This is a genomic window from Oribacterium sinus, from assembly GCF_963553175.1.
Taxonomy (GTDB): Bacteria; Bacillota; Clostridia; order Lachnospirales; family Lachnospiraceae; genus Oribacterium; species Oribacterium sinus_B.
Genome location: NZ_CAUVME010000012.1, coordinates 1 through 55,800, shown reverse-complemented (window position 1 = coordinate 55,800; position 55,800 = coordinate 1). Strand labels below are relative to the sequence as shown.

Annotated in this window: 63 protein-coding genes, 2 tRNA genes and 1 other RNA gene; 54 read left to right on the top strand and 12 right to left on the bottom strand. The window is 43.9% G+C overall.

Translation table 11 applies throughout. The annotated features are described in order from the left end of the window. The first annotated feature begins 49 nt into the window (after positions 1-49). Positions 50-907, top strand: coding sequence for a TatD family hydrolase (locus tag RYO92_RS05010; RefSeq protein WP_315369673.1), 858 nt, complete (start codon positions 50-52; stop codon positions 905-907). A gap of 15 nt (positions 908-922) precedes the next feature. On the opposite strand, the gene ffs is transcribed toward RYO92_RS05010, so the two are convergent. After that, positions 923-1,022, bottom strand: an RNA gene (gene ffs, locus RYO92_RS05005) — signal recognition particle sRNA small type. Positions 1,023-1,090: 68 nt separating this feature from the next. Here ffs and RYO92_RS05000 point away from each other — a divergent pair. The 10 genes from RYO92_RS05000 to RYO92_RS04955 all read left to right on the top strand — a co-directional run bounded on the left by RYO92_RS05000 (position 1,091) and on the right by RYO92_RS04955 (position 16,474). Next, the gene (locus RYO92_RS05000) at positions 1,091-3,106 is read left to right on the top strand and encodes an MBOAT family O-acyltransferase (RefSeq protein ID WP_315369672.1); all 2,016 of its coding nucleotides are present in this window, start codon (positions 1,091-1,093) and stop codon (positions 3,104-3,106) included. Positions 3,107-3,186: 80 nt separating this feature from the next. Further along, complete coding sequence (locus RYO92_RS04995; RefSeq protein ID WP_315369670.1) at positions 3,187-4,956, top strand: DHHW family protein; 1,770 nt, start codon at positions 3,187-3,189, stop codon at positions 4,954-4,956. Between the two features lie 252 nt (positions 4,957-5,208). Beyond that, positions 5,209-6,759: a ribonuclease Y gene (rny, locus tag RYO92_RS04990; protein WP_304069283.1), complete on the top strand. Its 1,551-nt coding sequence runs from the start codon at positions 5,209-5,211 to the stop codon at positions 6,757-6,759. Positions 6,760-7,056: 297 nt separating this feature from the next. Then, the gene (locus tag RYO92_RS04985) at positions 7,057-9,789 is read left to right on the top strand and encodes a transglycosylase domain-containing protein (RefSeq protein WP_315369669.1); all 2,733 of its coding nucleotides are present in this window, start codon (positions 7,057-7,059) and stop codon (positions 9,787-9,789) included. 134 nt (positions 9,790-9,923) lie between these two features. Further along, positions 9,924-11,135 (top strand): type I phosphomannose isomerase catalytic subunit, encoded by a 1,212-nt coding sequence (locus RYO92_RS04980; RefSeq protein WP_315369668.1) that lies wholly within the window; start codon positions 9,924-9,926, stop codon positions 11,133-11,135. Between the two features lie 143 nt (positions 11,136-11,278). Then, positions 11,279-11,818: a biotin transporter BioY gene (locus RYO92_RS04975; protein ID WP_315369667.1), complete on the top strand. Its 540-nt coding sequence runs from the start codon at positions 11,279-11,281 to the stop codon at positions 11,816-11,818. Positions 11,819-11,840: 22 nt separating this feature from the next. After that, positions 11,841-12,656 (top strand): tRNA threonylcarbamoyladenosine dehydratase, encoded by an 816-nt coding sequence (locus RYO92_RS04970; RefSeq protein WP_315369665.1) that lies wholly within the window; start codon positions 11,841-11,843, stop codon positions 12,654-12,656. Positions 12,657-12,783: 127 nt separating this feature from the next. After that, the gene (locus RYO92_RS04965) at positions 12,784-14,442 is read left to right on the top strand and encodes an EAL domain-containing protein (RefSeq protein WP_315369664.1); all 1,659 of its coding nucleotides are present in this window, start codon (positions 12,784-12,786) and stop codon (positions 14,440-14,442) included. 211 nt (positions 14,443-14,653) lie between these two features. Further along, positions 14,654-15,532, top strand: a complete 879-nt coding sequence (locus tag RYO92_RS04960; RefSeq protein WP_315369663.1) for a GGDEF domain-containing protein — start codon at positions 14,654-14,656, stop codon at positions 15,530-15,532. A gap of 78 nt (positions 15,533-15,610) precedes the next feature. After that, positions 15,611-16,474 (top strand): CPBP family intramembrane glutamic endopeptidase, encoded by an 864-nt coding sequence (locus RYO92_RS04955; protein ID WP_315369662.1) that lies wholly within the window; start codon positions 15,611-15,613, stop codon positions 16,472-16,474. On the opposite strand, the gene RYO92_RS04950 is transcribed toward RYO92_RS04955, so the two are convergent. The 11 genes from RYO92_RS04950 to RYO92_RS11165 all read right to left on the bottom strand — a co-directional run bounded on the left by RYO92_RS04950 (position 16,365) and on the right by RYO92_RS11165 (position 27,073). Beyond that, positions 16,365-17,633, bottom strand: coding sequence for a DUF6382 domain-containing protein (locus tag RYO92_RS04950; protein ID WP_315369661.1), 1,269 nt, complete (start codon positions 17,631-17,633; stop codon positions 16,365-16,367). The genes RYO92_RS04955 and RYO92_RS04950 overlap by 110 nt on opposite strands. A gap of 53 nt (positions 17,634-17,686) precedes the next feature. Further along, positions 17,687-17,998, bottom strand: coding sequence for a hypothetical protein (locus RYO92_RS04945; protein ID WP_315369660.1), 312 nt, complete (start codon positions 17,996-17,998; stop codon positions 17,687-17,689). Positions 17,999-18,065: 67 nt separating this feature from the next. Continuing rightward, the gene (locus RYO92_RS04940) at positions 18,066-18,560 is read right to left on the bottom strand and encodes a hypothetical protein (protein WP_315369659.1); all 495 of its coding nucleotides are present in this window, start codon (positions 18,558-18,560) and stop codon (positions 18,066-18,068) included. 46 nt (positions 18,561-18,606) lie between these two features. Beyond that, the gene (locus tag RYO92_RS04935) at positions 18,607-19,500 is read right to left on the bottom strand and encodes a hypothetical protein (protein WP_315369658.1); all 894 of its coding nucleotides are present in this window, start codon (positions 19,498-19,500) and stop codon (positions 18,607-18,609) included. Positions 19,501-19,623: 123 nt separating this feature from the next. Then, on the bottom strand, positions 19,624-21,654 hold the full coding sequence (locus tag RYO92_RS04930; protein WP_315369657.1) for a DUF5702 domain-containing protein: 2,031 nt from the start codon (positions 21,652-21,654) through the stop codon (positions 19,624-19,626). A gap of 42 nt (positions 21,655-21,696) precedes the next feature. Continuing rightward, positions 21,697-21,936, bottom strand: a complete 240-nt coding sequence (locus RYO92_RS04925) for a Flp1 family type IVb pilin (RefSeq protein ID WP_314343986.1) — start codon at positions 21,934-21,936, stop codon at positions 21,697-21,699. Between the two features lie 90 nt (positions 21,937-22,026). Next, positions 22,027-23,448 carry a hypothetical protein gene (locus tag RYO92_RS04920; RefSeq protein WP_315369656.1) on the bottom strand — a complete coding sequence of 474 codons (1,422 nt, stop codon included), beginning with the start codon at positions 23,446-23,448 and terminating at the stop codon, positions 22,027-22,029. 131 nt (positions 23,449-23,579) lie between these two features. Further along, positions 23,580-24,128, bottom strand: coding sequence for a type II secretion system F family protein (locus RYO92_RS04915; RefSeq protein WP_315369655.1), 549 nt, complete (start codon positions 24,126-24,128; stop codon positions 23,580-23,582). A 178-nt stretch (positions 24,129-24,306) separates the two neighbouring features. Beyond that, complete coding sequence (locus tag RYO92_RS04910; RefSeq protein ID WP_183683857.1) at positions 24,307-25,476, bottom strand: CpaF family protein; 1,170 nt, start codon at positions 25,474-25,476, stop codon at positions 24,307-24,309. A 135-nt stretch (positions 25,477-25,611) separates the two neighbouring features. Then, on the bottom strand, positions 25,612-26,625 hold the full coding sequence (locus RYO92_RS04905) for an AAA family ATPase (protein WP_315369654.1): 1,014 nt from the start codon (positions 26,623-26,625) through the stop codon (positions 25,612-25,614). A gap of 31 nt (positions 26,626-26,656) precedes the next feature. Then, entirely contained in the window at positions 26,657-27,073 is a 417-nt protein-coding gene (locus RYO92_RS11165; RefSeq protein ID WP_314999815.1) for a prepilin peptidase, read from the bottom strand. A 361-nt stretch (positions 27,074-27,434) separates the two neighbouring features. On the opposite strand from RYO92_RS11165, the gene RYO92_RS04895 reads away from it, so the two are divergent. The 43 genes from RYO92_RS04895 to RYO92_RS04685 all read left to right on the top strand — a co-directional run bounded on the left by RYO92_RS04895 (position 27,435) and on the right by RYO92_RS04685 (position 55,312). Then, on the top strand, positions 27,435-27,929 hold the full coding sequence (locus tag RYO92_RS04895; RefSeq protein ID WP_314999816.1) for an N-acetyltransferase: 495 nt from the start codon (positions 27,435-27,437) through the stop codon (positions 27,927-27,929). A 178-nt stretch (positions 27,930-28,107) separates the two neighbouring features. Further along, positions 28,108-28,193: transfer RNA gene (locus RYO92_RS04890), tRNA-Leu, on the top strand. A gap of 49 nt (positions 28,194-28,242) precedes the next feature. Next, positions 28,243-28,330: transfer RNA gene (locus RYO92_RS04885), tRNA-Ser, on the top strand. Positions 28,331-28,406: 76 nt separating this feature from the next. Continuing rightward, positions 28,407-29,042 (top strand): DUF421 domain-containing protein, encoded by a 636-nt coding sequence (locus tag RYO92_RS04880; RefSeq protein WP_315369653.1) that lies wholly within the window; start codon positions 28,407-28,409, stop codon positions 29,040-29,042. A 214-nt stretch (positions 29,043-29,256) separates the two neighbouring features. Further along, entirely contained in the window at positions 29,257-29,565 is a 309-nt protein-coding gene (locus tag RYO92_RS04875; protein ID WP_315369652.1) for a GNAT family N-acetyltransferase, read from the top strand. Then, positions 29,555-30,679 carry an FAD:protein FMN transferase gene (locus RYO92_RS04870; RefSeq protein WP_315369651.1) on the top strand — a complete coding sequence of 375 codons (1,125 nt, stop codon included), beginning with the start codon at positions 29,555-29,557 and terminating at the stop codon, positions 30,677-30,679. The genes RYO92_RS04875 and RYO92_RS04870 overlap by 11 nt, the downstream gene beginning before the upstream one ends. Before the next feature lie 566 nt (positions 30,680-31,245). Beyond that, positions 31,246-31,563 carry a 30S ribosomal protein S10 gene (gene rpsJ / locus RYO92_RS04865; protein WP_007157682.1) on the top strand — a complete coding sequence of 106 codons (318 nt, stop codon included), beginning with the start codon at positions 31,246-31,248 and terminating at the stop codon, positions 31,561-31,563. A 45-nt stretch (positions 31,564-31,608) separates the two neighbouring features. Then, positions 31,609-32,238 (top strand): 50S ribosomal protein L3, encoded by a 630-nt coding sequence (rplC, locus tag RYO92_RS04860; RefSeq protein ID WP_183683845.1) that lies wholly within the window; start codon positions 31,609-31,611, stop codon positions 32,236-32,238. A gap of 26 nt (positions 32,239-32,264) precedes the next feature. Next, the gene (gene rplD, locus RYO92_RS04855) at positions 32,265-32,885 is read left to right on the top strand and encodes a 50S ribosomal protein L4 (protein ID WP_007157679.1); all 621 of its coding nucleotides are present in this window, start codon (positions 32,265-32,267) and stop codon (positions 32,883-32,885) included. Further along, a complete protein-coding gene (rplW, locus tag RYO92_RS04850; protein WP_007157678.1) occupies positions 32,885-33,184 on the top strand; it encodes a 50S ribosomal protein L23 in 300 nt (99 codons plus the stop codon). Before rplD ends, rplW begins: the two co-directional genes overlap by 1 nt. 62 nt (positions 33,185-33,246) lie before the next feature. Continuing rightward, complete coding sequence (gene rplB, locus RYO92_RS04845; RefSeq protein WP_007157677.1) at positions 33,247-34,092, top strand: 50S ribosomal protein L2; 846 nt, start codon at positions 33,247-33,249, stop codon at positions 34,090-34,092. A gap of 19 nt (positions 34,093-34,111) precedes the next feature. After that, complete coding sequence (gene rpsS, locus RYO92_RS04840) at positions 34,112-34,390, top strand: 30S ribosomal protein S19 (protein WP_007157676.1); 279 nt, start codon at positions 34,112-34,114, stop codon at positions 34,388-34,390. A 28-nt stretch (positions 34,391-34,418) separates the two neighbouring features. Next, positions 34,419-34,808, top strand: coding sequence for a 50S ribosomal protein L22 (gene rplV / locus RYO92_RS04835; RefSeq protein WP_007157675.1), 390 nt, complete (start codon positions 34,419-34,421; stop codon positions 34,806-34,808). 11 nt (positions 34,809-34,819) lie between these two features. Then, the gene (rpsC, locus tag RYO92_RS04830; RefSeq protein WP_007157674.1) at positions 34,820-35,482 is read left to right on the top strand and encodes a 30S ribosomal protein S3; all 663 of its coding nucleotides are present in this window, start codon (positions 34,820-34,822) and stop codon (positions 35,480-35,482) included. Between the two features lie 2 nt (positions 35,483-35,484). After that, entirely contained in the window at positions 35,485-35,913 is a 429-nt protein-coding gene (gene rplP / locus RYO92_RS04825; RefSeq protein WP_007157673.1) for a 50S ribosomal protein L16, read from the top strand. Further along, positions 35,913-36,116 carry a 50S ribosomal protein L29 gene (gene rpmC / locus RYO92_RS04820; RefSeq protein ID WP_007157672.1) on the top strand — a complete coding sequence of 68 codons (204 nt, stop codon included), beginning with the start codon at positions 35,913-35,915 and terminating at the stop codon, positions 36,114-36,116. The genes rplP and rpmC overlap by 1 nt, the downstream gene beginning before the upstream one ends. A 17-nt stretch (positions 36,117-36,133) precedes the next feature. After that, on the top strand, positions 36,134-36,388 hold the full coding sequence (rpsQ, locus tag RYO92_RS04815) for a 30S ribosomal protein S17 (protein WP_007157671.1): 255 nt from the start codon (positions 36,134-36,136) through the stop codon (positions 36,386-36,388). 24 nt (positions 36,389-36,412) lie between these two features. After that, a complete protein-coding gene (gene rplN / locus RYO92_RS04810; protein WP_007157670.1) occupies positions 36,413-36,781 on the top strand; it encodes a 50S ribosomal protein L14 in 369 nt (122 codons plus the stop codon). A 13-nt stretch (positions 36,782-36,794) separates the two neighbouring features. Next, positions 36,795-37,100 (top strand): 50S ribosomal protein L24, encoded by a 306-nt coding sequence (rplX, locus tag RYO92_RS04805; protein WP_183683843.1) that lies wholly within the window; start codon positions 36,795-36,797, stop codon positions 37,098-37,100. Positions 37,101-37,119: 19 nt separating this feature from the next. Further along, positions 37,120-37,659, top strand: coding sequence for a 50S ribosomal protein L5 (rplE, locus tag RYO92_RS04800; RefSeq protein WP_007157668.1), 540 nt, complete (start codon positions 37,120-37,122; stop codon positions 37,657-37,659). A gap of 12 nt (positions 37,660-37,671) precedes the next feature. Beyond that, positions 37,672-37,857, top strand: a complete 186-nt coding sequence (locus RYO92_RS04795; RefSeq protein ID WP_007157667.1) for a type Z 30S ribosomal protein S14 — start codon at positions 37,672-37,674, stop codon at positions 37,855-37,857. A gap of 109 nt (positions 37,858-37,966) precedes the next feature. Continuing rightward, entirely contained in the window at positions 37,967-38,368 is a 402-nt protein-coding gene (gene rpsH, locus RYO92_RS04790) for a 30S ribosomal protein S8 (RefSeq protein ID WP_183683842.1), read from the top strand. 61 nt (positions 38,369-38,429) lie between these two features. Next, positions 38,430-38,969, top strand: a complete 540-nt coding sequence (gene rplF, locus RYO92_RS04785; protein ID WP_007157665.1) for a 50S ribosomal protein L6 — start codon at positions 38,430-38,432, stop codon at positions 38,967-38,969. Positions 38,970-38,984: 15 nt separating this feature from the next. After that, a complete protein-coding gene (gene rplR / locus RYO92_RS04780; RefSeq protein WP_007157664.1) occupies positions 38,985-39,347 on the top strand; it encodes a 50S ribosomal protein L18 in 363 nt (120 codons plus the stop codon). A gap of 21 nt (positions 39,348-39,368) precedes the next feature. Further along, on the top strand, positions 39,369-39,878 hold the full coding sequence (rpsE, locus tag RYO92_RS04775) for a 30S ribosomal protein S5 (protein WP_007157663.1): 510 nt from the start codon (positions 39,369-39,371) through the stop codon (positions 39,876-39,878). 14 nt (positions 39,879-39,892) lie between these two features. Then, complete coding sequence (gene rpmD / locus RYO92_RS04770; RefSeq protein WP_007157662.1) at positions 39,893-40,075, top strand: 50S ribosomal protein L30; 183 nt, start codon at positions 39,893-39,895, stop codon at positions 40,073-40,075. Positions 40,076-40,085: 10 nt separating this feature from the next. Then, entirely contained in the window at positions 40,086-40,529 is a 444-nt protein-coding gene (rplO, locus tag RYO92_RS04765) for a 50S ribosomal protein L15 (protein WP_007157661.1), read from the top strand. Continuing rightward, entirely contained in the window at positions 40,530-41,870 is a 1,341-nt protein-coding gene (gene secY / locus RYO92_RS04760; protein ID WP_007157660.1) for a preprotein translocase subunit SecY, read from the top strand. Between the two features lie 66 nt (positions 41,871-41,936). After that, on the top strand, positions 41,937-42,602 hold the full coding sequence (locus RYO92_RS04755; RefSeq protein ID WP_007157659.1) for an adenylate kinase: 666 nt from the start codon (positions 41,937-41,939) through the stop codon (positions 42,600-42,602). Further along, the gene (gene map / locus RYO92_RS04750; RefSeq protein ID WP_308579222.1) at positions 42,595-43,350 is read left to right on the top strand and encodes a type I methionyl aminopeptidase; all 756 of its coding nucleotides are present in this window, start codon (positions 42,595-42,597) and stop codon (positions 43,348-43,350) included. Before RYO92_RS04755 ends, map begins: the two co-directional genes overlap by 8 nt. A 7-nt stretch (positions 43,351-43,357) precedes the next feature. Further along, on the top strand, positions 43,358-43,576 hold the full coding sequence (infA, locus tag RYO92_RS04745; RefSeq protein ID WP_007157657.1) for a translation initiation factor IF-1: 219 nt from the start codon (positions 43,358-43,360) through the stop codon (positions 43,574-43,576). Positions 43,577-43,661: 85 nt separating this feature from the next. Then, positions 43,662-43,775 carry a 50S ribosomal protein L36 gene (gene rpmJ / locus RYO92_RS04740; protein ID WP_003022746.1) on the top strand — a complete coding sequence of 38 codons (114 nt, stop codon included), beginning with the start codon at positions 43,662-43,664 and terminating at the stop codon, positions 43,773-43,775. Positions 43,776-43,795: 20 nt separating this feature from the next. Beyond that, the gene (rpsM, locus tag RYO92_RS04735) at positions 43,796-44,164 is read left to right on the top strand and encodes a 30S ribosomal protein S13 (RefSeq protein WP_007157656.1); all 369 of its coding nucleotides are present in this window, start codon (positions 43,796-43,798) and stop codon (positions 44,162-44,164) included. A 77-nt stretch (positions 44,165-44,241) separates the two neighbouring features. Then, a complete protein-coding gene (gene rpsK / locus RYO92_RS04730; protein WP_007157655.1) occupies positions 44,242-44,637 on the top strand; it encodes a 30S ribosomal protein S11 in 396 nt (131 codons plus the stop codon). 168 nt (positions 44,638-44,805) lie between these two features. Then, positions 44,806-45,399, top strand: coding sequence for a 30S ribosomal protein S4 (gene rpsD / locus RYO92_RS04725; RefSeq protein WP_183683838.1), 594 nt, complete (start codon positions 44,806-44,808; stop codon positions 45,397-45,399). A 24-nt stretch (positions 45,400-45,423) separates the two neighbouring features. Beyond that, positions 45,424-46,368, top strand: coding sequence for a DNA-directed RNA polymerase subunit alpha (locus RYO92_RS04720; RefSeq protein WP_315369650.1), 945 nt, complete (start codon positions 45,424-45,426; stop codon positions 46,366-46,368). A gap of 51 nt (positions 46,369-46,419) precedes the next feature. Continuing rightward, entirely contained in the window at positions 46,420-46,956 is a 537-nt protein-coding gene (locus RYO92_RS04715) for a bL17 family ribosomal protein (protein WP_007157652.1), read from the top strand. A gap of 486 nt (positions 46,957-47,442) precedes the next feature. Beyond that, positions 47,443-47,991 (top strand): hypothetical protein, encoded by a 549-nt coding sequence (locus RYO92_RS04710; RefSeq protein WP_183683836.1) that lies wholly within the window; start codon positions 47,443-47,445, stop codon positions 47,989-47,991. A 49-nt stretch (positions 47,992-48,040) separates the two neighbouring features. Next, on the top strand, positions 48,041-50,350 hold the full coding sequence (locus RYO92_RS04705) for an ABC transporter substrate-binding protein (RefSeq protein WP_315369649.1): 2,310 nt from the start codon (positions 48,041-48,043) through the stop codon (positions 50,348-50,350). A 100-nt stretch (positions 50,351-50,450) separates the two neighbouring features. Beyond that, positions 50,451-51,437 carry an ABC transporter permease gene (locus RYO92_RS04700; RefSeq protein WP_314346619.1) on the top strand — a complete coding sequence of 329 codons (987 nt, stop codon included), beginning with the start codon at positions 50,451-50,453 and terminating at the stop codon, positions 51,435-51,437. Positions 51,438-51,453: 16 nt separating this feature from the next. Beyond that, positions 51,454-53,055, top strand: a complete 1,602-nt coding sequence (locus RYO92_RS04695) for an ABC transporter permease (protein WP_315369648.1) — start codon at positions 51,454-51,456, stop codon at positions 53,053-53,055. A 74-nt stretch (positions 53,056-53,129) separates the two neighbouring features. Continuing rightward, positions 53,130-54,269, top strand: a complete 1,140-nt coding sequence (locus RYO92_RS04690; RefSeq protein WP_314344925.1) for an ABC transporter ATP-binding protein — start codon at positions 53,130-53,132, stop codon at positions 54,267-54,269. Next, positions 54,269-55,312 carry an ABC transporter ATP-binding protein gene (locus RYO92_RS04685; RefSeq protein ID WP_314635312.1) on the top strand — a complete coding sequence of 348 codons (1,044 nt, stop codon included), beginning with the start codon at positions 54,269-54,271 and terminating at the stop codon, positions 55,310-55,312. The genes RYO92_RS04690 and RYO92_RS04685 overlap by 1 nt, the downstream gene beginning before the upstream one ends. Positions 55,313-55,800 lie beyond the last annotated feature (488 nt).

The window sequence follows — 55,800 nt, the reverse complement described above, 5'->3', positions numbered from 1 at the left end:
AAAGATTATAGAGTATGTAAGGAAAACAGAAATCAAAAAGGAGAAGAAGATGATTTTTGATACCCATTGCCACTACAATGATGAATCCTATGGGTCTGATAGAGAGGAATTGCTCCGCTCCCTTCCGGAACAGGGCGTAGACCGGATTTGCGAAATCGGTTATAACCTGGAAAGCTCCAAGGCGGCTATTCGTTTAGCGAGAGAGCCTTTTATTCCGGGACTTCAAAAATATGCAGTAGTGGGCTTTCATCCGGAAAATGCGGATGAGCTTACGGAAGAATCGCTGCTTGAGATTTATACCCTGAGCCAGGAAAAGGAAGTGGTGGCCATGGGAGAGATAGGACTGGATTATTTTCGGATAGATAAGCGCTCCAGGGTGGAAAAAGAGCAGGAGGCGGAGGCCTTTGCCAAAGGGGAAATCACGGAGATGCAAGCGTTCAATCCGGACCCGGAGGTGCAGAAGGACTGCTTTATCGCCATGCTGGAGCTGGCCAGGAAAAGAAATCTTCCGGTAGTGCTCCATTCTCGAGATGCAGCTATGGACACCTACCATTTGCTTAGAGACCATAAGGGATATGTCAATGGGGGAATTGTGCATTGCTTTTCCTATCCCTTGGAAGTAGCCAAGCAATTTATTGATTTGGGTATGATGGTGGGAATCGGCGGTGTACTGACTTTTTCCAATGCCAAGAAGTTAAAGCAGGTGGCTACGGAGATTCCTCTAAACCACATTGTTTTGGAAACGGATTGCCCTTACATGAGTCCGGTTCCTCTTCGGGGAAGCAGAAACCATTCCGGAAACCTTCGTTATGTGGTTTCCTGCCTGGCGGAATTAAAGGGCGTTTCGGAGGAAGAAGTTATCCGGAAAACCACGGAAAATGCCTTACAGGTGTATCGCATTAAATAAAAAAACTTCGGGAACTCCACCCAGGATAACCCACGGCACATGAAAGGTTTACCTTAGTGCTGCTATGTTCCCATCCTGACACGGTTCGGTATCTCCCATTGCGTGGGGCCCAAGCTTCATTGCCCCCGAAGCTCATTGAGTATAACGGATTTTTAGAAAATTGACAAGGGAAAGGTTTGCAATATGCAGTTTTCGCAAATGATCTTTGTGGCGGGATTTCTCCCCCTGTTTTTGCTTTTGTATTTCGGGAAGAAGGAACTTGCTTGGAAAAATGCGGTGTTTTTCCTGGCATCTTGCTTCTTCTTGCTTTTTCAGGGACTCTTGGCAGTAGCCTTTCTTTGCGTCTTTAGCCTTTTTGCTTTTTTTATGGGAAAAGCTTTGGGAAAGGCTGGAGAGGAAAAAAAGAAAAAAATATTTTTCCTATCCTTAGCGGGCATTATCCTGCCGCTGGCTTTTTTTAAGTATAGTGCAGCTCTGCCCTTCCTACCGAAAATGGTAAAGGGCTGGATGCCCTTTGGCATCTCCTTTTACAGCTTCCGCTTTATTGCCTACCTTTACGATTGCTATCAGGGAAAGGAGGCGGAGCAGGACATTTTTTCCTTTTCTCTTTTTGCCTTTGCCTTCCCGGTGCTTTCTCAGGGGCCGATTCTTCGTTATTCGGAAATGCGGGAAGAAATCAAAAATCGTGCATTTTCCTATGAAGCCTTTTCCCATGGCCTGTTCCGTTTTACCTTCGGCCTTTGGAAAAAGCTGGCTTTGGCGGATGCGCTGGGCTCCCTTTCTGTAGAAGTTCTTAGCCTGGACAGTCTGAAAAATGTTTCTATGCTACAGTCTTCTTCTCCATCCTTTTCCTTTCTGGCAGTATTCCTTTCCGGTCTTTCCTATATGCTGCAGATTTTTTTGGATTTTTCCGCCTATACGGATATGGCTATAGGAATCGGGGAAATCTGCGGCTTTACCCTTCCGGAAAACTTTCAGGCCCCCTATAGCGCCCGTTCCATTCGAGACTTCTGGAGACGCTGGCATATTTCACTATCCATGTTTTTCCGGGACTATGTTTATATTCCCCTGGGAGGAAATCGCGTTCCCTTCTCTTTGCAAGTGAGAAATCTGCTCTTGATTTGGGTATTAACCGGAATCTGGCACGGCTCCACGGCAAATTTCATTCTTTGGGGACTGTATTTCTTTGTTTTTATCCTGCTGGAGCTTTGCTGTAAGAAGCTGTGGAAAAGAATTCACAAATCCGAAGGAGGGGCTTTCTCCATTGTTCTGAGATGCTTACAGCACGTCTATACCCTGGCGGTTTTGTATTTTTCCTGGATTCTTTTCCGCTTTTCTGATTTCCAAAGCCTGAAAAATATCCTTTGGCTTCATACTTTGCCGAAGAGCCTGGCTTTAGTGGACGGAAAAACCCTGCTGATTGTAAAAAGCAACATTTTTCTGCTGCTTGTAGCCATTCTCTTTTCCGGTAATCTTTTGAGCAGCTTAGAGGAAGAATGGCAAAAGCTCCTGTTCCGGGGTAAATCCCGTTTGGCAAGGAAGAAAAGAGCAAGTCTGGGATTTTACGGCATGGAGGATGCGGAGGAAGATTCTCCGGAAGCAGGGACGGATTCTCCGGAAGCAAGGATGGATTCTACGAAAACCTTAGTAAATACTCCGGAAGTAACGGCGATAGATGCCGGAGAAGCTGCTTTGAAAGGAGTTCCGGAAGCTACGATAGATGAGTCGATTTTTGCTGCTTCTTCCGATAGGAAGGATTTATTTCCTGAAGAAAAATATCCTATGCTAAAGCTTAGCTTGGACGGGGAAGGTGCTCCTCGCCCTGGGGAAACATCCGGGGAAACGGAAGTACAAAAGGAAGAAGCTATTTCACTTGCAGAAGAGGTAGAAGCAGAGGCTAAAGCGGAAGAGGGGGTAGAATCAGAAGTAAAGGCAGAAGCAAAAATAGAATCAGAAGAACTCTTGAGGGAAGAAAAGATGGAAGCAGAGCTCAGTCAGGAAAATCAGGAGGACTTGCTTCGCCATGAGAAAATTCTTCGAAGAATCCAAAGAAGAACAAAACTTAACATTTTCTTCTTAGACCATGCGGAGCAGTTGTATTTCTGGGGAAAGCTTTTGGCGGCGATTGCCTTTTTGCTCTTGTCCTTCGCCCTTATGGCAGGGCAGAGCTATATGCCGTTTTTGTATAATCAATTTTAAAAGAGTGCTGTTCCTTTCTTACGAGAAGGAAAGGATGGCAAATGCATAGAAGGCAGGGATTGCACAGGGAGTAGATGGGAATGGACGATCAGGGAAGAGAAGAACAAATTACAGAAGAACAAATTACAGAAGAAAAGATTATGGAAGAAAAATTAACGGAAGAGAACATCGTAGAAGAAAAAACTAAAGAAGAGTGCTCCTCAGAACAGCGCTCTACAGAAGAGGAATCCGTAGAAGAGGGAAGCATTGAAGAGGTTTCTATAGAAGTGGAAACGCCCAAAGCGACGAGTCCGGAAGAGACGAGTCCGGAAAAGCCCAAGAAGGATTTTCCTTATGCCAAGATATTTTCACTGGCCATGATGGGGCTCTTGTGCTGTCTTTTTGTGCTGGGGGTGTTTCTCCCCTTAAGACCGAGATATTCCGATGCGGAAAAAAGAGAACTGAAGCAGTTTCCTGCATTTTCCTTGCAGGGACTTTTTGCGGGAAGCTATTTCCGGGATATCACATCCTGGTATCAGGACAGCTATCCGGGAAAAGAGGAGTGGATGCTTTTGGCTTCGAAAACCAAGGCTTTCTATGGCTTGCAGGGAGAGCAGATTTACGGAGCCGCCGAGCAGGTCAAAGAAGAAATTCCCACAGGGGAAGGCGCTTTGGCGGAGACCTTCGCTTTAAAGAAGGATGCGGAAGACGGACAGAACGGGGCAGCAGAGGAAAAGGAATCCGATGGGGAAGACCGGGGAAAGGCGGAAGCCTGGGATAAAAAAGAAGGGAAAAAGCAGCCGGAAGAAGGAAAAGGAATAGAGGGAAAGCAGGAAGAGGCAGAAGCAAAGCAGAATGCGGAAGCAAAGCAAGGCTCCGATGCAAAGCAAGATACAACGAAAGGAAAAGAAGAAAACAGCAATTTTGAAACGGATGCGGAGGGAAATCTGCAGATTAAAAAGGCGGATAAGGCGGAAAATGTAGCAGGCGAACAGATTGGAAGTCTCTATCTGAACGGAGATTCCGCCTATGAGCTGTTTTATTTCAGCGAAAAGGCGGTTCGTGCCCACGCTTCTTTATTAAATACGGTGCAGGCCATGTTTCCCAAGGTGAAGCTTAGCGCCATGATTGTGCCCAATTCCTTTGGCGTGATCTTGGATCCGAAAGTGCAGGAAAAGCTGGCCTCCTCCGGCATGGATCAGGCCATTGCCTACAGCTATAGCCTGATGGATAAAAGAGTCAATACGGTAAATGTTTTTGACGCCCTTTCCGCACACAAAAAGGAATACATCTATTTCCGGACGGATCATCACTGGACTCAGCTTGGAGCTTATTATGCCTATCAGGAATATTGCAAAAGTATGGGCTACAGCACCAAGCCTTTGTCTGACTATCAAAAGCTGGATTTTCCGGAATTTTACGGAACCTTTTACTTCTTTATGAATCGTCCGGAAAGTTTGAAGGGGCATCCCGACCAGGTAACGGCTTATCAGGGAAGCATGAATACCATGAAATATACCGACAGCAAGGGGAATCTTCAGGAAGGAAAGCTGATAAATGATGCCAGCCAAATGCTTCCCGGCAATAAATATAACTGCTTTATGCTGGGAGATCATGGCTATGTGGAAATCCATAATGAAGGGGCTCCCCGGAAGAAGAGCATTTTGGTCTTAAAGGATTCCTACGGAAATGCCTTTGTGCCCCTTTTGGCACAGGATTATCGGGATGTTTATGTGGTGGACTACCGGCATTATCAGGGAAATGCTTCTTCCCTGATTCGGGAAAAAGGCATTGAGGAGATTTTATTCCTGAATAACATTATGGGAATCGGAGAAAGTCTCTCTCAGAAAATGTTGGCGGTATTTCAGTAGGTATCCAGTTTGCCCGGAGATGGTTTTGAAGCCGGCACCGGAGATATTTTGAAGCCGGTGCTGGAGATGTTTTGAAGCCGGTCCGGGAAATAGTTCTCATTGACACAAGTATTTATATCCCTTAAAATAAGCTTGTTAAAAGGTTGAATATGGTAACAGAGAGATTTTTGCAAGGGATTTTTGGCGTGGCCAACCCTGCTTTGCTTCACATATTTGTACATTAACAAAAGAATAGTGAAGGAGGTACAGACATTGAACCCATTGGGAATCGCCATCATTGTAATTGTGGCGGCAGTGGTGGGGGCAATCATGTTCATCCTTGGACAGAATAAAGAAAGAACCAATTATGCTCGGAAGGTAGGAACAGCTGAGGAGAAGTCCAGGGAGATTATTGATGATGCCATTCGCACTGCGGAGAACAAGAAGAGAGAAGCATTATTAGAAGCAAAAGAAGAAGCACTGAAGGCTAAGAATGAGCTGGATAAGGAGATTAAGGATCGTAGAAGAGAAATTTCCGACCTTGAGAAGAGAATTTTGAAAAGGGAAGAAAGCTCCGAGAAGAAAGCGGCAAGCTTAGAGAAGAAGGAATCGGATCTCCAGAGAAAAGAGGAAGGATTACAGACCAGGGAAGGGGAAATTGAACAGCTTCATAGTCAGAAGCTGATTGAGCTGGAAAGAGTTTCCGGCTTAACAAAGGATCAGGCCAGACAGGAATTACTGCATTCCGTAGAGGAAAGCATTAAGCACGATACCGCTTTATATATTCGGGAATATGAGGCCAGAGCCAAGGAAGAGGCGGAAAAAACCGCCAGAGAATACATCGTAGAGGCTATTCAGCGTTGCGCGGCAGACCAGGTAACAGAGTCTACCGTTTCCGTTGTACAGCTTCCCAACGATGAGATGAAGGGAAGAATTATCGGACGTGAGGGTAGAAATATCCGCACTTTAGAGCAGCTGACCGGAGTAGAGTTGATTATCGACGATACACCGGAGGCGGTGGTGCTGTCCGGCTTCGATCCTATTCGTAGAGAAGTAGCCAGAATTGCACTGGAAAAGCTTATTGTAGACGGCAGAATTCACCCTGCCCGCATTGAAGAGGTGGTGGAGAAGAGTCGTAAGGAAGTGCACGACAGCATTAAGGAAGAGGGAGAGTCTACTCTCCTGGAGCTGGGCGTTCACGGTGTGCATCCGGAGCTGGTTTTCCTTTTGGGAAGAATGAAGTTCCGTACATCCTTTGGACAGAACGCTTTACAGCATTCTATAGAGGTTGCGCAGATTTCCGGCCTTTTGGCACAGGAGCTGGGCTTGGATGTTCGTATGGCTAAGCGTGCAGGTCTTCTCCATGATATCGGAAAGGCTATTGACCATGAAGTAGAAGGAACCCATGTGGATCTTGGTATTGAGCTTTGTCAGAAATACCATGAGCCTGAACCCGTTATCAATGCTGTGGCATCTCACCACGGCGGAACGGAGCCCACATCCTTGACTTCCTTCATCGTGGCCGCAGCGGATGCCATTTCCGCAGCAAGACCGGGAGCCAGAAGAAAGGCTTTGGAGACCTATACCAACCGTTTGAAGGAATTGGAAGAGATTGCCAACTCCTATCACGGCGTAGAGAAATCCTTTGCGGTACAGGCCGGACGCGAGGTTCGCATTATGGTAGTTCCGGAAGAAGTGAGTGATGACGATATGACCATTATGGCCAGAAACATTTCTCAGCAGATTCAGGAGCAGATGCAGTATCCCGGCGTGATTAAGGTAAACATTATCAGAGAGTCAAGAGCAGTAGATTATGCGAAATAAGGCTTCGGCACAGGGTTCAAAAGAGCTTTGTGCCGTTTCTTTGATTTTCCGAAAGTGAAGCAATCCGCTATTTTCCTTAGGCGGATTTGGATAGAGAAGTAACGAGTTTAGGAGAAATTTGTCTTATTCTAAGAAGTAAGGATTTTAAGAGAAATTTGTCTTATCCTAAGAAGTTCTTTCAATATTTTTTCTGATTCTCCACAGAATTTTTGTTAAAATTTCGGAGAGAAATAGAAGGGATAAGAAATACATTTTTGCTAAGTTAACGGACATATTGTTGGAATATGAGGTTCAAGAATGGGAAGAGAGATAAGAGAAGGAGAAAGAGGACATAAGAGAGGAAAGAAGAAATCCTCTGCCTTTCGCTTTATCCGGAGGCTGTTTCTGGGCAGTGTTTTGTTTCTGTTTGTGCTTTCTGTATTGGGCTATGTGATTTTTATCCGTCCGGAGGTGAATCGTCTTCGGGGGATTGCCTATGACAAGCTGGCAGGCAGCAATTTAAAGGATTTAACCAAGAGAGCGGATACGGTGATGTTTGATACTGACGGACAACAGCTTGGTACCATCAATGCCGGGCATTTTGTGTACGATAAAATCGAAGACATTTCCCCGAATCTGCAAAATGCCTACATCGCCCAGGAGGATAGAAATTTTAAAACCCACCATGGAGTGGATTATAAGGCCACACTTCGTGCGGTTTTTCAGCTGGTCAAAAATCGGGGAAGAATCACTCAGGGCGGTTCTACCATTACCCAACAGGTGGTGAAGAATACCTATCTAAGCCAGGAGAAAACCTTTACCAGAAAGATTGTAGAAATCATGTTGGCGCAAGAGCTGGAGAAGATGTACAGCAAGGCCGACATTATGGAGATTTACTGTAATACCAACTTTTACGGAAATAACTGCTACGGTGTGGAAGCGGCCAGCCAGTATTACTTCGAAAAGCCTGCAAAGGACTTAACGGTGGAAGAAGCGGCTATGTTGGCGGGGATTTCCAACGCTCCTTCCCGATATGAACCGGTGCGCCACCCTGATTTGGCTTTAAAGAAGCGAAATCAGGTATTAAAGTCTATGGAGACAGTGGGGTATATTACAGAGGCGGAATATGAGGAGGCCATCGGAAAGCCTTTACAGATTTCCCAAAATGTGCAGAAGGGTACGGATGAGGATTATATGAACTCCTATGCCCTCTATGCGGCTACCATCCGTATGATGGAGGTTAATAAATTCCCCTTTACCTATCATTTTGAAACCCAGGCAGATAAGGAAGCTTATCAGGATCAGTACGAGGAACAATACAATTTTTACAATCGGGAGCTTCGGGCGGGAGGATACAAAATCTATACCTCTCTGGATCCCAAGATCCAAAACATTTTACAGGAAACGCTGGACAAGGGACTGTCCAAGTTCCAGGAGGTGCAGGAAAACGGAAAGCTTTCCATGCAGGGTGCCGGCGTAATCATTGACAATAAAACAGGCTATGTGGTGGCTACCGTTGGAGGAAGAGGCACCGAGGACAAATATAACCGTGCTTACTTAAGCTATCGTCAGCCCGGTTCCGCCATTAAGCCTTTGCTGGATTATGCACCGGCTTTGGATCTGGGTGAGTACAATGCGGCTTCCGTTATTGACGACCATAAATTTGAAGACGGACCTTCTAATTCCGGTGACCACTACTATGGGGCGGTGACCATGAGAGAGGCTGCCAACCGTTCCTTAAATACGGTAGCATGGCAGATTTTAGACGGTATCGGTATTCAGAACGGTTTGGATTATTTGGAGAAAATGCATTTTTCCGGAATCAGTGTGAAGGATAACGATGCCTTGGCAGTTTCCATCGGAGGTTTCACCAACGGTCTTCGTGTGGTGGATATGGCAAAGGGCTATTCCACCCTGGCCAATGGAGGCGTATACAGTAATAAAACCTGCATTATCAAGATTGAATCCGATAAGGACGGCGTAGTTGCAGACGAGAAGACCATCCAGAATACTCAGGTTTTCCGCGAAGATACCGCCTTTATTATGACGGACATTTTGAAGGGAACCATGAATACGGAGTATGGTACCGGTCGCGGTTTACAGCTGAAAAACAAGATGCCGGCTGCAGGAAAAACCGGAACCAGTAACGGTTCCAAGGATACCTGGTTTTGCGGCTATACCAAATATTACAGTGCGGCAATCTGGGTAGGTCATGATATGCCGGTGGAAATGCCGGGAATTTACGGCGCCACCTATGCCGGAAAAATCTGGAAAAATACCATGGATATTCTTCATGAGGATCTGGAGCCGGAGGATTGGGAAGTGCCGGATACTGTAGTCAAAGAGGCGGATGAAAAGTCCGGTATTACAGACTACGTTTCCAAGACCGCAAAGCAAAGAGGCGAAGAGAATCGGAAGAAGAAGGCGGAAAAGGAAACCAAGGCACAGATAGAGAAGGACATCAAGACCTATGAGGCCATGAAGATTCAGAAGCTGGAAGATGTCTTTACCGCCAGAACTCTTTTCGGAAAAATCCGGGATTCCTTAAATGATGTTACGGATGAAAAATTTAAAAAGGAATATCAGGAGCGACTCTTTACAAAGCAAAAAGAATTCCTGGTGATTGAGGATAAGTGGAAAGACGAGATTGATGCCTACATTGCCAAGAAGGAAGAAGAATCCAGAGTACAGGAATCTATAGCGGAAAGTAAGGCAAAGGAAGCGGAGGAAAAGGCGCAAAAGAATGCCAAGCGGGAGTCCTTCTTATCCGCCTTGACCGGCTTACAGAGCTTGGAGTATAGAGACGGAGATACGGAGGCATTGATTAATGACGCCATTGAGCGTTTGCAGGAACTGAACGGCAGTGAAGACTATTACAGCTTGAGTCAGCAGCTGGATGCGGCAATTCGCCGTGTTAGAAGTCTGCCCAAGAAGGAAGAAGAAACCCTGGAGAGTAAAAGTGGAGAAGGCTCTCCCTTCTATAGCGGTCCGGGACCGGGAAATTATCTTGGAGAGCGAGACAGTAACAACGGCCCGGGAGTAAGCCCATAGAGGGTTCGACGAAGGAACAGATCCTGGAGTAAGCCCATAGCGGGTTCTACGAAGGAACCGATCCGGGAGTAAGCCCATAGGGGAATCCACGAAGGAACCAATCCGGGAGGAGTTCTTAGGAAGGAAAATGGTTTATGGCAATAGGGAAAATTCATCCGGCTTGCAAACAGTATTTATGGGGAGGAGAAAAGCTGATCCGGGAATACGGGATATCCTCTCCTAAGACTCCCCTTGCGGAAGCTTGGGTGCTTTCCGCCCATCCGGATGGAGACAGTCGAATCAGTTTTTCTGAAGGAGAGCTTTGTTTTGAAGGAAAGGAACCTTCCGAAGGAGAGGTTTGTTCCGAAGGAAAGGAATCTTCCGAAGGAGAGAGTTTTTCCGAAGAGGAAAGCTCTTCTGAAGGGGAGAGCTTTGCCGAATATCTAAAATGCCATCCTGAGGCAGTGGGAAGCTTTGGAAAAGCCTTTCCCTTTTTTCCAACGCTGATTAAGCTGATTGATGCAAAGAAAGCCTTGTCCATCCAGGTACATCCCGATGACAGCTTTGCTTTATCCCGGGAGGGGCAATACGGCAAAACAGAGATGTGGATTGTCTTGGAACGAGAGGAAGGCGCTTTCCTGTATTTCGGATTTCAAAAAGACTATACGGAAGAAGAAATCCGAAGAGCGATAGAGGAGGACAACTTTCCTTCTCTTCTTTGTAAGGTGATGGTAGAACCGGGGGACGTATTTTTCATTCCGGCAGGAACCGTACACGCCATCGGAGCAGGTATCCTGCTTGCGGAAGTACAGCAAAATTCCAATCTGACCTACAGAGTTTACGATTATGGAAGAAAAGATGCCCAGGGAAATACAAGAGAACTGCATGTGGAGAAGGCTTTAGAGGTGATGAACCGAAAACAGCTTTCCGCATATAGGCAAGAAGCATTCAAAAAGCAAGGGAAAAAGCCGGTAGGAGAAAAGGCGGCAGGAGAAAGCGCGACAGGAGAAAAGGTGGCAGGAAAAAACGTCTACCTGGAACGAATCGGTTCCTGCGAATATTTTACAGTAGACAGACTTTTCTTAGAGGAAAATGCTTTCTACAGCAGAAAACTCACGGAAGAGAGCTTCCTTTCTCTCTTGGTTTTGGAGGGAGAAGGGGTACTTACCGTAGAAACTAAGCATGCTAAGGAAAAGCATCAGGATGGTTCTCCGGAATATAAAGAGGAAACTTACTCTTCCAAGGGACAGAAATCCAAGTGCTTTGTAAAAAAGGGAGAAAGCTATTTCCTCCCTGCGGAAGAGGGACAGTGGTCATTAAAAGGCACAGGAAAGTTTTTATTGACTTTCCTTAGTGAGAAAAACTAAGCTTTGAAGGACTAGGCGATAGTTTATGGAAAAGTTGTAAGTTAAGCCGGAAGAAATAGTAGTATGTTCATGCAAAAGCACTAGTTTAAAAGGGCAAGAAACATTTAGGATGAATCCATTTTCTAGGGAAGGGAAGGAAAAGTATGAAAGCAATTTCTGTAAAGCAAATGAGTCTAGCGGCTATTATGACAGCGGTATGCTGTATCTTATCGCCGATTTCCATTAATATCGGACCGGTGCCGATTTCCTTAGGCACCTTTGCAGTATGTTTATCGGTAACGATTCTAGGAAGAAATCTGGGAATGCTTTCTTACCTTTTATATCTCTTGCTAGGGTTCATCGGCTTGCCGGTTTTTTCGAATTATGGTGCCGGTGTGGAAAAGCTACTGGGACCGACAGGAGGCTATTTAATCGGCATGATTTTCCTTGCTTTTTTTGGCGGCTTTGCTGTGGAGCGTTTTTCCAAAAGCTTTGTAAAACAGTATCTGGGCTTGGCCTTCGGTATTGTTCTCTGCTATTTACTGGGGACTTTATGGTTGGGAAAGGTTTTGTCTATGGATTTTGGTAAGGCATTATCGGTAGGCGTGCTTCCCTTTATTCTTCCGGATGCCATCAAGGTCTTTTTGGCACTGGCTTTAGGAAGGAAAATCAGGAGCAGACTGTCGTTTTTACAGGCAGAATAAAATTTTGGGTTAGGGAGTAAGGATGGAAGGTCAATTTTCAAGAACCGAGCGATTGCTTGGAGCTGAGGCAGTGGAAAAGTTAAGTAAAGCCAAGGTAATTGTTTTTGGTATCGGCGGAGTGGGAGGCTATTGTGTAGAGTCCCTTGTGAGAAGCGGAGTCGGACAAATCGATGTGGTGGATGACGATGTGGTTTGCTTAAGTAATTTGAACAGACAAATCATTGCCACAAGGGATACCGTAGGAAGAGCCAAAGTGGAGATTGCGGAGGAAAGGATTCATTCCATCAATCCGGACTGTAAAGTCCGGGCTTTTCGCTGTTTTTATTTACCGGAAACCAAAGATCAGTTTGACTTTTCTGCTTATGATTATGTGGTGGATGCAGTGGATACGGTGGCAGCAAAGCTGTCTTTGATTGAAGCGGCCAAGGAAGCCGGTGTGCCGATTATTTCCGCCATGGGAGCAGGCAATAAGCTGAATCCTGCCGGGTTTAGGGTGGCGGATCTGTATGAAACTAAGATTTGTCCTCTGGCCAAGGTAATGAGAAGAGAATGTAAAAAAAGAGGAATAGAAAGCCTGAAGGTGGTGTATTCCGAAGAAATGCCCAGGAAACCCATAGAGCCCATAGAACAAGAGGAAGAAGTGCAAACGGTTTCAGAGCTTCCTCACACTGAAAACAGTGGAGCGGATTTGGAGATTGCTAAAGCGAAGGAAGCCGGAGCGGATTTGGAGATTCCTAAAGCGAAGGGAAAACGGTCCATCCCCGGATCTGTTGCTTTTGTTCCTCCTGTGGTAGGTTTAATTATGGGGGGAGAAATTGTGAAGGATCTGCTGCAATAGTTCGATAATCCGGTAAGAAGCATAGCTTTTGTTTTTTATGAAAAGTAAGGGGAAATCTTATGCTTTTATACTTATGATTTATCCGTTTAAAGACGAAAATCTTTTGATAGGATAAAGGAGTGGAAGGATGTCACTGAGAAAACCCAAGGATAAGGAACTGGAAAGCTATATAGAAAACCATATCGAAGAAGCCATTGAAAAAGAATGGATTCAGGTGTATTTGCAGACCAATATTCGTGGATTATCAAAGCGTGTTTGCGGAGCGGAAGCTCTATCCCGTTGGATAGATCCGGTATATGGGATGATTTCTCCGGGGGAGTTTATACCCGTGCTGGAGAAAAAAAGAAAGATACATCTTCTGGACCGATATGTAATGGAAACGATATGTCGGGAGCTTGGAGAAAGAAGAAGACGAGGACAGTTTATCGTACCGATTTCAATGAACTTTTCCCGTCTGGATTTTGATGTGCCTAAACTTCTTCAAGAGATGGAAAAAATCATGGAAAGGAATTCCTTGCCGAGAAATTATCTTCATATTGAAATTACGGAAAGTGCCGTAATGGAAAATGAAGCCTATATGAAGGATACGGTAAGAGAATTGCACACTCTGGGCTATAAGGTATGGATGGATGATTTCGGCTCCGGATATTCCTCTTTAAATCTTTTGAAGGAGTTTGAGTTTGATACCTTTAAAATTGATATGCGTTTCCTCAGTGATATGGGGAAAAAGTCGCTTATAATCATTTCTTCTATTCTGTATATGGCGAAGGAAATCGGGATTCATACGGTAGCGGAAGGTGTGGAAACGGAAGAGCAATATCGTTTTTTAAAGGTGGCAGGTTGTGAAAGAATGCAGGGCTATTATTTTGCCAGACCTGAACCCATGAAGGAGTGGTTTGCTTCCACGAAAGAAAACTGTGAAATGGAGACGGAAGAAGATTGTTATCTGTATGATGAAATCGGTTTTGTCAATATCATCAGTCCCGTTCCTTTTGACTTGGAGCGCTCTGATTCTTCTCCCAGCATACACGGCTTTGAAACAGGTCAGCCGGTGGCAGTTTTATCGGAAATTGACGGCATGTTAAAGCATTTGAATTTCACCCAACCGTACCGGAAGAATTTGCTGGAGCTGGGTTATGAGGGAACTCATCAATTTCAGGATTTGTTAAATGACAGATCTATTCTTTTTACGGATAAAATGCGGGATATTATGGATGTAGCCAAGGAATCCGGACGAATTGAAGCCATGGATTTTTTATCCGGAGGCAGGCATTGTCAATTTCAGACCAGACTGGTAGCCAGAAAAGGAGAGAAAAATATTTTTTTGGTGCGCTTGGATATCCTGTCCAATATCAGAAGATTTCAAAAGAATAAGGAGTTTCAGGAGGCATTAAGTCCACTATATACCGTCTATGATATGGTTTTTGTTTTTGATTTAAAGCAGAATATATTAAATCCGGTTTATGTCAACGAAATCTATGAAGGAGTTCATGAGAGTAGTAATCTTCGGGGAGAAATCGAAAAGTTTGTGGAAAATAAAGTCTATCCGAAGGATAAGAAAGCCTGCTGGCAGTTCTTAAATCCTGACACTATGGCGGAAAGAGTGGAATGTGCGGAGAATGATTTTCTTTTGGCGTATTTTAGGAGCAAGAATCGTAAGAACGAATATGTATGGAAACGTTTCGTCTTAATCCGTTCTCATGAGCGCTCAAAGCAGGATAGGGTGATTTTCGGTATTCATACTTTGAATATGGAGAAGGTATCTATGATGCATAAAGAAGATTAAAGAATTATTCAAGAAGAGGACTTTTTTGAACGCCAGAAATCTTTGTATGTGTGTAGAAGATTGATGTGTGTAGAAGATTAATGTGTGTAGAAGATTGACGTGCGTAGAGTATTGATGTGTGTAAGTGTAGAGTATTATGTTTAAGTTCGGAGTAGTACCAGTTTAGATATAGGGGAACAGAGTAGGGGAAAGTTTTAAGAAAGGATAAAGAATGAGTGACAGGGCAGATTCATGGTTAAATCTGGATTATGACACCATTACGTTACGGCTTAAAGAATTAGCATCCGCATTTCATGCTGTCAGTATTGTTAACCCGTGGAACAAAAAGGTGGTAAAGCTTTACCCAGACCGCGTAGAGGAACTGCATTCGGTTTGTGATGCACGATGGAATCGTAGAGGAGATTGTAGATTTTGTATTGTTGCTAAAGCCATGTCTACCAAGGGCCGGGCAGAGAAGTTTGAATTTATTGATGATGATATCTATTTTGTGATTGCTCAATATACGGAAATTGAAGGAGTGCCTTATGTTATTGAAATGGTGTCTTCCATGGAAGAATCTGCTTTAATGGGGGTTTCCGGAACCGGTGGAGTGATTGAAAAGATAGCGCATCTGGATATGGCTATCTATGCCGATAGTCTTACTAAGGCCTGGAATAGAAGATTTTATGATGAAAAGGTACAGGAAAAGCAGTATCAAGCTCTGGCCATGATTGATATTGATCATTTTAAAGATATAAATGACGGCTATGGTCACGTAGTGGGGGATTTGGCTTTGAGATCTTCTGCGGATTTGATTCAATCTTGTGTTCGAAGCTCGGACCAACTGATTCGCTATGGGGGAGATGAATTCATTCTTTGCTTTTCCAAAATCACAGAGGAGGCTTTCCGCAGAAAGCTTCAGCGTATCCGTAAAAAGGTGGAGCAGCTATGCTTCAAAGAATATCCGGATTTGCATATTACCTTAAGCATCGGGGGCTATTATGAACAGTCCATCGTACGGAATCTTATGCCACTAGCAGACCGAATGTTATACACGGCAAAGGAACAGAGAAATACCGTTAAAATCGGAAAAACGGTTGTGCTGGAATAAAATACTTATTCTTTACGAAAAAAATGTCGAAAAAATATTGTTCAAAAAGTAAAAAGGAAAAGTAGAGAAGGAGAAACCATGGAGAATTTGATGGACAAAAGGAAAGTACTGTTTTTATTCCTGCCGTTACTTGTATTATTTGTTTATGACCGCATTGGAGATGTTGTAATCTTCATTATTCATAAAGCATTTGATGTATTTGCTGTAAGCGAGTCCTTTATCGATACCAGTGCCAGCTTTATCGATGCTACCACAGCGGTGGTTTTGTCGGTAATCTGTTACCTGTTTTATCGCAAGGTCTTTCCAAGAAAACAGGCAGAAGTAAGTTTACCGCTTTGGCAAAATATCCTCTTTGCCATTGTCATTGGATTTGGTGTAGGAGGATTGGCAACCATCTGGTTGAATTTTGCGGAGTTTGTAGGAAATAATATCCCGTTTTTAGGAAAAGAATCAGAAGCCTTTTCCACCCTTTACGATGATTTGGATCAGGGACCCTTTATCTGGACCTTCTTAGCCATCGTGGTTGTGGGACCGCTGGTAGAAGAGATTTTATTCCGTGGTATTATTTTTAGCAGCTTTGAAGAAGTAACGGATATTCTTTGGTTCCCTGCCGTGCTTTCCGGTGTGATGTTCGGCGTATGGCACGGAAGCTTTATTCAGGCCGTGTATACCGCTATGACCGGTATAGCCCTTGGTTATTTCATGAAGAAAAGCAGATCCCTGTTTTTCACAGTACTGGCCCATGGCGTAAATAATTTAAGCGGAACCTTGCCTCCGTTTTTAGATACAGCTTTAGTCAATGGATTTATCAATATCATGTCTTATCTTTGCATTATCCCGATGTTTTGCATTTTTGCTTATCTTCACTTCCGGGGGAAGAAAGAAGCAGAATTAGATAATCCAGAGCTGTATACAGAAGAAGAGCCAGCTCCAGCAGAATAACAAAGGGAAGATAGCGGAATAGAAAACCGGAACCCTTGAAATAGAATAGAGCTAAAGGAAGGAAGAGCATAAGGAAGATGCCCAGCAGCATTTTCTTTCTGCCTTCCTTTTTTCTTTTCTTTTTTTCACGGTCTGCAAGGGATGAAGCTGGAGAAGAAGGAGAGGAAGAAGCTGAAGAAGAAACAGGCGAAGAAAGAGTGGGAGAATCCGGAGATGAAGCAGAGGAAGAAGCAGGAGAGGCAATAATAGAAGGCAAATGAAGAGATGCCAGGAATCCCTTTTTCTTCGGAATGGTATTTGCTGCATCCGTATAGGAATGCTCTTCTTGGAAATGATCGGAATCTACAGCGGCTTGTGTAGTAAACACAGGCGTTTCCTGCTCCTGTTTTTGGAAGGAAGAGCTGGAGCATTGGCATAAATCCAATTCCGTATAATTCTTTTCTAATTCTTCTGAGGGTGTAGAAGGTATTGCTTTTTCAGCGAGGGGTTTAGAGAAAACTCCGGAGGACGCTTTTTCCCCGGAAAAAGCCCGGGAAGAAGGCAGGGGACTTTTTTGCATGGTCTTGGAGGAGCTTATTGCCTTTTCTTCCGATTTTGGAGCAAGCTGTTTCTGCTCTTGAATATGAAGGATTTGCAGGATGCGAGATAATTGCAAGCCGCCGTGTTTTTGCTCTTGATACAGTAAAAAAGCCGCCAATACTACAGCTTCCTCTTCTTCATCAATATTTTCCAATACCTGCTCCAAAAGGGCAGACAAGCCTTCTTCCGGATATTCTTCTTTGAAGGGAATGAGAGGAAAGAGAAATTGCTGATTTTCCACATCATAAAAGATTTCTTCCCAGTCAATGGATAGGAGTGAGGGAGAGAGAAGATATTCCTCCATATTTCGTAGAGCATTCTGTAGGGAGAGGAATAGTGCACTAAGATGTGATAGCCGCATTTTTCTTTGAGAAAAATACAGACAGGCCCTTTGATAGGGGGAAAAATCATATTGTAAGAAATTCTCCCCTCCTTCTTCCAGCAGTCGAAAGGATAAGGTTCCCGGAATTTGGCATTGCCGAAGAATCTTTTGCTCATGATTTTCCTCTTGAGGAACGCTATGAAGATACATAAAGCTGTGTTGAAAGTCATTTTTAAATTGAGGACTGTAGTTTGACATAGATTTTCCTTTCTCTATCTGCGCTTTTATAAGAATAATGGAGGCTAGGGACTTTACGGATTTCCTGTTTTTTCTGTTTCTGCTGTATTTTTCTTAGTATCCGGAGTTTCGTTCTTTTCTCCCGACGGAGAGTTTTCGTCTTTTTTTCGTATGAGTAAATCCTCGGCAACGGAAAAGAAGCGAGTATAGAGCTCCACCTTAAAGTAGTCCTTAGGTTTTTCCAGACTATGGCTTTCTACTTCCTCGTGATAGGCTGCTTGTGCTTTCTCCCGTATACGTTCATGCAGTTGAATATTTTCTTGTAAAAGGATTAGGAGGCATAAAAAACAAATACCTAAGAGCACAGTGGTTTCAATGGTATGCATAGGGATTCCTTTCTAGTGTATGTAAAATCAATTATTTCAAAGCACAGATTATTCTTTTCCCTTTTGTTTAGAAAAAGGAAATACCAAGCAAATACAGTACTCCGGGGAGAAAACAGGGAAGGAAGGGAAAACGGCAGTTTTTAGGATTTTTCTTTTTCAGCTTGCAGGAACAAAACAAAAACATGGATACTATGGTGGAGCAGGAGAAGGCGGTAATAATCAAAAAGAAGAAATGATAAGCATTACAATAAAAAGAGGAAAGCAGAATAAATAAACTATCCCCGTAGCCTATGGCTTCTCTGCTCCACTTGGAAAGGAGAAGAAGAAAAAAAGCGAAAAGAGTAGGGAGAAGGATCAAGGGGAATTCCTCCATGGATAGGGAAGAAAAGAAAGCATAATAAATCTTCCTAAAGAAAATGCTATGGATGAGCAAGATTCCCCCAAATAGCAAAAAAATCATAGAGGGTATTCTTTGCTTTCGACAGTCAAAAAATAGGGTGAAAGCAAAGAACAGGAGAAAAAGAATTCCTTTGCTGATAGTAAAATACTGTGGTTCCGCCATACTCTTTCCTCCTGTTTCTGTACAAGTTTTTCGATTTATTTAAGTCTTATTTACCGCATCTGGGACAGGGATGTCTGCCCTCCGCCAAAGCCTGCTTGAGCGGAATCTTATGGACACTGGAACGCATGGCCGGGCAGTCGGTGCTGCTGTGATATCGCCTTCCGGCTTCGGTGTAGTACACTACAGGACTGTTTGGATCCGGGTGGCAGGCTTTGCAGGGACAGAATTTTCCACCGTATTTTGCATTTGTGCCGTCGATTCTTCTGGCGCTGCAGCTTAGAAAGTCATTGGAAATGTAAGTGCACTCCGAAGACAGATGATAGACCTTGGAAGGCCCGTCTATCACGTAAACCATTTCCTCCTCATTCTCTTCTTCTGCATTTTCTTCTTTTTCCCAACGGGCACCCTTGGCACCAACCCAGGCTCTTCTATGGGCAACGATTTCCTGTCTCATGTTCTTCTTTTGTAGAAGTCCGAAGGGTATGGGTTCGTCGTACTGTAAGTTCAGATAAATATCTTCTTCGGTAATATGGGAGCGAAAGCTTTGAATGTTTTCCATTCCCTCCGTGGGAATAGTATTCGGGAGAAGGATGTCTTCCAGTGCGGTTTCCGAAATTTCCAGAATCTGATCGATGTGCTCTATATCCGCGATATCTGTTTTTTTCAATCCATAGTGTTCCAGATATTTGGCCATACAAAGGATTCTGGCGTTCTTCTCCATTTCTCGGCTGATGCGGATTTCCCGGTTCAAGATAAAAAGGGGAGTCATCAGAATGATGATGGCAAAAAGAAAAAGGCTTAAGGAAAAGGCTGCTTCTATCGTCAGGGAGGCAAGCAGATTCTTTTGAGAGGAAGAGGAGAATAAAGCCTCCGCTTTGTCCACTTTTTTTCTACACAGTCTTGGTTTTCGAAAGGAAAGAAAATTGCTTTGGCCTCTCATAAATACTCCTCTTGCTATTTTTTATAGGAAAACGGCTCCATAGCTCTTTTAGAACCATAGCTTGTTTAGAACCATAGCTTGTTTAGAACCATTGCCGCTTTCATGATATTCAGTATTGGAATCTTAGTGGCTGAGATTTTTGTATTTATAGTCGGAATGAAGGGTGAATTGGTAGTGCTCTTCCGGGCGAAGCCCCAGACTTTCCAAAAATCCTTTATGGTAGAGGCTGTGCTTAGATTTAATTCCGGCGTCTGTGGAAAGAAAATATAGGCAATGCTCTAATTGAAATTGGCTTTCCTTTTCTGATACGGTGCTTTGGATATTCTTCTCCATGCAATATAGCATTCTGTCATTGACTTTGCTTTGGGACAAACATCCGGAGGCAAAGAGAAAGGCTCTGCAATAATCTTGATAGGATAGTCCGTGCTTTCCCTGATTTTCGTCGCCACCTTCTTCATTTATGTTGAAAGTAAGCAGATGAGATAGTGAGAGCCGCCAGCTTTCTTCACTATGCATAAGAGGAACCCGTTTATCATCCAAAAGCTGTCTGACATCGATTAGAGATTGGGCAAAGGCCCAAATACCGATGACGAAGAGGGTAAAGACCTCTATCACAATGGGGTTTAAAGTAACGACAAGAAAGGCTGTAACAAAGGCTTTGGCTTCTTCCCGCATCTCCGGACTTTTCATTATATAGATAAAGTTCATAGCTTCTCGGAAAGCTAGAAGAGACAGGACCTGTGCCGAAAGGTTTGCATAGTCGCTCTTTTTCTGGTGGATAAGATACTCCACCTCCATGCCGTTTGCTCCGCTATAGGGAATGGATTTATCGTCATCCTTTTTATGATAGGAATGGAAGTACCGTAAAGAGTATTCTCCCAAAAGCCCCACCTGTAAGGGATTGGCCTTGGAGTTTGTAGAAAATCCGGGAGGTACGGCGTATTTTTCATCATCACTTGGACAGGGTACTCCCTCGGGAAGGAGATATTCCAAGAGCTTTTTCTTACCCAGATTTCTAAGGTTTTCCAAGGCTTTTCTATTTTGCTTGTTAATTTTTGTGACCTGTCCGTTGTAGGCCGGAAGGGAAAAGCTGTTCCATTCTGCTTCTTCGGAATGATAAAAGTCTTGAATTTCTTGGGATAAGTCTTCTTCATCATCGTCCTCCTCGTCTTCATTTTCCCTTCTTGCTTCTCGTTCTTCCTCCAACCATTCCTCAAAATCTTTTACTTCTTGCTTCACCGTTTCTGCCTGTGCTTTTAAGCTGTCACACTTTGGCGGAAGAGCTTCAATGTTTTGCCTTATGCTGCCCTCCGCATCCAAATATTGGTCGTAGCTGCTTAATTCAGCCTCTATAGCGGCAATGCCGTCTTCTTCCAAATTTGGCTTTTCTTCTTCAAAGTGTTGCCGCAATTGGGCTACTTTTTCCCGAAGGGAATCGGCAGTGGATTGGTACCTTGGAACAGTTTGCTGAATTCTTTCCAGTCCGGCAGTAAAGCCGGCACAGGAAGAATAAAAAGCTCCCGGATTGTGGGCAGAAAGTGCTTTTGCGCCGTTCTTATGCTGTGTTGCACAAGCTTTGCACTCCATATCGATGGTCTCAATTAGTCCTTCCAAGGCTTCAATATCTCGATGGCTTAGGGAATATTTTTTTTGTAATTCTTCTATACTTTTGGATTCTTTTTCTTTCTTTTGAAAATCCTCCAGAGTAGCAAGGGCTTCCGTGTCTTCTTTCTTCTCTCCTAAAAATTCTATGGCATCCTTTGCCAGAAGTGCCGGCATGTATTCCAGCACTTCTTCTTCAAAATAATGGTCTTCGCAAAGGATTCCCCGATTGGGAAAGAGAAAGTCTTCCTTCTCCACCTTGCATGGAAAGAGATCCTTGGCTTCTGTATAAAGGGAGGTGAAGCCCTCCAGTTCTTCTTGCAGCAGCTTATCATCTCGATATTCCAGGGCATATATACGGTAGTTTTCCCAAAGAGGTCTATGAAATTCCGAAAAAAGGGACTCCATGGCACTGTTTAAGGCGGTTTGCATATAGAGCTTTTGGGAGATTGTTCTGGCGGATTCCGCAATGGTAAGCACCAGTGCAGCTACCAGAACAAAAATTAGGGAAAGAAATACCGTAATTGATGCGGAGAATTGTTTTTTCGCCATAAACTCTTCCTTTCCAAAAAGGGGAAGTATCAAGAAAGCACTTTAAATACCCTTACTTTGATCTTCGATTTTTTTCATAATCTCTTCCAGCACTTTAACAATTTTTGCTTTGAAGATAATAACTAAGCCGATTAAGACCACCATAATGAGAACCAACTCAATGGTGCCGATGGCCTCATCACCATTCAGCAAATCCCTTCGTTTTTTCCTGCATTGTTCTATTCTGGAAAAAAGCCAGGCGTCCACTGCATAATGGGCATCTTCTAATGCGTATTTGTACATCGTAACCTCCTTTTGTGTGTGGCATGATTGCCGAGTGAATGTATGGGCAAAGAGAATGCTTGCTGTTTTCCAAGAACTCTCTTCGTCTTTTTAGTGTAGGGATTGCATGGCCGGATACAGAATCATCAGCATAATGACAAAGAGTTGTAATATTAGAGGAAGCAGAAGCTTGGTTCCGGCTTCCTCTCCCAGACGCTTTGCTATATGTTTTCGTACGGAAAAAGCTTCCTCCATTTCCATATAGAGCTGACGGGAAAGATCCTTGCTGCCATTTTTCCTGTTTTGTTCTATGAGACTGATGAGCTTGCCATAGGGCTTTAAAGCAATTCTTTTCGAAAAATTCAAATAGGCCTCTCCCTCCCCCACATTGCTTGCCAGCTGGTTTAAGAGGGTATTTAACTCCTCATATAAGGGGTGGGATTCCTGATGACAATTTTTCACCAGATAGTTGTAGTGCTTGGCTATTTCCGAAAAGCTGTTCCGTATGGCCAGGCCTGCTCCAAGATAAACTACTAACTTGGAAACCAATTCTGCATAATCCAGGGTAAGGGAGGACAGCCTGGATTTTTGACGGGTTTTCTGTTGCTCTAAAGCTTGCAGAGGGAGAAGAAAGCAGGCAAAAAGACCTAGAAGCGGAATCAAAAGATAGCGAAAATTCTTTTTTTCGGAAAAATGAATGTGATGCCCCATAATTTCTTTGGGCAAAAGCAGTTTGTCCGTGGAACGGGTATGCTCATTACTGTACTGCAATGTATTTTGAAGAGCCATTTCCAAAGCTTCGGTTTCACTTAGCTTTAAGGGCAAAATACGAAGGGCATAGGAGTAGGTGGGTGAGTTGTAGGTGATTTCATTATTTTCGTTAAAGAAACTGCTGATTTCATCCCCTTCCACTTCCTCTTCAGGATGAATATTGGCGCTGAGAACTACTTCCAATGTTCCTGTAAGAATCTGGTCTTTTTCCAGATATTCATGATGGATTTGTCCTGAGTCTTCTAAAATATCTCTATACTTTGTGTAGCTTTTATCGCTATCTTGAAGGGGAGTTTCCTTCTGATTGGTCCATAAGCTTTCCGGGCGAAAACTCCAGGTAGCTTTGATATTTTCCGGGCTAAAGATTTTTTTGAGCTGTATGTTTCCGGAGATGCCGTCAAAGCTGTCTTCTTCGCTGAGAATCAAGCTCTCCATTTTTTCTTGCAGCTTCGCAAAAGCTTTATCCGCCTCTTCCTTGCTATAGAGTCTTGGAGATACCGTGACATAGATTTCTTCCTTTTTCTTTCCTGAAATTCCCGTAACATTGAGGGGGATTTTTTTCTCTACTCCTCCTATAGGCTCTCTTTGGATTTGATTTCCGGGGAGGAGGAATTGCTTTTCCGTTCCCTGCATAAAAAGGAGGGCGGCAAGAAGAAAGGAGACAATCAGAATAAGAATTTGCTTTTTCAGGAGTTCTGTTTTAGAGCCCGGAATACGAAACCATAATTTTTTGAGTTCTTGCTTTATTGTGTAGGGGTTCATAGATAGTCCTTTTTGGTGACGCCCGGAGAGGGGAGACATGATAGAAATACCGAATGAGAAAGAAACAACGGACACGAAGAAATGCCGGAGGCGACAGAAATGCCGGGGGAAATAGCTGACCTTTGATATCCTTACACGGGGATGGCAATAATCTTTTGGGAGAGGTAAATGGCCAGAAGGTATATACAGAGACAAAAGCTCATTACTCCTCTTCCCATAATGGTGGAATAAAGAATCCGGAAAAATTCCGGAGAGCTGGCATTTAAATAAAAAATCATAAAGAAAGGCACACCGTTCATAATCTTTTGCTCGAATCGTCTGGAAGCATTGAGGGTGATGATTTCTTCGGTAATGGTCAGTTTATCCCGAATAATTGTGCTGCTCTGCTGAATAATCTGAATCAGATCTCCTCCGGAGCGCTTTGCCACCAGGAAGATTTCCGAGAAATTATGGATATCATCAACGCCGGAACGAAGAGCAAATTGGGAAAGCGGTTCTTCCAGAGGACGATTCATGGAAAGGGAGCGTTTGATTTGCTTTAGCTCCTCCACCATATAACATTTCTTTCCCAGAAGATTTTCCAGATCCGGGATGCAGGCGAATAAAGCATTTTCCAAAGAATATCCGGCACTTAGATAGGCACTGAGGATGGAAAGCATTTCTTTAAATTGAGAAACCAATACCTCCTGACGCTTTTTTCTTAATTTATCTCTTTGGAGAAAAGGATAGAAAAAGCTGAAGGGAAGCAGAAGCAAAAAGAAGAGAATATGCTGGTAAAAGGCATAAGAGAAGAGCAAAAGAAGCAATAGAAACTTGACCCATAGGAAGAGATATTCCGGGAGATAAATGATGTACTCTCTATAATCGACTACGGAGTTTGTCTTCGTTATGGAGATCCGACAGCTTTTCAAGAATTTTGCCATTGTATTGATATAATTTTTTGAGTTTAACTTCTCCATTTTCAATCCCCATAACTTCCGATATTTCCAAAACCCGCCGTTTGTGATCTTTGGTTCTTCCAAGATGCACCATAATTTCAATGGCGGAGGCAATCATGTTTCTAATGGATGGGAGAGGGAGGTCTGCGCCTTGCAACACCATGGTTTCCATACGCTTTAACATATCCGTAGAGGAATTGGCGTGACCGGTGGAAATGCTGCCGTCGTGACCGGTGTTCATGGCATTTAACATATCCAGACATTCCTTTCCTCTAACCTCTCCAACGATAATACGGTTCGGGCTCATTCTGAGGGAGGCTTTAATTAAATCGGAGATACTGACGGCTCCTTCTCCCTCTGCATTGGCATTTCTGGTTTCCAAAGAAACCAGGTTTTCCACGGATTGAATCTGCAGCTCCGCGCTATCTTCAATGGTAATAATGCGCTCCTCCTTAGGGATGTACTGGGAAAGTGCGTTTAAGAAGGTAGTCTTTCCGCTGTTGGTACCGCCGGAAATGAAAATGTTATAAGAGGAACGAACCAGAGACTGTAGAAAATGACTTGCTTCCTCCGTAAGACTTTCCAGTTGAATCAGCTTTTTCATGGTGATGGGCTCCGGGAATTTTCGTATCGTGACCGTAGGTCCCTTTAGCGCAATGGGAGGAAGCACCACATGAACACGGGAACCATCTTCTAAGCGGGCATCTACAATGGGACTTTTGGTATTTACAGCCCGATTGATTCGGGAAACAATCTGTTGAATCAAATCCGCAAGCTGTTCTTCACTTTGGAAGGAGCCTTGCCAGCGCTCCATTCGCCCCTTCCTTTCCACAAAGATTTCTTTTGGACCGTTAATCATGATTTCACTGACAGTGCCGTCATCCAACAGTTCGGAAAGAAGATCCAGCCTTCGAAAGCTGTCAAAAACCGCGCTTCTTAGGTAGAGTTTTTCCCGTAAAGCCAGATCTTTTCGGCTTAAAAGGGCAGAGTCGATTTCCTGATACAAATGGCTGTCACTGACTTGTTTTTCTTCCAAATCCAGCAAAAGCTCCTTTTTGATTTCTTGTTTTACCTGATCCAGGGCCAGCACTTTAAGCTCCTTTCCGATTTACCTTACGGTTCGCATTAAGGCTCATATTAAGATTCACATCACATTATGATTCTGCCAACTATCTTTATTTTGATATTATCTCGATATTTATTTCGATTTTTATCTCACAAAGGCTTATAAAGCCATTTTTCGGTATTGCTCCGCTTCCATCTGCTCTTCTTCGTATACCTGTCGTAATAAAAGTTCCCGACAGTATTGTTCCAAAGCAGGGGAGGCGGCGCTTTCTTCCGTTAGAGCGGGGAGATTGCATTGGATGAATTTTTCCGCTACGCCTTCTCCTGCATTTTTCTCCAAGTATTGTTGAAGAACGGAAAGCTTAGCCTTGCTTTTCCGATCCTCCAAAACCGGAAGAAAGACTTTTCTGGCCAGGCTGAAACATTCCAGATAACGGCTCATACTGCTATCGGTATCTACAACCAATGCATCGGCGCCCGCCTCTTCAGCAATTTTTTCCAAGAAAAGAGAAAGGTCTCTTTGAGAGACACTGCTGATATCCTCCGGACTTCGAACGGGATGGATGGTGACATAGTTATCCTTTGCATAGGAAAGGGCTCGTAAAATCATCGGGGTCAGATGATTTTCTTTAAAGTGATATAGTGCTTCCGTTAAACATTCCTTCTCCTTTTCCTGCTCCTTTGGAGAGAAGGCGGACTCTTCCAGACTGAGATAGAGTGTCTTTCTATTCTTTCCCAATTCTTTGGCTAAGGCCTGGGAAAATGTAGTTTTTCCCAAACGACCAAGGGGGCTGTAGACCAGAAATACATCCGCACGATGCTGACCGCCTTCCGCTAAAAGCTCCAACTCTCCGTACTGCACCAGAATTTCCCGCATGATTTGGTCTCCGGACTGGTATTTGTAGATACAATTTTCTTTCCGTTGCTTGGTAAGCAGATTTTCTTCGGAAAGATAAAGGGTTTTGTGGGATTTTGGAGAAAAATGAAGGTTTTTCGCATTCTTTTCGGAGAGAAGCAGAAGATCCACCTCCTTTTTCTTGGAGAAGCTTTCCAGGCTTTCTTTGTTAAGAATCGGATAGATTTGGAAGGGAAGCTTGGTGTTTTGTCGAAGATAAAGGCTAAGGCGCTTGCAATATAGGGCATCTTCATCGTAGATGGCAAGAATTTTTTCCATGACGAATATCCTTTCTGTGGAAATTAAGAATTTATCCTTTCATCAGCATAATCGGGGTGTAGCCGAGAAAGAGAGAAAAAGCGTAAGGAATGTCTTCTATATGACAAAAGAAAAATAGAAGGAAAGAGAAAAGGGATGCCAGGAGGAGAAGAGGAAGACTTTCTTCCAAGGGTAAAAGGGGGATAAGAAGGGAGCATAGTTTCCAGTCAGCTCCTCCGGCGGCGGTGAAATAAAAGAGGGGATAGCTTACGAAAAGACTTAGAATCCAGTAGATAAGGGTAATAAGGGATTTTTTCAGATCTGCGGCTTCAAAGGGGAAAGCAAGAAGGAAGAAAAAGAATGAGGGAAAAAGTATAAAATAGACTTTGGGGATTTTCCGTTCTTGTAAATCTTTGATGGCTGCATAGAGTAGAAAAAGATAAAGAAAATGATGTTTGAGATAAGGCATATCCACCTCCTGAAAAGGATTATAGCTTTAGCCTTAGAAATCTCCTATACTCCACATTCGGATAATATCCACTTACGGATAATATCCGAATGTGGAGTATATAGGGGAAAGTGTAAGGATATGCTTTTCTCCTTTGCTCGGCGTGAGGAAAAAGTCATAATGAGAGAAAAAAAGACAGTCTTTGTGGAAAACAAATAAGTTTTGACAGAAAATTTAGTGATTATTTTATGCTGAAAACCGTTATCATATAAGTTTAGACATAAGACCCAAGGGGTAGCTTTTTAAAGAGGATGTCAACAGGAATTTATCAAAGAAGCTTTTCAAAGATACTTTCAAAAGAAGCTTTAAAGATACTAGGAGGATGACCGTTATGCTACAGATTCGAAAAGCCAAGCCGGAAGACTTAGCACAGATTATGCCTTTATACGAAAAGGCCAGAGAATTTATGGCAAAAAACGGGAATCCTACTCAGTGGGGAAAGAATAATCCTCCGGAGGATTTGATTCGGAAGGATATCGAAGAGGGCTATTTTTATGTAGCGGAGGACGAGGAGATTGAGCTGGCCTTTCATTTTCATGTGGGAGAAGAACCGAATTATAAAGAAATCTATGAAGGAGCTTGGCATAGGAATGAAGCCTATGGCGTCATTCATCGGGTGGTATCCTCCGGGAAAATTCCCGGTCTTGCCCAGCTGTGCTTTCAGTTTTGTAAGGAACAGCATCCCTACCTTAGAATCGATACCCATGAGAACAATCAGGTCATGCAAAGGGCAATTCAGCGTTTCGGTTTTCAATATTGCGGGGAAGTTATTGTAGGAGACGGGACGAAGCGATTAGCCTATGACTATTTTGCCTAAAGGCTTCAAAACTCCCTCAGAGAATTCCAAAAGTTAATCCTATTGTGGAACTTAGCTTGGGAATTAACACTCCAAAACTTTTTTGAATTTTTGCTGCCCCCGTATTGACAAGCAGAGGAACATTCTGTATTATCGTACTGTTGCAAAACAATGCGACGTTTTCAGGGAAACTTGAAACGCCGGCGTGGCGGAATAGGTAGACGCACAGGACTTAAAATCCTGCGGGACAAAAATCCCATACCGGTTCGACCCCGGTCGCCGGCATTGTGAAGGAATGGCGAGACTGTCTCGCCGTTTTTTTTACAAAAAATCAGGAGATATACCCAAGTGGTTGAAGGGTCCGCACTCGAAATGCGGTAGGTCGGGAAACCGGCGCGAGAGTTCGAATCTCTCTATCTCCGGGATAGGCTGGGAAGGGAAAGCGCGTGCAGCGCATTTTTCTTTCTCGGCTTTTTTTAAACGTTAGGAGGCAAGAGGATGCAGGAATTCATTTTGGTAGCGGAAAAGTTATTTATCGGCTTTTTAGCTTTGATTTTTGTCATTAACATTTCCGGAAAAGGCAATCTGGCGCCCAGCACAGCCTCCGATGCGGTGCAAAACTATGTATTGGGTGGTATTATCGGCGGCGTAATTTATAACGACAATATCAAGATCTGGGAATATCTGGCGGTACTGGCAATTTGGTGCGGTCTGGTTCTGCTGCTTCGCTATGTGAAGATGCACAATGTGAAAATGAAGCAGGTTCTGGACGGTATTGCCCTTCCCGTAGTGGATGAGGGCGTTATTCTCTATGATAACTGCAAAAAGCTGGGACTTTCCCCCCACGATCTTTCCTTTAAATTACGAACCAATCGGGTATATTCCGTAACAGAGGTGAAAAGAGCTGTTTGTGAGCAGAACGGACAGTTGATTATTGTAAAATACGGAGAGGAAAATCCGAAATTCCCCCTGATTACCGATGGTCACCTTCAGAAAAATATTCTGACCATTATCGGAAAAAACAAGGAATGGCTTCAAGAGGAATTGAAAAAACAGGGCTATCAAAGTATGCACGAGGTCTATTTGGGAGAATATAACAAAGGAGAGCTCAAGTTATTTCCTTATAAGAAATAAAAGAGAAGGTTCAAAAGAGAAAAAAGCTTCTTTTCCATAAAGCGGACAGGTTCTCCCCATGGGGAGATTGTTTCAGTTCAGCCAAAGGAAAAAGAAGCTTTTTTTTGTGAGGAAAAAATGTTATAGTAAACTAACTTTGCCGCAAATAGACATCCTTGCTTTTTTCTGTTGAAAGCCAAAGCATAGATTTATCGAAAAATCGAAGGAGGATTTCTTGTTTTTTGGAAAGGAGCGTTTTATGGAATGGAAGATAGAAAAGCATCAGATTCGTTATGAAGAGGCCGGAAAAGTCCTGGCGGAAATAACCTTTCCTTATTATAAGGCAGAGGAAAAGGTCTATGAATTTGACCATACCTTTGTAGATCCCTCTCTGCGGGGGCAGGGGATTGCAGGGATCTTGGTGGAAAAGGCCATTGCAGAGGTCAGGGCACAGGATGGAAAAATCCTTCCCACCTGTCCTTATGTAAAGGAATGGTTTGCCCGTCAAAAAGAGGAAGAGGGGATTTTGTATCGTGAGCACTAAAAAGATATTGCCTCATACTTCTTTTTCTTTTGTACGCCTTTGCAAGTCTTATCTTGTCCTTAGCGCCTGTCTCGTCCTCGGTGTCTGCCTTATTCTTAGCGCCTGTGGAAAGAAGAATCGTTATCAAGACCAGTTTATGGATGTCTTTGATACGGTTTCTCTGGTCATCGGCTATGAGGGAAATGAAGGGGATTTTCAGAAAAACTTCAAGGCCGTGCATAAGCGCTTGCAGGAGCTCCATCAGCTCTTCGATGTGTATGACGATTATCCCGGGGTACAGAACTTAAAGTATGTAAATGAAAATGCCGGCACTGCTCCGGTGAAGGTGGATCCGGAGATTATGGCCTTACTGAAGTTCGGAAAGGAAATCTATGAAAAGACAGACGGAGAGGTAAATATCGCCTACGGGGCTGTCCTTCGCATCTGGCATGACTATCGGGAGGCGGGCATTGCCAATCCGGAAAATGCAAGTCTTCCGGAGGAAAGTTCTCTTTTGGAGGCGTCCAAGCATTGTAATATTGAAGATTTGATATTGGATGAAGAAAACTCCACCGTGTACTTTCAAGATCCGGAGCTGAGGCTGGATGTAGGAGGCGTTGCCAAGGGCTGGTCAGTGGAAAGGGCAGCAGAGCTTTTGGAACAAGCCGGTGCCAAGCATTATTTACTGAATATCGGCGGAAACCTCCGGGCTATCGGGAAAAGAGGAGACGGAAAACGCTGGGTTTGCCCTGTGGAAAATCCCTTTTATGTGGATGGACAGGATACGGAGCAGTTTGCGGTGGCAGGAGAAATTGAAGATACTTCTTTGGTGACCAGCGGAGACTATGAGCGTTTTTATGTGGTAAATGGTAAGCGCTATGCTCACATTGTAGACCCGAGAACAAGGATGCCTGCCGACAGCCATCGTTCCGTAAGTATTTTGACCAAGGATTCCGGCCTTGCAGATGGACTTTCTACGGCTCTTTTTATTCTGGATGTGGAAGAGGGAAAGGCGCTTCTGAAGAAGTTTCAGGATGGCGGAACGGATGTGGAAGCCATGTGGATCGAGCCGGATGGCACCCAGGACTATACGGAGAATTTTTTGACGAAAATATCGGCAGAGGCGGATTCCTAATTACAGCCGATTTCACGTGCGGAAAAGCTTTACAGCGCGGAGAAACTTCTCGGTGCTTCAGCCTGTTGGAGTGCGGGCATTTTCCAAGGATAGATCAAAAACAGTTTTTCCGATACCAAGCAAATCTAAACTTTTCATAATCCGAGAGAAAGAAGTCTTTACAAGGCTTCTTTTTTCTATTATACTAATGCGACACGCACGGTAGCGTGGAATTGAATCCGGAAACAAGGATTCTTGGTGATAAGTTGTTTTGCTTATGTTTTTGATTTTGTGCAAAAAAAGCGGGATAAATCTTGCTTTCCGGCCGGGGATATGGTATTTTAGTACGGCTGTGGCATGATAGCGTTGAAGGAAAAGATTACTATAGAAATGAAAGCAGTAATGTATAAGTTTCTACAGAGAGCTTTCTGGAGCGAATGTCAAGTTTTGAAACTGACGGCAGGTCACTGTACTACAATCTAAGCACCAAGCAGCGGGTGCGGCGTGTGTATTTTTATAAGATACGCGCGGAAACGTGTACAGTCACCAACTTATCGTCAATAACCCGATAGGAGGCGACTTTTTTTATGGCAAGTCAAGTAATGAGAATCACCCTCAAGGCTTACGAGCATGGTCTTGTGGACGAATCCGCCGCAAAAATCGTAGAGAACTGCAAGAAGACAGGTTCTCAGGTTTCCGGCCCAGTACCTCTTCCTACCAAGAAGGAAGTTGTAACAATTCTTCGTGCAGTGCACAAGTACAAGGATTCTCGCGAGCAGTTCGAGCAGAGAACCCACAAGAGATTGATTGATGTCATCAATCCTAACCAGAAGACCATGGACAGCTTACAGAGATTGGAGATGCCCGCAGGTGTTTTCGTAGACATCAAGATGAAAAACAAATAATTCTAGTATGAACCGATTACGGTTCCGCTGTAGAAAGGAGAACAGATGAAGAAAGCTATTTTGGCAACAAAAGTAGGAATGACACAGATTTGGGATGAAAATGGTGTGTTGATTCCAGTAACTGTACTGCAGGCCGGTCCTTGCGTGGTTACCCAGGTAAAGACCCTTGAGAACGACGGTTACAAGGCAGTTCAGGTGGGATTTTTAGAGAAGAGAGAGAAGCTGGTGAACAAGCCTCTTAAGGGACAGTTCGACAAGGCCGGCGTTTCTTACAAGAGATTCTTAAGAGAATTCCGTTTTGAGAATGCAGAAGAGTATAAGGTTAAAGATGAGATTAAGGCAGATATCTTTGCTGAAGGAGATAAGGTAGACGTAAGCGCTACTTCCAAGGGTAAGGGATTTGCATCTGCTATTAAGAAATATGGACAGCACAGAGGACCAATGACCCACGGTTCTAAGTTCCATCGTCATCAGGGATCTAACGGTACATCTGCAACACCATCCAGAGTACTTCCCGGTAAGGGAATGCCCTCTCACATGGGTGCGGTAAAGGTTACTACTCAGAACCTTACTGTAGTGAAGGTTGATGCAGAACAGGGATTAATCCTGGTTAAGGGTGCGGTTCCGGGACCAAAGAAGGCTCTTGTAACCATCAAAGAAGCTGTTAAGTCCTAAGACGAGAAGGAAGGAGGAACATACTAATGGCTAACGTATCTGTATTTAATATGCAGGGTAAGGAAGTTGGCAAGATGGATCTGAATGATGCGATTTTCGCAGCACCGGTTCACGAGCACTTATTACACCTCGCAGTAGTTGCACAGCTTGCTAACAAGCGTCAGGGAACACAGAAAGCCCTTACTCGTGCAGAGGTTTCCGGAGGCGGAAGAAAGCCTTGGAGACAAAAGGGAACAGGTCATGCAAGACAAGGTTCCATTCGTGCCCCGCAGTGGAAGGGCGGCGGAGTAGTATTTGCCCCGACTCCAAGAGATTACACCACCGGCATGAACAAGAAGGAAAAGAGAGCAGCGTTAAAGTCTGCACTGTCTAACGCAGTAGCAGAGAACAAGCTTATTGTATTGGATGAGATTCGTTTCGACGAAATCAAAACCAAGAACTTCCAGAGCATGTTAGACGCTTTCAAGGTAAACAAGGCTTTCGTTCTTCTGGATCAGAATGATCAGAATACTGTGCTTTCTGCAAGAAATATTCAGAATGTAAAGACAGCTCAGGTTAACGAGTTAAACGTTTACGATGTTTTGAAGTACGGCACTGTATTAGCTACAAAGGCGGCTCTTTTAAAACTTGAGGAGGTATACGCATAATGGCTAACTTACAATATTTCGATGTGATTCTTCGCCCTGTTGTGACTGAGAAGTCCATGGCAGACATGAGCGAGAAAAAGTACACCTTCCTGGTAAATCCTGAAGCGAACAAGATTCAGATCAGAGAAGCTGTAGAGAAGATGTTCGAAGGAACAAAGGTAAAGGCTGTTAACACCATGAACCTTGACGGAAAGAAGAAGAGAAGAGGAATGGTATTCGGAAAGACAGCTAAGACTAAGAAGGCAATCGTTACATTGACTGCTGAGTCTAAAGAAATCGAGATTTTCAGCGCACTGTAAATTGCTAAGAACTGCGTGAAAAAATTTCTCAATTATACGCAGAAAGAAGGAGAAAAAGGAAAATGGGTATTAAGACATATAAAGCTTATACACCGTCCAGAAGAAATATGACCGGTTCCGACTTCGCTGAAGTTACCAAGAAGACACCGGAAAAATCTCTTTTGGCTAAGAATAAAAAGACTGCTGGTAGAAATAACCAGGGTAAGATCACTGTTCGTCACCACGGTGGTGGAAATAAGCAGAAGTACAGAATTATCGACTTTAAGAGAAACAGTAAGGACGGCATTGTGGCAACTGTTGTAGGTATCGAGTACGATCCAAACCGTTCCGCAAACATCGCACTTCTCTCTTATGCAGACGGATCCAAGGCATACATCCTTGCACCTAACGGTTTGACTGACGGGATGAAGGTTATGTCCGGAGCAGAGGCAGAGGCAAGAGTAGGAAACTGCTTACCATTGTCCGCTATCCCTGTAGGTTCCGAAATTCATGCTATCGAGTTAAAGCCCGGTAAGGGAGCACAGCTGGTTCGTTCCGCAGGAAATGCAGCACAGCTTATGGCGAGAGAAGGAAAGTATGCAACCTTAAGACTTCCTTCCGGAGAAATGAGAATGGTTCCTATCGAGTGCCGTGCAACCATCGGTGTAGTAGGCAACGGAGACCACAACCTCATCAATCTTGGTAAGGCGGGAAGAAAACGTCACATGGGTATCCGTCCAACAGTTCGCGGATCTGTTATGAACCCTAACGACCACCCACACGGAGGTGGAGAAGGTAGAGCTCCTATCGGACGGAGCGGACCTAGCACACCTTGGGGTAAGCCTGCACTTGGTTTGAAGACCAGAAACAAGAAGAAGCTTTCCAATAAGCTTATCGTAAGAAGACGTGATGGTAGAGCCATCAAATAATTGAGGAGGAGAAAGAAAAATGGCACGTTCTATTAAAAAAGGACCATTTGCAGATCAGAGTCTTTTAAAGGCTGTGGATGCACTGAATGCACAGAATCAAAAGACAGTAGTGAAAACTTGGTCTCGTCGTTCCACAATCTTCCCGTCATTTGTTGGACACACCATTGCGGTTCATGACGGAAGAAAGCATGTACCTGTATACGTTACAGAGGACATGGTAGGACACAAGCTGGGAGAATTCGTTGCAACAAGAACTTACCGCGGACATCACGGTAACGGCGACGAAAGAAGAGGATAATCTGCATAGAGAAAGGAGGACATGAAAAATGTCAAAAGGTCATAGATCTCAGATTAAAAGAGAGAGAAATGCAAATAAAGATAAAAGACCTTCCGCTAAGCTTTCTTATGCTAGAGTGTCTGTACAGAAAGCTTGCTTTGTTTTAGATGCTATTCGTGGCAAGGGCTTGGAAGAGGCATTGGGAATCGTTACCTATAACCCAAGATATGCTTCCACATTGGTTAAGAAACTTCTTGCGTCCGCAGCTGCTAATGCAGAAAACAATAACAATATGAATAGAGAGAATCTTTATGTTGCAGAGTGCTTCGCAAATGCAGCTCCAACATTAAAGAGAATCCACCCAAGAGCACAGGGTAGAGCTTACAGAATCTTCAAGAGAAGCTCACACATCACTGTTATTCTGGACGAAAGAAAGTAAGGAGGCAAGGAATGGGACAGAAAGTCAATCCGCACGGTATGAGAGTCGGTATCATTAAGGACTGGGATTCTAAGTGGTACGCAGACAAGAAAAACTTTGCAGATAATCTTATCGAAGATCACAAGATCAGAGAATTTTTAAAGAAGAAGCTGTATTCCGCAAATGTCTCTAAGATTGAAATCGAGAGAGCGGCTGAGGATAAGGTTCGCATTATCGTATTTACTGCTAAGCCCGGATACGTTATCGGTAAGGGCGGAGCGGAAATCGAGAAGTTAAAGAAGGATGTTCAGAAGATTACCAACAAGAACATCTTCATCGATATCAAGGAAATCAAGAGACCGGATAGAGATGCACAGCTTGTTGCAGAAAGTATCGCGTTGTCCTTAGAGAACCGTGTATCTTTCCGTAGAGCTTTGAAGCAGGCTATGTCCAGAACCATGAAGGCAGGAGCTTTGGGAATTAAGGCTTCCGTTGGTGGACGTTTGGGCGGAGCGGATATCGCAAGACGTGAGTTCTATAGCGAGGGAACAATTCCTCTTCAGACTCTTCGTGCAGATATCGATTATGGATTTGCTGAGGCCGATACTACCTATGGAAAATTAGGAGTAAAGGTATGGATTTACAAGGGCGAGGTACTTCCTGCCAAGAAAAATAAGGAAGGGAGCGAGAAATAATTATGTTAATGCCTAAGAGAACGAAATTCCGTAAGCAGATGCGCGGAAGAATGACCGGTAAGGCTACAAGAGGCAATACCGTTAGCCATGGAGAATTCGGAATTATTTCCACTGAACCTTGTTGGATCAGATCCAATCAGATCGAGGCAGCCAGAGTTGCCCTTACAAGATACATTAAGCGTGGCGGTAAGGTTTGGATCGACATTTTTCCAGACAAGCCTGTATCTGCAAAGCCCTTGGGAGTACGTATGGGATCCGGAAAGGGTGCTACAGAGTACTGGGTTGCAGTAGTTAAGCCGGGACGCGTGTTATTTGAGATTGCCGGTGTACCGGAGGAAATTGCAAGAGAGGCGTTACGTCTTGCTTCTCACAAGCTTCCTTGTAACTGCAAAATCGTCGCAAAGGCAGATCTGGAAGGCGGTGATAACTAATGAAAAAGAAAACATATTTAGAAGAGCTGAAGGCAAAGTCAGCTGAGCAGCTGAATGAAGAGCTGGTTTCCGCAAAGAAAGAACTTTTCAATCTGCGATTCCAGAATGCAACCAATCAGTTGGATAATACAGCCCGCATTACCGAGGTTCGGAAAAACATCGCTCGGATTCAGACTGTTATCACTGAGAAAGCGAAAGCGTGAGAAGGGAGAACAGAATAATGGAAAGAAATCTGAGAAAAACCCGTACCGGTAAGGTGGTTAGTGCAAAGATGGACAAGACCATCGTTATCGCTATTGAAGATCACGTGAAGCACCCTCTTATTGGAAAAATCGTAAAGCGTACCGTTAAGATTTACGCTCATGATGAGAACAATGAGGCTGGTGAGGGAGATACAGTTAAGGTAATGGCAACCAGACCTTTATCTAAGACCAAGAGATGGAGACTTACTTCCATCATTGAGAAGGCGAAGTAATATAGGAGCAAGGAAGGAGCATATATGATTCAGCAGGAAACAAGACTTAGAGTTGCTGATAACACAGGTGCAAGAGAGCTTCTTTGCATCCGTGTTATGGGAGGCTCTACCAGAAGATATGCCGCCATCGGAGACATCATTGTAGCTTCCGTAAAGGACGCTATTCCCGGCGGACAGGTTAAGAAGGGTGACGTTGTAAAGGCCGTTGTGGTTCGTACAGTGGATGAGACCAGAAGAAAAGATGGTAGCTATATCCGTTTCGATGAGAACGCAGCAGTTATCCTCAAGGAGGATAATACCGCAAAGGGCACCCGTATCTTTGGACCGGTAGCAAGAGAGTTAAGAGATCATGGTTACATGAAGATCGTATCCCTCGCACCGGAAGTATTATAAGGAGGGGAGCCAGATGCGTAGAATTAAGAAAGACGATATGGTAAAGATCATTACCGGTAAGGACAATGGTAAGCAGGGTAAGGTTTTATCCTTCGATCCAAAGACCAACAAGGTAGTGGTAGAAGGTTGCAACATGGTAACCAAGCACCAGAAGCCAAGTCAGGCTAACCCACAGGGCGGAATTGTTCGTAAGGAAGCAGCTTTGGATGCATCCAATGTAATGCTTGTTGTTGATGGACAGGCTACTCGCGTAGGATTCAAGCTTGAGAATGGCAAGAAGGTTCGTGTGGCTAAGAAGACCGGTAAGGTTATTGACTAAGAGAAAGGAGGAATAAAGGATGGCTAGATTAAAGGAAATTTACAATAGCGAAATCAAAGAAGCTATGCAGAAGAAGTTTAACTATAAGAATGTTAACGAAATTCCAAAGCTTGAAAAAATCGTCATCAACATGGGTGTTGGTGAAGCAAAAGAAAATTCCAAGGTTCTCGACAGTGCAGTACGTGATTTAGAGATCATTACCGGACAGCATGCTGTAACAACAAAGGCAAGAAAGTCCGTTGCGAACTTCAAGATCAGAGAGGGACAGGCAATTGGATGTAAGGTTACTCTTCGCGGAGAGAAGATGTACGAGTTCGCTGATCGTTTGATCAACTTGGCTCTTCCTCGAGTAAGAGACTTCCGTGGTGTGAACCCCAATGCCTTCGATGGTAGAGGAAACTATGCCCTTGGAATCAAAGAGCAGATTATTTTCCCTGAAATCGAGTTCGACAAGGTAGATAAGGTTAGAGGAATGGATATCATCTTCGTTACAACTGCAAAGACTGACGAAGAGTCCAGAGAGCTTCTTACCCTGTTCAATATGCCTTTTGCGAAATAATCGGAGGAAAAAATGGCTAAATTATCAATGAAATTAAAGCAGCAGAGACCTGCAAAGTTCTCCACAAGAGAATACACAAGATGTAAGATTTGTGGACGTCCCCACTCTGTACTTCGTAAGTACGGAATCTGCCGTGTATGCTTCCGTGAGTTAGCATATAAGGGAGAGATTCCAGGGGTGAGAAAAGCATCTTGGTAAAATGATTGTAAAACGAATATCGATTGCATAAGCATTCGATATTTCGTTTGCAAAGAGGATAGTGCATAGGGCGCATCCTCATAGATAAAAAGAAAGGATATCCGTAAAAATGAGTATGAGTGATCCAATCGCAGATATGCTTACAAGAATTCGTAATGCAAACACTGCAAAACATGACAGCGTATGTATCCCAGCATCTAAGATGAAGCAGTCTATTGCTGAGATTCTTCTGAAGGAAGGTTACATTTCCAGCTGCGAGTTAGTTGAAAATGGAAAATTCCAGGACATTAAGATCGGACTGAAGTACGGTTCCAACAAGAATGAGAAGATCATTTCCGGAATTCGTAGAATTTCCAAGCCGGGTCTTCGTGTATACGCCGGCAAAGAAAATATGCCTAGAGTACTTGGTGGACTAGGTACAGCAATCATTTCCACAAACCAGGGTGTAATCACCGACAAGGAAGCAAGACAAAAGGGTGTAGGCGGAGAAGTCCTTGCCTTTGTATGGTAATCTGTCGGAATATATTTTCTGAAAACAGTATTTTACTGAGAATTTAAGAGAGGAGTATACTATGTCACGTATCGGAAAGTTACCGGTCGCGATCCCGGCAGGCGTTACTGTTGAGATTAAGGACAATGTAGTAAAGGTAAAGGGACCAAAGGGAACCTTAGAGAGAACCTTTGCAAAAGAAATCACAATTAAGGAAGAGGATGGCCACTTAGTGGTTACTCGTCCAAATGACAATAAGAAAGAGAAGTCTCTTCACGGATTATCCAGAGCTTTACTGTTCAACATGGTTGAAGGTGTAAGCAACGGTTACGAGAAGAAGCTGGAAATCAATGGTGTAGGATACAGAGCGGCAAAGCAGGGCAAGACCTTGACTTTGACTTTAGGATATTCTCACCCTGTAACCATGGAAGATCCGGAAGGCTTGGAGACCGTATTAGAGGGAGCCAACACCGTATTTGTCAGAGGAATCGACAAAGAGAAGGTTGGCCAGTATGCTGCGGAAATCCGCTCTAAGAGAGCACCGGAGCCTTATAAGGGTAAGGGAATTAAGTACTCTACCGAGGTCATTCGTCGTAAAGTCGGTAAGACTGGTAAGAAATAATAGGAGGAAAGTAGAATGGTTAGCAAGAAAAATAAAGCCGAGCTTCGTCAAAAAAAGCACGCAAGAATCAGAAACCGTTTATCTGGTACTCCTGAGAGACCACGTCTTGCGGTTTTTCGTTCCAATAAGCACATGTATGCACAGCTTATTGATGACGCTGCAGGGAACACCCTGTGTGCAGCTTCTACCTTAGATAAGAATGCGAATTTGCAGTTTACCGACAATGTTGAGGCAGCTCAGTATGTAGGTAAGGCCATCGCTGAGAAGGCTTTGGCAAAGGGAGTCAAGGAAGTGGTATTCGACAGAGGCGGCTTCCTGTATCATGGTAAGGTTCAGGCCCTTGCAGATGCTGCAAGAGAAGCCGGACTAGTATTCTAATCGAGAGGAGAAATCACTAAGATGAAGCGCGAAAAAATTGACGCAAATCAGTTAGAGTTAAATGACAGTGTAGTAGCCATCAAGCGTGTTGCTAAGACTGTTAAAGGTGGACGTACCATGAGATTCTCCGCTCTTGTAGTAGTTGGAGATGGAAATGGACACGTTGGCTGCGGTACCGGTAAGGCAACTGAGGTACCTGAAGCGATTCGTAAGGCAAGAGAGGCTGCAGTAAGAAACATGGTTACTGTACCTGTAAATGAGGATAAGTCTGTACCACACGATTACCTTGGAAAGTTCGGAGCTTCCACAGTTCTTCTGAAGAAGGCTCCTGAAGGAACAGGTATCATCGCCGGCGGACCTGCACGTATGGTGTGTGAGCTGGCAGGAATCAGAAACATCCGTACAAAGTCTTTAGGATCTAACAACAAGACAAATGTAGTTTATGCAACTTTACAGGGACTTACTTCTATGAAGACTCCTGAGCAGTTCGCTGCACTCCGTGGCAAAACTGTAGCAGAAATTACAGGTTAAGAGGGAGGGTAGAAATGGCAGATAAATTAAAAATTACTTTAGTGAAGTCTCCTATCGGTGCCATCCCTAAGCAGAAGGCAACCGTTCAGGCTCTTGGACTTAAGAAGATTCGTCAGTCTGTAGAGCTTCCGAACAATGGCACCACTAAGGGAATGATTCAGAGAGTCAATCACTTGGTAAAAGTGGAAGAGATTTAAGGAGGCGACTATGGAGTTATCAAAGTTATCACCTGCAGAGGGCTCTAAGCACTCCCAGAATTTCCGTCGTGGCAGAGGTCACGGTTCAGGAAATGGTAAGACAGCAGGTAAGGGACACAAGGGTCAGAAGGCTCGTTCCGGAGCACCAAGAATCGGTTTCGAGGGTGGACAGATGCCCTTATTCCGTCGTATTCCTAAGAGAGGATTTACAGATCCCAACTCAAAGGTAATTACAGGAATCAACGTTTCCGTATTGGAGGATCGTTACAATGCAGGAGATGAGGTTACTTTAGAAAATTTACTGGAGAAGAGAATCATCCGTAAGGTAAATGACGGTGTTAAGATTCTTGGAAACGGTGAATTAACAAAGAAGCTTACTGTTAAGGTAAATGCTTTCTCCGAGAGCGCAAAGGAGAAGATTGAGGCTGTGGGCGGAACCTGTGAGGTGATCTAAATGCTTCAAACAATACGAAATGCATTTAAGGTAAAAGATTTAAGAGACCGTCTTATTTATGTTTTCCTTATGCTCGTAGTAATTCGTTTTGGATCAAATCTTCCTATCCCGGGTGTAAATCCGGGATATTTTGGAGATTTATTTAAGAGCATGGCCGGGAACGATGCTTTCGGTTGGTTTAATACCATGACCGGAGGATCCTTCGAGCAGCTCAGTATTTTTGCATTATCCATTACTCCCTATATCACTTCCTCCATTATTATTCAGCTTTTAACCGTGGCGATTCCCGCCCTGGAAGAAATGCAGAAGGATGGAGAAGAGGGAAGAAAGAAGCTGACAGAGTACACCAGATACGTAACCATCGGTTTAGCACTTTTAGAGTCTACAGCCATGGCAGTAGGATTTGGCGGTTCCGGACTTCTGATTGGATATGCAGAGGGTTCAGTCTTTCGTAAGATTGCCGGCGTAGTGATTTGCGTAGTAGCAATGACAGCCGGATCTGCACTTCTGATGTGGATTGGTGAAAGAATTACGGACAAAGGAGTGGGAAATGGTATTTCTCTGGTTCTTTTGTTCAATATCTTATCCTCGGTTCCACAGGATTTTCTCACACTTTATGAGAGATTTATTATGGGAAATAACACTGCGAAGATGGTTGTAGCGGCTATTATCATTGCTGCGGCAATCTTCTGTATGGTGGCGTTTACCGTAGTTCTGCAGGATGCAGAAAGAAGAATCCCGGTGCAGTATAGTAGAAGAGTACAGGGAAGAGGACTTGTTGGCGGACAGCAGTCTCAGATTCCTTTAAAGGTGAATACGGCAAGCGTTATGCCGGTAATCTTTGCTTCCTCCTTAATGACCATGCCGGTAGTTATCGGACAGATTATAAGGGTGGATCAAAGCTCTATTGTAGGACAAATTATCATGGGATTAAATTCCGGTTCTTGGGCAAACCCCAATGCTCCGATTTATTCCTTAGGTTTAGTTCTCTACATTGCCCTACTGTATTTCTTTGCTTACTTCTATACTTCTATTTCCTTTAATCCCTTGGAAGTAGCAAACAATATGAAGAAGCAGGGTGGTTTTATTCCCGGAATCAGACCGGGAAAGCCGACCAGTGATTATCTGGAAGGTATTCTTCGATATATCATCTTTATCGGAGCCACCGGACTGGCTATTATTGCATTAGTTCCCATTATCATTTCAGGCGTATTTAACGTCAGCAGAATTTCCTTCTCCGGAACTTCCTTAATCATCATCGTAGGTGTTGTTTTGGAAACCTTGAAGGCCATCGATTCTCAAATGGTAATTAGAAACTACAAAGGATTTTTAGACAACTAATCTATAGCCTCCTTAGTTTACTAAGGAGGCTCATAGTGGTTTATCCCATCATGAAAGAGGCCCATATTGAAGATTATCATGTTAGGAGCGCCTGGTGCGGGAAAAGGAAGCCAGGCAAGTCGTATTTCTAAGGTTTACGGTTTACCCCATATTTCCACCGGAGATATTTTCCGGGCTAATCTTAAAGGGGAAACAGAGCTTGGTTTAAAAGCAAAGACATATATGGATCATGGGGAGCTGGTTCCCGATGAAATCACCATTGCGATGCTTCTGAACCGTTTGGAAGAAAAGGATTGTGAGAAGGGCTATATCCTGGACGGATTCCCCAGAACCATTCCTCAGGCGGAAGCTTTAGAAAATGCACTGGCTCCAAAAGGAGAAAAGATTGATCTTGCATTGGACGTTGAAGTACCGGATGATGTGATTATTCACAGAATGGCCGGCCGCAGAACCTGTCCCCATTGTGGCGCGATTTTCCATTTGGAAACCTTAAAGCCGAAAAAAGAGGGAATTTGCGATAACTGCGGTGAGCATCTTGTGCAGAGAAAAGATGATGAAGAAAATACGGTGAAAAATCGTTTAAAGGTTTATCATCAGAGTACCGAACCATTGATTTCCTTCTATAAGAAAGAGGGAATCCTGGAAGAGATTGACGGAACAAAAGATTTGGAAACGGTATTTGCAAGGGTAAAGGAAATCTTAAGCCAAGTGGAAAGGAAAATCCATGATTGAGATTAAGTCTAAAAGAGAAATTGAACTGATGCGGGAAGCAGGCAAGGTTCTTGCAGAAGTACATGAGAAAGTAGGAGAGGCGGTAGCCCCGGGAAAGAGCACCTACGAACTGGATAAGTACGCAGAGGAGCTCATCCGAAAAGCAAAATGTACGCCAAGCTTTCTTCATCTCTATGACTTTCCGGCAGCTTGTTGCGTATCCGTGAATGAGGAGTTGATTCACGGAATACCGGAGAAGACAAGGATTTTAAAAGAGGGAGACATCGTTTCCTTCGATATCGGAGTAAATTACAAGGGCTATCACAGCGATGCCGCAAGAACTTGGGCGGTGGGAGAAATCGCTCCCAATGCCAAAAGACTGGTGGAAACTTGTAAGGAATCCTTTTTCCGGGGAATCGAAAATGCGGTTCCCGGAAATCATTTAAATGATATTTGCGGAAGCATCGGAGATTATGTAGAGGCCCATGGCTACGGCGTAGTTACCCAGTACGTGGGACACGGCATCGGCCATCAGGTTCACATGGATCCGGAAGTCCCCAACTATCGCATGAAGAAGAAAGGCCCGAAGCTACAGGCAGGAATGACCTTGGCCATAGAGCCCATGATTACGGAAGGTAATCCGGAGGTCAGGGTTTTATCCAATGACTGGACGGTGGTTCCCCTGGACGGTAAGCTTACGGCACATTATGAAAATACAATTTTAATCACAGACAACGGACCGGAAATCCTAAGTCTATCGAAAGGATGAATTGAGTATGTCGAAATCAGATGTAATCGAAATTACAGGTAAGGTAATCGAGAAGTTACCAAATGCCATGTTTCAGGTGGAACTGGAAAACGGGCATCAGGTATTGGCTCATATTTCCGGAAAATTAAGAATGAATTACATTCGTATTTTACCGGGAGATAAGGTGACTATTGAGCTTTCTCCCTATGACTTATCAAAGGGAAGAATTATCTGGAGAGATAAGTAGGGTTTCGCTTTACATTTCAAGACTGTTTTGCTAGAATGATACGGCAACTCTGTTCAAATTCGTAAAGGAAAGGGGAATTTTACTTATGAAAGTAAGATCATCAGTAAAACCTATCTGCGAAAAATGCAAAGTAATCAAGCGAAAGGGCTCCATCAGAATTATCTGTGAAAACCCTAAGCATAAGCAGAGACAAGGTTAATTAACAGGAGGAAATCAAAGATGGCTCGTATTGCAGGTGTGGATTTACCTAGAGAGAAGCGAATCGAAATCGGTTTGACTTACATCTACGGAATCGGAAGACCCTCAGCAGACAAGATCCTTGCAGAAACCGGCGTAAATCCGGACACAAGAGTAAAGGATTTAACTGACGATGAGGTAAAGACTCTGGCGACCTATATTGCAGAACACCAGATGGTAGAAGGTGACCTTCGTAGAGAGATCGCTTTAAACATCAAGCGTTTGCAGGAAATCGGTTGCTACAGAGGAATCCGTCACAGAAAGGGACTTCCCGTAAGAGGTCAGAAGACTAAGACCAATGCAAGAACCCGTAAGGGACCAAGAAAGACCGTTGCTAACAAGAAGAAGTAAGGTCTGAACAGTAACTAATGGATCTTCATGTTTTAAATACAGGAAGAAGAGAAAAAGGAAAGTAGGTTAGTTTAACTATGGCTAAGTCAACTGGTAAGAGAGTGACAAAAAAGCGCGTAAAGAAAAACGTTGAACGCGGACAGGCACATATCCAATCATCTTTCAATAACACTATCGTTACTTTGACAGATGCTCAGGGAAATGCTTTATCATGGGCAAGTGCCGGCGGTCTGGGATTTAGAGGTTCAAGAAAATCTACTCCATATGCAGCGCAGATGGCTGCTGAGACTGCTGTAAAGGCAGCTTTGGTACACGGCTTAAAGTATGTGGATGTAATGGTTAAAGGACCGGGATCCGGAAGAGAGGCAGCAATCCGTGCTTTAGCAGCAAACGGATTGGAAGTAACCTCCATCAAGGACGTTACACCGGTTCCACACAACGGATGCCGCCCACCAAAGCGCAGAAGAGTATAATGTTCTGTGCCCGGGGAATTATAGAATTTCCTTTAGCGGCATAAGCTTATACAGAACAGTATGACCATGTGGTCAGCCTGAAGAAGCCTTATCGGTGTAAAGGGCGTATCAATTTTTTAGGGATGTTGGCTTGTTGAGTCGACAAAACTTGATATTTAGGAGGATAAAATGGCAGTAGATAAAGTTCCTGTGCTTAAAAGATGCAGGTCACTTGGACTGGACCCCGTATTTTTAGGAGTGGATAAGAAATCCAACAGACAGCTTCGTAACCCAAGAAGAAAGATGAGTGAGTACGGTCTTCAGCTTAGAGAGAAGCAGAAGGCAAAGTTCATCTATGGCGTATTAGAGAAGCCTTTCCGTAACTACTATGCTAAGGCAGAGAAGTTAGCAGGACAGACCGGTGAGAACCTTATGATTCTTTTAGAGTCTCGTCTGGACAACGTTATTTTCCGTATGGGAATGGCTAGAACCAGAAGAGAAGCTAGACAGGTTGTAGGACACCGTCACGTAACCGTTAACGGAAAGATTGTTAACATTCCTTCTTATCTTGTATCTGCAGGTGATGTGATTCAGATTAAAGAATCCATGAGAACTGCACAGAGATATAAGGATATTGTGGAAGTAACCAACGGCAGAATGGTACCGGCATGGTTAGAGATGGATGCTGAGAAGCTTAGCGCAACCATCAAGTCTCTTCCACACAGAGAAGACATTGACGTTCCTGTAAACGAAATGTTAATCGTCGAGTTGTATTCTAAGTAATGATAGCCTAAAAAAGGAGGCAGCATGTTTGATTTTACAAAACCAAACATTGAAATTCTTGAAATTTCAGAGGATAAGCGTTTTGGTCGTTTCGTATGTGAACCACTGGAACGAGGCTACGGCTCAACCCTAGGAAATTCTCTTCGGAGGATGATGCTTTCCTCTCTGCCCGGGGCTGCGATTTCTGCAATTAAGATCGAAAATCTGTCCGGAGACAAGGTTTCCGGAATTCAGGAAAGTTTCCCTGAGCTCTTAACCAATCTTAAGAGCATTGCGGTGATTTTGCCGGAGGAAGTGGAAAGTCTGGAAGTTTCCGTTGATTTATCCGGAAAGTCCGAGATTCTGGCTGAAGATTTTATTGGAGAGTCGGAACTTAAGCTGAGTAATCCTACAGAGCATATTGCTACTGTAGAGGCGGGAGCCCAAGGCTCCATTTCCCTCTTTATCAGTAGAGGACAGGGTTACTCCGGAGAAAAGGCAGAAGGAAGAGTAGAAGCACCAAAGGAATATCAGGACATTGATGCTTTGTATACTCCTGTGGAAAGAGTAAAAATGTCTATCGAGAATACCCGTGTAGGAAATATGACGGACTATGATCGATTGACTTTGGATGTATATACCAACGGAAGTATGTCTCCGGAAGATGCGATTTCCAAGGCGGCACAAATGCTTTTTCAGCACCTGGATTTGTTTGTAGCGCTTTCTGAAGAAGTGGCTGCAACAGAGCTTATGGTGGATAAGCCCGAAGATGAAAAGGGCAAAGTAATGGAAATGAACATTGATGAACTGGAATTAAGTGTCCGTTCCTATAACTGCTTGAAGAGAGCAGGAATCAACACAGTGTCCGAGTTAACCTCCAAGACACCGGAGGATATGATGAAGGTTCGTAATCTTGGAAGAAAGTCTCTTGAGGAAGTTTTGGCGAAGTTAAGAGATTTGAATCTGGGATTATCATTTCCGGAAGAATAGATAACAGTAAGGCCAACCGGTAAGACTAAAAAGCACGGATAAGGAGAAAACATGGCAAATTATAGAAAGTTAGGAAGAGCTTCAAACCAGAGAAAGGCAATGCTTCGTGCATTAACCACTTCTTTATTGGAGCATGGAAAGATTTTTACTACTGAGGCTAGAGCGAAGGAAGTTCGTAAGCAGGTAGAGAAGCTTATTGCTTTGGCAGTAAGAGAGAAAGATAACTATGAAATGGTTGTCGTTAATGCAAAGGTTGCAAAGAAGGACGCTGATGGAAAGCGCGTTAAAGAAGTAAAAGACGGTAAGAAGGTTACCGTTTATGAGGAAGTAGAGAAGTCCATCCAGAAGGATAAGCCTTCTCGTTTGCAGGCTCGTCGCCAGATTCTTGCAGCTACCTATGTTCCAACTGTTAGACCTGCAGAAGCAGCCGGAAGAAAGAAGAACACCAAGAAGTTAGACTTGGCAAAGAAGCTTTTTGAAGAGATTGCACCAAAGTACGAGAACCGTCACGGTGGATATACAAGAATCGTAAAGGTAGGTCTTCGTAAGGGAGATGCTGCTATGGAAGTTCTTTTAGAGCTTGTATAATATTTTACAAAACGAATAGAACAAAGTTGCTAAAAAAGAGGAAGCTTGCTTCCTCTTTTTTATGTCTAAAGCGTAAAAACTGGCGTATTTGTATAAGGACTCAGGAAAATTACTGAGTAATATTTCTAAAACAAAATAAAAGATAAAGAGCTTATAGAAAAATGGAATATCAAAATGTAAAAAAATGATATTGCTTCTATAAATAAAATTGGCAAAATAAGAAAGAAAAAATAATTAGGAATATCTCTTATTCTATAAATATAATTGACGTAGCATAAAAATACAGGTAAGCTATGGGTTAAAATATTGTGAGAAATAAAGAATTTTCTTATTTTCAAATCATGAACTGATTTAGTGAGAAAAAATGAGCTTCAGGAGATCACAATACTTTTTCATTATAGGATGGAACAGCCAGCAAGGAAAAAGACTAAGAATCAAGAAAAAAGACTGATAATCAAGAAAAGTCGAAACGATGGAGGCAATAGCATGGGAATGTTTAGGACGCCCTATGGAAAAGGCGGCGTTCTTTCCAAAGAGGCAGATGAAGCCAGAAAGAAGCTGTATAAAGATATACGGCCTTTGGAACTGCAAAGAAAAGAAAAACGGCTTTTAATTGCCTGCTATTTCTTTCAACTTCCTTTTCTCTTGATTCCGGGATTTTTCTCGAAGCCGGCTTTATCCCACAAACTTTTTCTAACCCTACCCTATGGGATGTGCATTATCCAGGTGTTTTTGGCCTCAGTTCGATTCTTAGGATATCTTCGGAAGGAAGGCACCGTGGACGGATGGACCTATCAAAAAAGCTTTATCCCTTTGGAGGGAAATGTAGTTCTTTCCTTCCTTTTTGCGGGAATCCTTCTTCTATTCCAAGGGATTTATCTCCTAAGAGGGGGAAGAGATGGAGGGCTTTTAGGCGAAGTTATGGTTTTAGCTTTGGTTTTGGGATATTTCGTTTCTTCTATTCTGTTTTGGCGGAAGTTAAAACAGAGCTTTTCTTCTTGGAAAATGGAGGAAAGAACAAGCTATAATGAATGAAAATGCAGTTTGAAAGGAAGCCAAGAAATTACTAAAAGGAGGAAGTAGAATGAAGAAAAGAAAAGCGATTATGGCATCACTGCTTGCATCAGTGATGGCGCTTTCCGCATTGGCAGGATGTTCTCCCAAGAAAGCGGAGGATGGAACAAAGGCTCAGGGCGAAAGCGGTCAAGAAGCTGCCGGCAATACCGACGGTTCCTTGGTTTTTGCTCAGGATGAGTTTAGTGCGAAGTTTTCTATGTTCTTTGCGGAGACTGTACAGGATCAGGATGTAGCAAATTTAACTGCGACTACTCTCTTAAACTCAGATCGTAGCGGTGCCATTATTTACAAGGGTATTGAAGGGGAGACCAAGGAGTATAACGGTAAGGAATACACCTATAAGGGAATTTCCGACCTGGCAGTTACCGAGAATGCAGACGGAACTGTATATTATGACTTTACTTTAAGAGACGACGTAAAGTTCTCCGACGGTAAGCCTTTAACTGCTGATGATGTGATTTTCTCCATGTATGTATATTCAGATCCGACCTATGACGGATTGGCTTCTATTTACTCTTTACCGATTCAGGGTATGGAAGAGTATAGAAAGGGTATGGAACCCCTCTTTAAGCTGATTCTGGCTGCAGGAGAGGACAATAAGGACTTCTCCAAGTGGACAGAGGAGCAGCAGACAAAGTTCTGGGCAGATTACAAGAAGGCTGCCGAGGCCTTTGTGAAGGAAATTGAGGATACCTTGATTGCCAATGGAAGCAATAAGGAAGGGGATTCCGTAGCGGCATTTGCGGCAAACTATGGCTATGAAGGCTTGAAGGAAGATGCAACGGCTATGGATTTCTTCAATGCTATGGTAGCAAAGTATAACGGCAGTGTAACAGATATGAGCTCTGCAGAGAGTGCAGGTACTCCCTTTACCGAGTTAATGGAAAGCTATAAGGACTACTCTGTCGGTGTGGAGACCGGTAATTCCGCTCCCAATATCAGCGGTATTCAGAAGACCGGAGATTATTCTGTACGTGTTATAACAACCAGGGTGGATGCTCAGACGATTTATCAGCTTACCTTTGCCGTTTCTCCTTTACATTATTATGGAGATCCTGCCCAGTATGACTATGCGAACAATAAGTTCGGTTTCCCCAAGGGAGATTTAAGCGGCGTTCGTGCAAAGACCACCCAGCCTTTAGGTGCAGGTCCCTACGTTTTTGAGAAATATGAAAACGGTGTGGTTTCCATGAAGGCAAACGAGAATTATTATCTCGGCGCACCGAAGACCAAGAGTTTGAAGGTGAACTATGTTGCACAGGCTGACCGTGTGAACGCCGTATTAACCGGAACAACGGACGTAACTAATCCACAATACACTACAGAAATTGCAGATGCCATTAAGAAGGCAAACAGTAACGGAGAAATCTCCGGAGATAAGATTTACACCTCTGCTGTAGATGCCTTAGGTTATGGCTATATCGGTATCAATACCCACAATGTTTCTGTAAACAATGAGCCGGGAAGTGAAGCTTCCAAGAATCTCCGTCGTGCCTTTGCCACTATTTTCTCTGTATACAGAGACCTTGCGGTAAGCAGCTACTATGGAGACAGAGCGAGCGTAATTAATTATCCGATTACCAATACTTCTTGGGCGGCACCTCAGCCTACCGATGACGACTATCAGATTGCTTTCTCCAAGGATGCAAAGGGAGAACCGATTTATACCTCCGGAATGTCCGATGAGGATAAATATGCAGCAGCAAAGAAGGCGGCTTTAGGATTCTTAGAGGCGGCAGGCTACACCGTAGCAGATGGAAAGATTACTGCAGCTCCTGCCGGGGCAAAGATGGAATATGAGGTAATGATTCCCGGTTCCGGAACCGGAGACCACCCCTCCTTTATGATTTTGACAGAGGCACAGAAGGCCTTTGCGGAAATCGGTATGAAGCTTACCATTAACGATATTTCCAACAGCTCCGATATGTGGAATAAGATTCAGGCTAAGCAGGCAGAGATGTGGTGTGCGGCTTGGCAGGCAACACCGGATCCGGATATGTTCCAGGTATATTACTCTGATATTGCAAATGGCGGAGTAGCTCCCGGCGGTTCCAACTATATGTACCAGATTGAGGATGCAGATTTGGATACCATGATTCTTCAGGCGAGAGAGTCAACGGATCAGGAATACCGTAAGACCATGTATAAGGCTTGTCTTGACAAGATTATCGACTGGTCCTGCGAGGTACCAATCTACCAGAGAAAAGAAGTAACCATTTTCTCTGCACAGCGTGTTCAGGTGGATACCATTACTCCGGATATGAGTCCGTTTTATAAGTGGTATACCGAGATTGAGAATCTTCAATTAACAAAGTAAAAGTAAACGGATTGTTCCGTCTACATTTTTCGGGTAATAGCCGCATTTCCTGAAACTTTAGGAAGGCGGCTATTCTTGATATGGAAGAGTAGGTTTTTCAGTGAAAAAGTATATTATCAAACGATTATTATGGTCCGTAGTGATTCTGTTTATCGTGGCTTTCTTGCTTTATATTTTAATGCGATCTCTACCAACCTCCTATTTGGAGCAGATCGCCAGACAGAAGTCTCAACAGCCCGGCTCCAAAAGCTTTGAAGAGTGGATGCAGCAGTTGGAGGCTACTTACGGCATGGACAAGGGAATCGTTCCCGGATTCTTTGCCTGGTTGGGTAAGGCTCTTCGAGGAAACTTCGGAGACAGCTGGAAGTACACCGTGCCGGTTACCCAGAAATTTAAAGAGGTAGTGGGTATTTCCTTTATCATGAGCTTTGTGGTTATGGTTTTGGAATTTGCGATTTCCGTGCCCTTGGGCATTATTGCGGCAACCAAGCAGTATTCCTGGCAGGATAATGTGATTTCTATCGTAGCTTTGGCAGGAATTTCCCTTCCCACCTTCTTCACAGCTTCTCTTTTGAAGCTGGTATTTTCCGTGAAATTACAATGGTTCGACTTAGCCGGACTGGTGGGAAGAAATTACGATATTCTTTCTCCAAGCGGAAAGAAGATGGATATTGCTTTACACCTGGTTTTACCGATTCTTACCCTTCTGATTGCCAGCATCGGAGCGTATATGCGATATATTCGTACCAATATGCTGGAGGTATTAAATTCGGATTATATCCGTACTGCAAGAGCGAAGGGCCTTTCCGAGGGACGGGTAATTTATCATCATGCCTTCCGAAATACTTTGATTACGCTGGTAACCATCTGGGGTACCTCTCTTCCCGGATTATTTTCCGGAGCCATGATTACGGAGCAGCTCTTTTCCATTCCGGGAATCGGTTACACCTCTTATCAGGCTATGATTTCAGGAGACATTCCGTTCTCCATGTTTTACTTAGTGTTTATTGCCGTTTTGACCTTGATTGGAAACCTGCTTACGGATATTTTATATGCCGTGGTAGATCCTCGAGTTCGTATTGATTAGGAAAGGAGGGGAAAAGATGTCTGATTTAGAAAATTCTGTAGATAAAACTACACAAGAAACTGTGCAGAATACGGAAGAGTATAGCGATGCTAATGCATCGAAGAATGCTGAATATTCTTTAAGTGATGACCGTCGTGTCAAAACCCTCTCCCCCGGAGCAATGGTGGCAAAGCGTTTTTTCCGAAACCGTATTGCGGTTTTGGGTATGGTGGTTTTGATTTTCATGTTTCTCTTCTCCTTCTTAGGAGGAGCCCTAATGCCCTACGGAGAGTCTCAGCTTTTCTACCGTAAGGACAGCCAAAGCCAGAAGTATGCCGGCGTTAAGGTAAACACGGAGCTTCGTTATCAGCAGGCGGAAAAGGATAGCTTCCCTGCCCTTGCCCAGGCCCAGTTCGTATTGGCCAAGGGAAAGAAGCTGACAGAGTTTGCTGCAGGAGGCGTAGACTATAGCTATGAAGAGGCGGGAAAAGACTTCTATATCATTACGAAGAAGGGAAGCTCTGACCCGGTAGCCTTTGCGGCAGTGGACACCGTGACTTCCGTTTCCGGAGCAGGACAGATTCCTTTTGCGGAGCAGCTAAGCATTTTAAAGGCCTTGGCAAACGGAGAAAAGGAATTTACTGATGGAGGCAGCAGCTACACCCTTTCCGAGGATGGAACCGTTACAAAGGACGGAACAGCCTATGCCTATGCCAGCCGTTATGTGGTGAATGCCATTATGAGCGATGTGAGCTTCTCTCAGAAGTTTAAGGAAGAGCTTCTGGAGCAGATTCAGGCGGGAGCTACCAGCTTTAGCTTTACCGACGATGACGGAGTAGAGGCAAACTATACCATGGAATATGATGCCACCTCCAAAACCTATAATATTCTGCAAAGCAGAGAGCAGATGGTCTATGACTCTTATTCTCCACCCAGCAAGGCCCATCCTCTGGGAACCGATAAGAACGGTATGGATATGTTGACCAGACTGATGTACGGCGGAAGAGTTTCTCTTTATATCGGCTTTGTAGTTGTGATTATCGAAACCGTTTTGGGAATGCTTCTGGGCGGTATTTCCGGATATTTCGGAGGCTGGATTGATTCCTTAATCATGAGAATTGTGGATATTTTCTACTGCATTCCCACCATTCCTATCTACATCATCATCGGTGCGGCTATGGATGCGATGAGGGTGGATCCTCAGATTCGTATGTTTTACCTGATGATTATTCTGGGATTTTTCGGTTGGCCTTCCATCACCAGATTGGTGCGTGGACAGATTCTTACTTTAAGAGAGCAGGAATTTATGACTGCGGCGGAGGCTACAGGCATTAAGCCCGTAAACCGAATCTTCCGACACCTTTTACCAAACGTTATTCCTCAGCTCATTGTTACCTGTACCATGAGTTTGGGAGGCGTAATTTTGACAGAGGCGGTATTGTCCTTCCTGGGACTTGGTGTAAAGTTCCCCTTTGCTTCCTGGGGAAATATCATTAACGATGTTAACAATACCTATGTCTTAAGTAACTATCTCTTCATTTGGATTCCTGCCGGTGTCTGCCTATTGCTTACCGTGTTGGCCTTTAACCTGGTGGGAGACGGCTTGCGAGATGCCTTTGACCCGAAGATGAAGCGATAAAAGGTTTCGGTAAAAAATCATGCTTTCCGGCATTTGCCTTGGAAAGCTGTAGGAAGATAAGTTGAGGATAGAAAATGGCAAGAGAAGACGGTTATCTTTCCGGAAAAGAAGCCCGGAGGATATCGAAAGAAAATAGAAAAATTACTGCTACCTTAGAAAAAAAGCGGAAGCGGAAAAATGTCCCGGAATCAGAGTATTTGACGGAAATGAAGAATCCGGAGAATACGGTGGAGTTTGAGAATCTTCGGACCTATTTCTACACCGATGCCGGAACGGTAAAGAGTGTGGATTCCGTGAGCTTTTCCGTTCCCATGGGAAAAACCGTGGGAGTTGTGGGAGAGTCCGGTTGCGGAAAGTCCGTAACCAGCCTTTCTCTGATGCAGCTTTTACAGCGGCCTCAGGGACAGATTGTGGACGGAGCCATTCGCTTAAATACGGGAGATAAGGTTTACGACATTACCAAGACCCCTGAGACAGTGATGCAGCACCTTCGGGGAAACTTTATGTCCATGATTTTCCAGGAGCCTATGACCTCCTTAAATCCGGTTTTCAAAATCGGAGACCAGGTGGATGAGGTGCTTTTGTTCCATAAGAGCGGTTATGAAACGAAAGAGGCGGCGAAGAAGCGTACCATTGAACTCTTGGAAATGGTGGGCATTGCCAACAGTGAGGGCGTTTACAATATGTATCCCCACGAGCTTTCCGGCGGTATGCGGCAACGTATCGTAATCGCCATGGCATTGGCCTGCTCCCCCAAGCTGATTATTGCGGATGAGCCCACAACAGCCTTGGACGTAACCATTCAGGCACAGATTCTGGATTTGTTACGAGGCTTAAAGGACAAGATTAACTCCTCCATTATGCTGATTACCCATGACCTTGGGGTAATTGCGGAAATGGCGGACTATGTAGTGGTTATGTATTCCGGTCGTGTGGTAGAGGCGGGAACGGCAAAGGAAATCTTTTCCAATCCTTCCCACCCCTACACCATCGGTTTAATGGCTTCCAAGCCTGTGGTAGGAAAGCATGTGGATAAGCTCTATTCCATTCCCGGAAAGGTGCCAAACCCCATTAACATGCCGAATTATTGCTACTTCCGAGATCGTTGTGACAAGCGGAAGGGCTGCTGTGACGGGGCTTATCCCGGAGAAATCAGCCTCTCCGAGACCCACAGAGTAAGCTGCTACCTGTATGATGAGGAAGCGAGGAAATAATGGAAAATAGCATTTTAAAGGAGACAGAAGCTAAGACTGTCCGGGAAAATGAAGACAATATTTTAGAGGTTCGTGGCCTGAAGAAATATTTCCCCATTCGAGGAGGCTTCTTTAATACGGTGGTGGGACAGGTAAAGGCCATTGACGGTATTTCCTTCTCCATCAAAAGAGGAAGCACCATGGGGCTGGTGGGAGAGTCCGGTTGCGGAAAGACCACCACAGGAAGAACCATCCTGCGTTTAAGCGGAGAGAAGACAGCGGGAGATGTGCTGTTTAACGGAAAAGAGGTTTACGATATTCCCAAATCCGAGTTAAATGAACTACGCACCAAGATGCAGATTATCTTCCAGGATCCATTCTCCTCCCTTTCTCCCAGACTTCCTGTAGGAGAAATTATCGGAGAAGCGGTAAAGGAGCATCATCTGGTTCCCAAGGAGGAGTACGAGGACTACATTGACCGCATTATGGATAACTGCGGTTTGCAGCCCTTCCATAAGGGGCGTTATCCCCATGAGTTCTCCGGCGGACAGAGACAGAGAATCTGTATTGCCAGAGCCTTGGCGTTGAATCCGGAGTTTGTGGTATGTGATGAGCCGGTATCCGCCTTGGATGTGTCCATTCAGGCACAGATTATCAATCTCTTAAAGGATTTACAGGAAAAGTATAAGCTGACCTACCTCTTTATTTCCCATGACTTATCCGTGGTAGAGCATATCGCGGATACGGTTGGTGTAATGTATCTTGGGAATTTGGTGGAGTTTGGAAATACGGAGGATATCTTTGCCAATCCTCTCCACCCCTATACCAAGGCTTTGTTCTCCGCGATTCCCATTCCGGATCCGGAGGCTAAGATGAATCGTATTATTTTGGAAGGAAGTATTCCTTCCCCGGCCAACCCTCCCGAGGGCTGTAAGTTCCATACACGTTGCAGTCAGTGTATGGAGATCTGTAAGAGCAAGGTGCCGGAAGAAAAGGATATGGGCAATGGGCATAAGGTTTGCTGTCATTTGTATGATGATGGAGCTGTGAAGAATCATCAATAAGGTTTTCTATGCAATATAGGTCTGAAAATGGGGGATGCTCTCGCTGACTTTGTCTACAAGAGGAGTTGTGAAGAAGTAAGACGGTTTTCTATGCAATATAGGTCTGAAAATGGGGGATGCCCTCGCTGACTTTGTCTACAAAAGGAGTTGCGATAAACCATCAATAAGGTTTTCTATGTAATATAGGTCTGAAAATGGGGCACGCTCCCGCTAGCTTCGCCACGTATCGGATACTAAGCGAAAAACTTCAGTTCCTTCGTTTTTCGCAAGTACCGACGGGCTCAGACTACCCCCTTTCAGACCTATATTACCGAAAACCTGTCTAATTTAATTCTTCGCAGCTTTTTTTGTTGGCTGTTAGTGAGTACGGCATAAGTAAGATATGGCTCAGACTCCCCTTTTCAGTCCTATATTACCGAAAACCTGTCTAAGATAATTCTTCGCAGCTTTTTTTGTTGGCTGTTAGTGAGTACGGCATAAGTAAGATA

What these genes read in the sequence shown, in the direction of transcription:
- rpsH (WP_183683842.1), top strand. Translation starts at nt 37,967, where the DNA reads ATGAGTATGAGTGATCCAATCGCAGATATGCTTACAAGAATTCGTAAT.
- RYO92_RS04945 (WP_315369660.1), bottom strand. Translation starts at nt 17,998, where the DNA reads ATGCATACCATTGAAACCACTGTGCTCTTAGGTATTTGTTTTTTATGC.
- rplX (WP_183683843.1), top strand. Translation starts at nt 36,795, where the DNA reads ATGCGTAGAATTAAGAAAGACGATATGGTAAAGATCATTACCGGTAAG.
- rpsE (WP_007157663.1), top strand. Translation starts at nt 39,369, where the DNA reads ATGAAGCGCGAAAAAATTGACGCAAATCAGTTAGAGTTAAATGACAGT.
- RYO92_RS04690 (WP_314344925.1), top strand. Translation starts at nt 53,130, where the DNA reads ATGGCAAGAGAAGACGGTTATCTTTCCGGAAAAGAAGCCCGGAGGATA.
- RYO92_RS04970 (WP_315369665.1), top strand. Translation starts at nt 11,841, where the DNA reads ATGGAAGGTCAATTTTCAAGAACCGAGCGATTGCTTGGAGCTGAGGCA.
- rplE (WP_007157668.1), top strand. Translation starts at nt 37,120, where the DNA reads ATGGCTAGATTAAAGGAAATTTACAATAGCGAAATCAAAGAAGCTATG.
- RYO92_RS04930 (WP_315369657.1), bottom strand. Translation starts at nt 21,654, where the DNA reads ATGGCGAAAAAACAATTCTCCGCATCAATTACGGTATTTCTTTCCCTA.
- RYO92_RS04895 (WP_314999816.1), top strand. Translation starts at nt 27,435, where the DNA reads ATGACCGTTATGCTACAGATTCGAAAAGCCAAGCCGGAAGACTTAGCA.
- RYO92_RS05000 (WP_315369672.1), top strand. Translation starts at nt 1,091, where the DNA reads ATGCAGTTTTCGCAAATGATCTTTGTGGCGGGATTTCTCCCCCTGTTT.
- rpmC (WP_007157672.1), top strand. Translation starts at nt 35,913, where the DNA reads ATGAAAAAGAAAACATATTTAGAAGAGCTGAAGGCAAAGTCAGCTGAG.
- RYO92_RS04705 (WP_315369649.1), top strand. Translation starts at nt 48,041, where the DNA reads ATGAAGAAAAGAAAAGCGATTATGGCATCACTGCTTGCATCAGTGATG.
- RYO92_RS04905 (WP_315369654.1), bottom strand. Translation starts at nt 26,625, where the DNA reads ATGGAAAAAATTCTTGCCATCTACGATGAAGATGCCCTATATTGCAAG.
- RYO92_RS04965 (WP_315369664.1), top strand. Translation starts at nt 12,784, where the DNA reads ATGTCACTGAGAAAACCCAAGGATAAGGAACTGGAAAGCTATATAGAA.
- rpsS (WP_007157676.1), top strand. Translation starts at nt 34,112, where the DNA reads ATGGCACGTTCTATTAAAAAAGGACCATTTGCAGATCAGAGTCTTTTA.
- RYO92_RS04685 (WP_314635312.1), top strand. Translation starts at nt 54,269, where the DNA reads ATGGAAAATAGCATTTTAAAGGAGACAGAAGCTAAGACTGTCCGGGAA.
- RYO92_RS04950 (WP_315369661.1), bottom strand. Translation starts at nt 17,633, where the DNA reads ATGTCAAACTACAGTCCTCAATTTAAAAATGACTTTCAACACAGCTTT.
- RYO92_RS04935 (WP_315369658.1), bottom strand. Translation starts at nt 19,500, where the DNA reads ATGAGAGGCCAAAGCAATTTTCTTTCCTTTCGAAAACCAAGACTGTGT.
- RYO92_RS04955 (WP_315369662.1), top strand. Translation starts at nt 15,611, where the DNA reads ATGGAGAATTTGATGGACAAAAGGAAAGTACTGTTTTTATTCCTGCCG.
- RYO92_RS04985 (WP_315369669.1), top strand. Translation starts at nt 7,057, where the DNA reads ATGGGAAGAGAGATAAGAGAAGGAGAAAGAGGACATAAGAGAGGAAAG.
- rplR (WP_007157664.1), top strand. Translation starts at nt 38,985, where the DNA reads ATGGTTAGCAAGAAAAATAAAGCCGAGCTTCGTCAAAAAAAGCACGCA.
- RYO92_RS04980 (WP_315369668.1), top strand. Translation starts at nt 9,924, where the DNA reads ATGGCAATAGGGAAAATTCATCCGGCTTGCAAACAGTATTTATGGGGA.
- RYO92_RS04995 (WP_315369670.1), top strand. Translation starts at nt 3,187, where the DNA reads ATGGACGATCAGGGAAGAGAAGAACAAATTACAGAAGAACAAATTACA.
- rplP (WP_007157673.1), top strand. Translation starts at nt 35,485, where the DNA reads ATGTTAATGCCTAAGAGAACGAAATTCCGTAAGCAGATGCGCGGAAGA.
- map (WP_308579222.1), top strand. Translation starts at nt 42,595, where the DNA reads ATGATTGAGATTAAGTCTAAAAGAGAAATTGAACTGATGCGGGAAGCA.
- rplF (WP_007157665.1), top strand. Translation starts at nt 38,430, where the DNA reads ATGTCACGTATCGGAAAGTTACCGGTCGCGATCCCGGCAGGCGTTACT.
- RYO92_RS04940 (WP_315369659.1), bottom strand. Translation starts at nt 18,560, where the DNA reads ATGGCGGAACCACAGTATTTTACTATCAGCAAAGGAATTCTTTTTCTC.
- rpsM (WP_007157656.1), top strand. Translation starts at nt 43,796, where the DNA reads ATGGCTCGTATTGCAGGTGTGGATTTACCTAGAGAGAAGCGAATCGAA.
- secY (WP_007157660.1), top strand. Translation starts at nt 40,530, where the DNA reads ATGCTTCAAACAATACGAAATGCATTTAAGGTAAAAGATTTAAGAGAC.
- rpsJ (WP_007157682.1), top strand. Translation starts at nt 31,246, where the DNA reads ATGGCAAGTCAAGTAATGAGAATCACCCTCAAGGCTTACGAGCATGGT.
- RYO92_RS04795 (WP_007157667.1), top strand. Translation starts at nt 37,672, where the DNA reads ATGGCTAAATTATCAATGAAATTAAAGCAGCAGAGACCTGCAAAGTTC.
- RYO92_RS04925 (WP_314343986.1), bottom strand. Translation starts at nt 21,936, where the DNA reads ATGTACAAATACGCATTAGAAGATGCCCATTATGCAGTGGACGCCTGG.
- rpmJ (WP_003022746.1), top strand. Translation starts at nt 43,662, where the DNA reads ATGAAAGTAAGATCATCAGTAAAACCTATCTGCGAAAAATGCAAAGTA.
- RYO92_RS04720 (WP_315369650.1), top strand. Translation starts at nt 45,424, where the DNA reads ATGTTTGATTTTACAAAACCAAACATTGAAATTCTTGAAATTTCAGAG.
- rplC (WP_183683845.1), top strand. Translation starts at nt 31,609, where the DNA reads ATGAAGAAAGCTATTTTGGCAACAAAAGTAGGAATGACACAGATTTGG.
- rplW (WP_007157678.1), top strand. Translation starts at nt 32,885, where the DNA reads ATGGCTAACTTACAATATTTCGATGTGATTCTTCGCCCTGTTGTGACT.
- RYO92_RS11165 (WP_314999815.1), bottom strand. Translation starts at nt 27,073, where the DNA reads ATGCCTTATCTCAAACATCATTTTCTTTATCTTTTTCTACTCTATGCA.
- rpsC (WP_007157674.1), top strand. Translation starts at nt 34,820, where the DNA reads ATGGGACAGAAAGTCAATCCGCACGGTATGAGAGTCGGTATCATTAAG.
- rplB (WP_007157677.1), top strand. Translation starts at nt 33,247, where the DNA reads ATGGGTATTAAGACATATAAAGCTTATACACCGTCCAGAAGAAATATG.
- RYO92_RS05010 (WP_315369673.1), top strand. Translation starts at nt 50, where the DNA reads ATGATTTTTGATACCCATTGCCACTACAATGATGAATCCTATGGGTCT.
- rpsQ (WP_007157671.1), top strand. Translation starts at nt 36,134, where the DNA reads ATGGAAAGAAATCTGAGAAAAACCCGTACCGGTAAGGTGGTTAGTGCA.
- RYO92_RS04960 (WP_315369663.1), top strand. Translation starts at nt 14,654, where the DNA reads ATGAGTGACAGGGCAGATTCATGGTTAAATCTGGATTATGACACCATT.
- RYO92_RS04715 (WP_007157652.1), top strand. Translation starts at nt 46,420, where the DNA reads ATGGCAAATTATAGAAAGTTAGGAAGAGCTTCAAACCAGAGAAAGGCA.
- RYO92_RS04975 (WP_315369667.1), top strand. Translation starts at nt 11,279, where the DNA reads ATGAAAGCAATTTCTGTAAAGCAAATGAGTCTAGCGGCTATTATGACA.
- rpmD (WP_007157662.1), top strand. Translation starts at nt 39,893, where the DNA reads ATGGCAGATAAATTAAAAATTACTTTAGTGAAGTCTCCTATCGGTGCC.
- infA (WP_007157657.1), top strand. Translation starts at nt 43,358, where the DNA reads ATGTCGAAATCAGATGTAATCGAAATTACAGGTAAGGTAATCGAGAAG.
- rpsD (WP_183683838.1), top strand. Translation starts at nt 44,806, where the DNA reads ATGGCAGTAGATAAAGTTCCTGTGCTTAAAAGATGCAGGTCACTTGGA.
- rplV (WP_007157675.1), top strand. Translation starts at nt 34,419, where the DNA reads ATGTCAAAAGGTCATAGATCTCAGATTAAAAGAGAGAGAAATGCAAAT.
- rplO (WP_007157661.1), top strand. Translation starts at nt 40,086, where the DNA reads ATGGAGTTATCAAAGTTATCACCTGCAGAGGGCTCTAAGCACTCCCAG.
- RYO92_RS04695 (WP_315369648.1), top strand. Translation starts at nt 51,454, where the DNA reads ATGTCTGATTTAGAAAATTCTGTAGATAAAACTACACAAGAAACTGTG.
- RYO92_RS04710 (WP_183683836.1), top strand. Translation starts at nt 47,443, where the DNA reads ATGGGAATGTTTAGGACGCCCTATGGAAAAGGCGGCGTTCTTTCCAAA.
- RYO92_RS04920 (WP_315369656.1), bottom strand. Translation starts at nt 23,448, where the DNA reads ATGAACCCCTACACAATAAAGCAAGAACTCAAAAAATTATGGTTTCGT.
- RYO92_RS04880 (WP_315369653.1), top strand. Translation starts at nt 28,407, where the DNA reads ATGCAGGAATTCATTTTGGTAGCGGAAAAGTTATTTATCGGCTTTTTA.
- rplN (WP_007157670.1), top strand. Translation starts at nt 36,413, where the DNA reads ATGATTCAGCAGGAAACAAGACTTAGAGTTGCTGATAACACAGGTGCA.
- rplD (WP_007157679.1), top strand. Translation starts at nt 32,265, where the DNA reads ATGGCTAACGTATCTGTATTTAATATGCAGGGTAAGGAAGTTGGCAAG.
- rpsK (WP_007157655.1), top strand. Translation starts at nt 44,242, where the DNA reads ATGGCTAAGTCAACTGGTAAGAGAGTGACAAAAAAGCGCGTAAAGAAA.